The sequence below is a fragment of the Clostridium minihomine genome, assembly GCF_900240385.1.
Lineage (GTDB): Bacteria > Bacillota > Clostridia > Oscillospirales > Acutalibacteraceae > Faecalispora > Faecalispora minihomine.
The window spans coordinates 344,948-402,618 of the sequence record NZ_OEQH01000001.1 but is presented as its reverse complement, the minus strand read 5'-3'; the positions used below and the strand labels follow the sequence as shown (position 1 = coordinate 402,618).

General features: G+C 47.0%; 48 protein-coding genes and 3 other annotated features (2 of these 51 running past the window's edge). Of the genes, 14 read left to right on the top strand and 34 right to left on the bottom strand.

Going from position 1 to position 57,671, the window contains the following annotated elements; genetic code table 11:
- The 3 genes from C1A02_RS01915 to C1A02_RS01905 form a co-directional block, all read right to left on the bottom strand.
- Positions 1–230 carry the 5' end (the start) of a MarR family winged helix-turn-helix transcriptional regulator gene (locus tag C1A02_RS01915; protein WP_101696509.1) on the bottom strand. 283 nt of this gene lie to the left of the window's left edge, so only the first 230 of its 513 coding nucleotides appear in the window; its start codon is at positions 228–230; the stop codon falls past the left edge of the window.
- Positions 231–423: 193 nt separating this feature from the next.
- Complete coding sequence (locus tag C1A02_RS01910) at positions 424–1,383, bottom strand: NAD(P)H-dependent glycerol-3-phosphate dehydrogenase (RefSeq protein ID WP_101696508.1); 960 nt, start codon at positions 1,381–1,383, stop codon at positions 424–426.
- A 916-nt stretch (positions 1,384–2,299) separates the two neighbouring features.
- Positions 2,300–2,512, bottom strand: a complete 213-nt coding sequence (locus tag C1A02_RS01905) for a helix-turn-helix domain-containing protein (protein WP_207204865.1) — start codon at positions 2,510–2,512, stop codon at positions 2,300–2,302.
- A 665-nt stretch (positions 2,513–3,177) separates the two neighbouring features.
- Between C1A02_RS01905 and C1A02_RS01895 the strand changes: the two genes are divergently transcribed.
- Positions 3,178–3,465 (top strand): hypothetical protein, encoded by a 288-nt coding sequence (locus tag C1A02_RS01895; RefSeq protein WP_101696506.1) that lies wholly within the window; start codon positions 3,178–3,180, stop codon positions 3,463–3,465.
- 547 nt (positions 3,466–4,012) lie between these two features.
- Here the strand turns inward: C1A02_RS01895 and C1A02_RS01890 are convergent.
- From C1A02_RS01890 to C1A02_RS01865, 6 genes are all read right to left on the bottom strand, one after another.
- Positions 4,013–5,758, bottom strand: coding sequence for an ABC transporter ATP-binding protein (locus C1A02_RS01890; RefSeq protein WP_101696505.1), 1,746 nt, complete (start codon positions 5,756–5,758; stop codon positions 4,013–4,015).
- Positions 5,759–5,772: 14 nt separating this feature from the next.
- Positions 5,773–7,515 (bottom strand): ABC transporter ATP-binding protein, encoded by a 1,743-nt coding sequence (locus C1A02_RS01885; RefSeq protein WP_101696504.1) that lies wholly within the window; start codon positions 7,513–7,515, stop codon positions 5,773–5,775.
- 55 nt (positions 7,516–7,570) lie between these two features.
- On the bottom strand, positions 7,571–8,191 hold the full coding sequence (locus C1A02_RS01880; protein WP_101696503.1) for a TetR/AcrR family transcriptional regulator: 621 nt from the start codon (positions 8,189–8,191) through the stop codon (positions 7,571–7,573).
- 233 nt (positions 8,192–8,424) lie between these two features.
- The gene (locus C1A02_RS01875) at positions 8,425–9,225 is read right to left on the bottom strand and encodes an ABC transporter ATP-binding protein (RefSeq protein WP_442338866.1); all 801 of its coding nucleotides are present in this window, start codon (positions 9,223–9,225) and stop codon (positions 8,425–8,427) included.
- The gene (locus tag C1A02_RS01870) at positions 9,203–10,117 is read right to left on the bottom strand and encodes an ABC transporter permease (protein WP_101696502.1); all 915 of its coding nucleotides are present in this window, start codon (positions 10,115–10,117) and stop codon (positions 9,203–9,205) included. Before C1A02_RS01870 ends, C1A02_RS01875 begins: the two co-directional genes overlap by 23 nt.
- A gap of 40 nt (positions 10,118–10,157) precedes the next feature.
- A complete protein-coding gene (locus tag C1A02_RS01865; protein WP_101696501.1) occupies positions 10,158–11,261 on the bottom strand; it encodes an ABC transporter substrate-binding protein in 1,104 nt (367 codons plus the stop codon).
- Between the two features lie 48 nt (positions 11,262–11,309).
- Positions 11,310–11,563 (bottom strand) — a binding site (T-box leader).
- 501 nt (positions 11,564–12,064) lie between these two features.
- Here C1A02_RS01865 and C1A02_RS01860 point away from each other — a divergent pair.
- The 3 genes from C1A02_RS01860 to mscL all read left to right on the top strand — a co-directional run bounded on the left by C1A02_RS01860 (position 12,065) and on the right by mscL (position 16,966).
- On the top strand, positions 12,065–14,959 hold the full coding sequence (locus C1A02_RS01860; protein ID WP_101696500.1) for an acyl-CoA dehydratase activase: 2,895 nt from the start codon (positions 12,065–12,067) through the stop codon (positions 14,957–14,959).
- Between the two features lie 11 nt (positions 14,960–14,970).
- Positions 14,971–16,305 (top strand): 2-hydroxyacyl-CoA dehydratase, encoded by a 1,335-nt coding sequence (locus tag C1A02_RS01855; protein WP_101696499.1) that lies wholly within the window; start codon positions 14,971–14,973, stop codon positions 16,303–16,305.
- Between the two features lie 226 nt (positions 16,306–16,531).
- A complete protein-coding gene (gene mscL / locus C1A02_RS01850) occupies positions 16,532–16,966 on the top strand; it encodes a large-conductance mechanosensitive channel protein MscL (RefSeq protein WP_101696498.1) in 435 nt (144 codons plus the stop codon).
- A 378-nt stretch (positions 16,967–17,344) separates the two neighbouring features.
- Here mscL and C1A02_RS01845 read toward each other — a convergent pair whose 3' ends face one another.
- The 3 genes from C1A02_RS01845 to C1A02_RS01835 all read right to left on the bottom strand — a co-directional run bounded on the left by C1A02_RS01845 (position 17,345) and on the right by C1A02_RS01835 (position 21,795).
- Entirely contained in the window at positions 17,345–18,958 is a 1,614-nt protein-coding gene (locus tag C1A02_RS01845) for an MBL fold metallo-hydrolase RNA specificity domain-containing protein (RefSeq protein WP_101696497.1), read from the bottom strand.
- A gap of 129 nt (positions 18,959–19,087) precedes the next feature.
- Positions 19,088–21,022, bottom strand: coding sequence for a fructose-1,6-bisphosphatase (locus C1A02_RS01840; protein ID WP_101696496.1), 1,935 nt, complete (start codon positions 21,020–21,022; stop codon positions 19,088–19,090).
- Positions 21,023–21,039: 17 nt separating this feature from the next.
- Positions 21,040–21,795, bottom strand: coding sequence for an exodeoxyribonuclease III (locus C1A02_RS01835; protein WP_101696495.1), 756 nt, complete (start codon positions 21,793–21,795; stop codon positions 21,040–21,042).
- Between the two features lie 193 nt (positions 21,796–21,988).
- Between C1A02_RS01835 and C1A02_RS01830 the strand changes: the two genes are divergently transcribed.
- A complete protein-coding gene (locus C1A02_RS01830) occupies positions 21,989–22,501 on the top strand; it encodes a peptidylprolyl isomerase (protein WP_101696494.1) in 513 nt (170 codons plus the stop codon).
- 722 nt (positions 22,502–23,223) lie between these two features.
- Here C1A02_RS01830 and C1A02_RS01825 read toward each other — a convergent pair.
- The 4 genes from C1A02_RS01825 to C1A02_RS01810 form a co-directional block, all read right to left on the bottom strand.
- Complete coding sequence (locus tag C1A02_RS01825) at positions 23,224–24,357, bottom strand: sodium ion-translocating decarboxylase subunit beta (RefSeq protein WP_101696493.1); 1,134 nt, start codon at positions 24,355–24,357, stop codon at positions 23,224–23,226.
- An 11-nt stretch (positions 24,358–24,368) separates the two neighbouring features.
- A complete protein-coding gene (locus C1A02_RS01820; RefSeq protein WP_101696492.1) occupies positions 24,369–24,518 on the bottom strand; it encodes an OadG family protein in 150 nt (49 codons plus the stop codon).
- 137 nt (positions 24,519–24,655) lie between these two features.
- Positions 24,656–24,721, bottom strand: a sequence feature (sodium ion sensor (DUF1646 type); this cis-regulatory element may regulate processes involved in with the transportation of sodium ions).
- A gap of 240 nt (positions 24,722–24,961) precedes the next feature.
- Entirely contained in the window at positions 24,962–26,446 is a 1,485-nt protein-coding gene (locus tag C1A02_RS01815; RefSeq protein WP_101696491.1) for a UxaA family hydrolase, read from the bottom strand.
- A gap of 18 nt (positions 26,447–26,464) precedes the next feature.
- Positions 26,465–27,940, bottom strand: a complete 1,476-nt coding sequence (locus tag C1A02_RS01810) for a tagaturonate reductase (RefSeq protein WP_101696490.1) — start codon at positions 27,938–27,940, stop codon at positions 26,465–26,467.
- Between the two features lie 212 nt (positions 27,941–28,152).
- Between C1A02_RS01810 and C1A02_RS01805 the strand changes: the two genes are divergently transcribed.
- The 3 genes from C1A02_RS01805 (at position 28,153) to C1A02_RS01795 (ending at position 31,318) form a co-directional block, all read left to right on the top strand.
- Positions 28,153–29,148 carry a LacI family DNA-binding transcriptional regulator gene (locus tag C1A02_RS01805; protein ID WP_101696489.1) on the top strand — a complete coding sequence of 332 codons (996 nt, stop codon included), beginning with the start codon at positions 28,153–28,155 and terminating at the stop codon, positions 29,146–29,148.
- Between the two features lie 15 nt (positions 29,149–29,163).
- Positions 29,164–30,573: a glucuronate isomerase gene (uxaC, locus tag C1A02_RS01800; protein ID WP_101696488.1), complete on the top strand. Its 1,410-nt coding sequence runs from the start codon at positions 29,164–29,166 to the stop codon at positions 30,571–30,573.
- Between the two features lie 319 nt (positions 30,574–30,892).
- On the top strand, positions 30,893–31,318 hold the full coding sequence (locus C1A02_RS01795) for a hypothetical protein (RefSeq protein ID WP_101696487.1): 426 nt from the start codon (positions 30,893–30,895) through the stop codon (positions 31,316–31,318).
- A 95-nt stretch (positions 31,319–31,413) separates the two neighbouring features.
- Here the strand turns inward: C1A02_RS01795 and C1A02_RS01790 are convergent, their stop codons facing one another.
- Genes C1A02_RS01790 through C1A02_RS01780 form a run of 3 tightly spaced genes read right to left on the bottom strand, consistent with a single transcriptional unit; the run spans position 31,414 to position 34,076 of the window.
- The gene (locus tag C1A02_RS01790; protein ID WP_101696486.1) at positions 31,414–31,965 is read right to left on the bottom strand and encodes a CDP-alcohol phosphatidyltransferase family protein; all 552 of its coding nucleotides are present in this window, start codon (positions 31,963–31,965) and stop codon (positions 31,414–31,416) included.
- On the bottom strand, positions 31,965–32,462 hold the full coding sequence (locus C1A02_RS01785) for a YbaK/EbsC family protein (protein ID WP_101696485.1): 498 nt from the start codon (positions 32,460–32,462) through the stop codon (positions 31,965–31,967). Before C1A02_RS01785 ends, C1A02_RS01790 begins: the two co-directional genes overlap by 1 nt.
- 15 nt (positions 32,463–32,477) lie before the next feature.
- Positions 32,478–34,076 carry an ABC-F family ATP-binding cassette domain-containing protein gene (locus C1A02_RS01780; protein ID WP_101696484.1) on the bottom strand — a complete coding sequence of 533 codons (1,599 nt, stop codon included), beginning with the start codon at positions 34,074–34,076 and terminating at the stop codon, positions 32,478–32,480.
- 464 nt (positions 34,077–34,540) lie between these two features.
- Positions 34,541–34,765: a binding site (T-box leader), on the top strand.
- A gap of 74 nt (positions 34,766–34,839) precedes the next feature.
- Between C1A02_RS01780 and pheS the strand changes: the two genes are divergently transcribed.
- The 3 genes from pheS (at position 34,840) to C1A02_RS01765 (ending at position 38,605) form a co-directional block, all read left to right on the top strand.
- Complete coding sequence (gene pheS / locus C1A02_RS01775) at positions 34,840–35,859, top strand: phenylalanine--tRNA ligase subunit alpha (RefSeq protein WP_101696483.1); 1,020 nt, start codon at positions 34,840–34,842, stop codon at positions 35,857–35,859.
- A gap of 14 nt (positions 35,860–35,873) precedes the next feature.
- The gene (gene pheT / locus C1A02_RS01770; RefSeq protein WP_101696482.1) at positions 35,874–38,252 is read left to right on the top strand and encodes a phenylalanine--tRNA ligase subunit beta; all 2,379 of its coding nucleotides are present in this window, start codon (positions 35,874–35,876) and stop codon (positions 38,250–38,252) included.
- 107 nt (positions 38,253–38,359) lie between these two features.
- Positions 38,360–38,605: an IreB family regulatory phosphoprotein gene (locus C1A02_RS01765; RefSeq protein WP_101696481.1), complete on the top strand. Its 246-nt coding sequence runs from the start codon at positions 38,360–38,362 to the stop codon at positions 38,603–38,605.
- A gap of 359 nt (positions 38,606–38,964) precedes the next feature.
- Here the strand turns inward: C1A02_RS01765 and C1A02_RS01760 are convergent, their stop codons facing one another.
- Positions 38,965–40,392 carry an MATE family efflux transporter gene (locus C1A02_RS01760; RefSeq protein WP_243577883.1) on the bottom strand — a complete coding sequence of 476 codons (1,428 nt, stop codon included), beginning with the start codon at positions 40,390–40,392 and terminating at the stop codon, positions 38,965–38,967.
- Positions 40,393–40,667: 275 nt separating this feature from the next.
- On the opposite strand from C1A02_RS01760, the gene C1A02_RS01755 reads away from it, so the two are divergent.
- Positions 40,668–40,967, top strand: coding sequence for a hypothetical protein (locus tag C1A02_RS01755; protein ID WP_101696480.1), 300 nt, complete (start codon positions 40,668–40,670; stop codon positions 40,965–40,967).
- A 122-nt stretch (positions 40,968–41,089) separates the two neighbouring features.
- Here the strand turns inward: C1A02_RS01755 and purD are convergent, their stop codons facing one another.
- From purD to C1A02_RS01710, 9 genes are all read right to left on the bottom strand, one after another.
- Positions 41,090–42,349, bottom strand: coding sequence for a phosphoribosylamine--glycine ligase (purD, locus tag C1A02_RS01750; protein WP_101696479.1), 1,260 nt, complete (start codon positions 42,347–42,349; stop codon positions 41,090–41,092).
- A gap of 111 nt (positions 42,350–42,460) precedes the next feature.
- Positions 42,461–43,633: a phosphoribosylaminoimidazolecarboxamide formyltransferase gene (locus C1A02_RS01745; protein WP_207204864.1), complete on the bottom strand. Its 1,173-nt coding sequence runs from the start codon at positions 43,631–43,633 to the stop codon at positions 42,461–42,463.
- A gap of 16 nt (positions 43,634–43,649) precedes the next feature.
- On the bottom strand, positions 43,650–44,360 hold the full coding sequence (locus C1A02_RS01740; protein WP_101696478.1) for an IMP cyclohydrolase: 711 nt from the start codon (positions 44,358–44,360) through the stop codon (positions 43,650–43,652).
- Positions 44,357–45,007, bottom strand: coding sequence for a phosphoribosylglycinamide formyltransferase (purN, locus tag C1A02_RS01735; RefSeq protein ID WP_101696477.1), 651 nt, complete (start codon positions 45,005–45,007; stop codon positions 44,357–44,359). The genes C1A02_RS01740 and purN overlap by 4 nt, the downstream gene beginning before the upstream one ends.
- Positions 45,001–46,035 carry a phosphoribosylformylglycinamidine cyclo-ligase gene (gene purM / locus C1A02_RS01730; protein WP_101696476.1) on the bottom strand — a complete coding sequence of 345 codons (1,035 nt, stop codon included), beginning with the start codon at positions 46,033–46,035 and terminating at the stop codon, positions 45,001–45,003. Before purM ends, purN begins: the two co-directional genes overlap by 7 nt.
- 22 nt (positions 46,036–46,057) lie before the next feature.
- A complete protein-coding gene (purE, locus tag C1A02_RS01725) occupies positions 46,058–46,558 on the bottom strand; it encodes a 5-(carboxyamino)imidazole ribonucleotide mutase (protein WP_101696475.1) in 501 nt (166 codons plus the stop codon).
- 336 nt (positions 46,559–46,894) lie between these two features.
- Positions 46,895–47,794 carry an SPFH domain-containing protein gene (locus C1A02_RS01720; protein ID WP_101696474.1) on the bottom strand — a complete coding sequence of 300 codons (900 nt, stop codon included), beginning with the start codon at positions 47,792–47,794 and terminating at the stop codon, positions 46,895–46,897.
- A 24-nt stretch (positions 47,795–47,818) separates the two neighbouring features.
- A complete protein-coding gene (locus C1A02_RS01715; RefSeq protein ID WP_101696473.1) occupies positions 47,819–48,256 on the bottom strand; it encodes an NfeD family protein in 438 nt (145 codons plus the stop codon).
- Between the two features lie 179 nt (positions 48,257–48,435).
- Positions 48,436–49,428, bottom strand: coding sequence for a LysR family transcriptional regulator (locus C1A02_RS01710; RefSeq protein WP_101696472.1), 993 nt, complete (start codon positions 49,426–49,428; stop codon positions 48,436–48,438).
- Positions 49,429–49,738: 310 nt separating this feature from the next.
- Between C1A02_RS01710 and glsA the strand changes: the two genes are divergently transcribed.
- Together glsA and C1A02_RS01700 are read left to right on the top strand one after the other, a co-directional pair.
- Positions 49,739–50,668, top strand: coding sequence for a glutaminase A (gene glsA / locus C1A02_RS01705; RefSeq protein ID WP_370737781.1), 930 nt, complete (start codon positions 49,739–49,741; stop codon positions 50,666–50,668).
- Positions 50,669–50,691: 23 nt separating this feature from the next.
- Positions 50,692–52,140: an alanine/glycine:cation symporter family protein gene (locus C1A02_RS01700; protein WP_101696471.1), complete on the top strand. Its 1,449-nt coding sequence runs from the start codon at positions 50,692–50,694 to the stop codon at positions 52,138–52,140.
- Between the two features lie 359 nt (positions 52,141–52,499).
- Here the strand turns inward: C1A02_RS01700 and groL are convergent, their stop codons facing one another.
- The 5 genes from groL to C1A02_RS01675 all read right to left on the bottom strand — a co-directional run.
- A complete protein-coding gene (groL, locus tag C1A02_RS01695) occupies positions 52,500–54,131 on the bottom strand; it encodes a chaperonin GroEL (protein WP_101696470.1) in 1,632 nt (543 codons plus the stop codon).
- Positions 54,132–54,278: 147 nt separating this feature from the next.
- Positions 54,279–54,563 (bottom strand): co-chaperone GroES, encoded by a 285-nt coding sequence (locus tag C1A02_RS01690; RefSeq protein ID WP_009065964.1) that lies wholly within the window; start codon positions 54,561–54,563, stop codon positions 54,279–54,281.
- Between the two features lie 561 nt (positions 54,564–55,124).
- Complete coding sequence (locus tag C1A02_RS01685; RefSeq protein ID WP_101696469.1) at positions 55,125–56,246, bottom strand: THUMP domain-containing class I SAM-dependent RNA methyltransferase; 1,122 nt, start codon at positions 56,244–56,246, stop codon at positions 55,125–55,127.
- A gap of 233 nt (positions 56,247–56,479) precedes the next feature.
- Complete coding sequence (hpf, locus tag C1A02_RS01680) at positions 56,480–57,037, bottom strand: ribosome hibernation-promoting factor, HPF/YfiA family (protein ID WP_243577882.1); 558 nt, start codon at positions 57,035–57,037, stop codon at positions 56,480–56,482.
- Between the two features lie 109 nt (positions 57,038–57,146).
- Positions 57,147–57,671, bottom strand: the 3' portion of a protein-coding gene (locus C1A02_RS01675; protein ID WP_101696467.1) for a fumarate hydratase. It continues 318 nt past the right edge of the window; the window shows 525 of its 843 coding nt (coding positions 319–843); its start codon lies off the right edge, out of view — the gene reads right to left on this strand; its stop codon occupies positions 57,147–57,149.

Here is a 57,671-nt window from a genome sequence, read left to right as displayed (position 1 = left end):
ATCTGAGAAACCGCCGGCATAGACATCCCCATCCGGGCGCTGAGCTCCGAAACCCGAACTCCCGGCAGTGAAGCGCCAGAGTTTTCTTCTTCTTTACAGCAATGGTGAATCCGGTACAACATTAAAAACTCCCCTTGAGGAACCCCCGGAACCTCCGGAATCAAAGCTTTCGCTTTTTTTAAATATTGCAGCATCCGGAACAGTTGATCGGTCCGTTCTTGTGCATCCATATCGTCATCCCCGCCTTTTTTCGATTCCCGAATTTTTTTAGTTAAGTATATGAAATAGTATAGAATGTTTTTTCATTTTGTCAAGAAAGATTTCTGGTTTTCTGTCGAAGGCGTAAAAAAACGATCTGAACCGGCCGCAAACGCAGGAAAACACTGGAAACTTCGATTGGCAAATGTTTGAAAAAATGAATCTTTAAAATTCTGCTTTTTGGCTGCGCAAAAACAAATCGGAAAGCACCTTGTCCGGTGCCTGTCCCCCATGAATCACCGCATCCACCGCACGGCAAATCGGCAGTTCCACGCTATATTGTTCCCCCAAACGCAGCAAAGCTTTGGTTGTGGCAACGCCCTCTGCCAATTCGCCATAAGGCTCACCCCTGACAAAGCGTTCGCCAAAAGCACGGTTATGGCTATATTCAGAAAAAACAGTCGCCTGGTAATCCCCCAGATGCGCCAAGCCATAGGCAGAAATTTCCTTGCCGCCCATGGCACGAATCAGCCGGGCAATCTCTCTGGTGCCACGGGACATCAGCGCACCTTTGAGCGCCGTTTTGTTCAGGCCATCCAACATTCCGGCCGCAATCCCGATCACATTTTTAGAGGCTGCCCCCACTTCGTTCCCAATCAAATCTTCTCCGTAATAAAACCGAATCAAACTGCCGGAGAACTGTTCAATCAAAAGTTCTTTGGTTTTTTGCTGATTGCTGTCTATTACCATACAGTTGGGGATTCCCGCTGTAAAATCCTGCACATGCCCCGGCCCCACCCAAATGGCCAGCCCTGTTTCGGGCGTAAGAAACTCTTCTGCTACCTGCGTCAGCCGTTTTCCCGTGGTTGCTTCTATCCCCTTCATACACAGCACCACTGTTTTTCCTTCCAGCGGGTACTGAGAAATCTCTTTCATCAACCCCCGCAGGCTTTGAGAAGGAATCGAAATCACCACCAGCTCGGCGCTTTCCAGTGCCTGCTTTCGCTGATCGCAAAAAGAAACGGTATCGTTAAATATTACCAACCCATTGGTTCGGGTTTTTCGCAGACTTGCAAACTTCGCACTTTCTGCTCTGCCATAAATGGTGACCGTGTGTCCCATCCCAGACAGATACCAGGCGATAAATCCGCCCCAGCGCCCGCTGCCGATCACTGTTATTTTCATAAGTGATTTGCTCCTTTGTTCCGATATCGTCACAGATAGCCAAACGGCATCTAATGAAATTTCATCCGAAGGTTTCATCCTGATTCTTACAAAAATTAAATCATTCCTTAACCAAAAAACAAGAAAAAAAGATTCTTGCACAGAATCTTTTCCCCAAGCTCTAAGAGCCTTGTGTCTTTTAATCATAGGGGTTTTCTTTGTGATTGTCAAATCCCCAGTAGAATTTTGCCTTTATGCAGCAGCAGAATTTTGACTTTTTCGGCCGTGCTGAATCTTTTTATTTTATTCTTTTTTAAAAAGATTCCTCTCTTCTTCACTTCGCCCCTCATACCGGGGCGGAACTTTTCGTGTCCCCGTCAGAAGATTGTTTATTATTTATACTTTCACTTTATTACTTTAAAAAGATATTCTTCTAATAGTTACTTCGCCCCTCATGCCGGGGCGGGACTTTTCGTTTCCCCGTCAGAAGATTGTTTATTATTTATACTTTCACTTTATTACTTTAAAAAGATATTCTTCTAATAGTTACTTCGCCCCTCATGCCGGGGCGGGACTTTTCGTTTTCCTGTCAGAAGATTGTTTATTATTTATACTTTCACTTTATTACTTTAAAAAGATATTCTTCTAATAGTTACTTCGCCCCTCATGCCGGGGCGGGCACTTCCTTTCGCGAAAAGGCGAAAGGAAGCAAAGGCTTTCCCAGGGGAGAGTTTCAACTCTCTCCCCCGGGACCCCCTCTGAACGACACAAAGGACACCTTTGGAATCCGTAAAACAATAAGACGTCAGTCATGTGGAATCACGCCAAATGCGGGTGGCACACTCGCTAAAGCGGCGTGCTACCGCGCAATGGCGCTTCAGCAGCTTTGTATAGAATAACATTACACCAACCGTCCTTTTATACCTACATTTTCTCATTAGCGGTAAGGCTTTTTACAGTCGGTAAGCCCTACTAAATAATCAAGGCTCGTATGATAAAACTCAGCCAGTTTTATCATACTGTTCAGCGGAATATCCCGCTCCCCTCTTTCATATTTCGAATATAAAGATTGATCACATTCCAAATACTCCGCTACCTGCTGCTGAGTCAAATCCCAATCCTCACGTATATCACGTATTCTCAAATTCATTTTCATCACCCACACAAGTATACAATAGGACAATAAGTCCTATTGACTTTTAGGACTTATTGTCCTAAAATAAGCTTAATCACTTGTATATTGAACGAAAACGGTTAAGTTATACCGCCCCACTTTCTACTAAATACTTCATAACAGCAAACATCTATAAATAACATTCAAATTTATTAAAAAATAGGATTTAAAAAATGAAAGGAATGTTACTATGATTATTCGGCAGTTAAAACCGCAATAATTACAGCAATATTTTAACACCTTATATTGACAATTTGTGCACCCAAGACTACAATCAACTTGGGTGCACAAATTAGGAGGTGATACTCATTTCTGCACGCAAAAAACCTGGACCCCATCCGGAAAATCCATTGGATACAGAAATCAAATTAAGGCTTGATAAAAAAACATTGGAAAAGATTGAGTTTTGCAAAAAAGAGCTGAACACAACTCGTTCCGATGTATTACGAAAAGGTGTTCAATGCTTATATGATGGGCTTCAGAAAAAATGAAAGGAAGCGGCGCAACTCTCTAAAGTAAATCGCCACTTCCCCAATACCAGCAGATGCCCAAAGGCAAATACGGTGTAAATATTTTACCATATGCCGTGATTCCTTTCAAGGCTCTGCTGAGCCAAACACAATGAGAAAGGAAGCGTTACTATGATTATTCGGCAGTTAAAGCCCAAACAGTATGAATACTTATCTCATCAATTAAAATGCTATGCGGATTCCGAGCCTTTTTCGGCCAGCTATACCGTGAAGTTGCGGATTAACCATGCGGAATATCAACTAAAAGTTCAGCCGGAAAACAAACACCGCATGGCAGCTTTACAAGCTTTGCGAATTCACCGGAACGAGAACGGGGTCAATTATGAGTTGATTGTCAATGGAATTCTGTTATCTGCCCTTTTAGAAATTCTGATCAATCAGGGAATCAAAGAAGAGTAAGCAAATAATACGCCCGGCTTAATTAGCACCATTGTCATTGGCGCGTTACAGAAAACTGTCTTAGAGGAAAAACCACACCCAGCTAAAGATAGCGCCGCCGTGCGGTAGTGCGCCGCCGGAGGCGAGTGCGCCACCCACGATTAAGCGGCGCCTTACACAAAACTATCGTCTTTCCCTGATTTTAAACGGATTCCAAAGGCAGAGCCTTGGCGAATCTTTGCCTCCTTTCTTTTCGCAAGTAAGGAGGGGCCCGCCCCGGCCTGAGGGGCAAGGGAATTAGTAGAAGAATATTTTTTAAAAACAATAAAGTAAAGTTTATTTAATAAATAAAGAACACTCTTGACAGGGAAACGAAAAGTCCTGCCCCGGCCTGAGGGGCGAAGTAGTGAAAGAAGAATGTTCTTAAAAAAACACCTGTGCTATCGCCGCACAAACTCTTTCAAAAGCATCTAGCTTCACCCAGCCTGAGGGGCAAAGTTCGGAGCAAACAAAAAAATCCGCCGAAATTTTCCGGCGGATTTTTCTAATGGTAACCTTAAAAACAAAATCAGGAAACCGCTTTTCCCAGCTTCCAGCCCACGGCCGCTTCGCGCATTCCGATAAAGTCGGCATAAAGCCCGCCTTCATTCATCAGTTCGGAATGGGTTCCTCGCTGAACAATTTTTCCACCGTCCAGCACCAGAATCTGATCCGCTTGGCGCACCGTTTTCAGCCGGTGGGCAATCATAATAATGGTCTTGTTGCGAGTCATTTCTTCAATAGCTTCCTGCAAATAGCCTTCGTTTTCCGGGTCCACATTGGCGGTGGCCTCATCCAGAATTACAATGGGCGCATCCTTCAAAATAGCACGGGCAATCGAAATACGCTGGCGTTCCCCGCCCGACAAAGTGGCTCCGCTTTCGCCCACCACTGTGTCATAACCATCGGGCAAAGCCATGATGAATTCATCGCACCTGGCCCGGCGTGCGGCCTGACGCACTTCTTCCATGGTGGCGTCCGGCTTTCCGAACCGAATGTTATTCAAAATGGTATCGTTAAATAGGTACACCTTTTGGAATACCATGCTGAAATTGGACAAAAGGCTGTCTAAAGTATATTCCTTTACATCGACCCCGCCTACGGTAATAATGCCGCTGTCCACGTCCCAAAAACGGGTAATCAGGTTGCAAAGCGTTGTCTTTCCGCCGCCCGAAGGCCCCACAATGGCCGTTGTTGTTCCGGTAGGAATTCGGAAAGAAACATTGTCCAAAATCTTTTTCTCATCATAAGAAAAGCTAACATTTTTCCCTTCGATAGTGAAGTCTTTGATGCGAATATTCTGGCCTTTTTCGTCCATGATTGGGGTGTGTTCAATGGCCTGAACCTTATCAATAGAGGCATCCACCGTCCGCAGCAAAGCAGACATGCTGCCGGCGGTTTCCATTTGGCTGTAAATGATGAAAGCAGAAATCATCATCAAAAGGCAAACCGTTAAACTCATTGTGCCGGAAAGGTAAAAAACAATCGATACAAGAACCACTAAAACACTGACTAATTTGAGAACCATGCTTTGTAAAATCATGAACGGAATAAACACCAGTTCTAACTTAACATTGTTCTTTTCGCAATCCGAAATCGCTTGATCCAAAGTATGACCGGCTCGTTTTGCCAGATTAAACGCCCTGACCACACCGATGCCCTGCACATATTCCAGAACTGCCCCAACCAGAGCGCCCTGTGCCGCCACACGCGCCGGCGTCACTGCCCGAGACTTCTTCTGCATCATCGAATTCAGGAAGATAAACATTAAAATCCCAGCCAGAATCACAACACCCAAACGCCAGTCGAACACCAAAAGCATTAAGGTGATAATAGCGGAATGAACATAGCCGTGTATCACTTTATCCATAACCCGGGGGGCAATGTCCTGCACATCCTCCATGGTAGAGGTCACCGTGGCGGTAATCGCCCCCAAGCTGTTGTCGTTAAAATACCCCATGGGCACATATTTCATCCGATCGCCAATTTGCGTGCGTTTGTCGGCGCACATCATAAAGCTCGCTTTGGCTTGAGACATGGTGGATCTTTGTTTGGTCAATATGGTTCCCAACATGCTCAGCAGCATAATTCCAAAAGAAACCCATGCGGTCTGCGTGGTGACGTTATTGTCTACAATGGCCTTTAAAACCACAGCTAGAGCTAAAATCTGAAAAGATTGGAAGATGGAATTGATCACTGCCAAAACAATGCTCTTTTTCATCATACCGCTCCATTTTCCTGCAAAGCGGAAAAACTTGCGTATTGTGCCTATCATAATTTTGTCCCCCCTTACAATGCGTCTTTGGCGCTGATATGTGCCTGCCACAGCTGCTGATACAACGAATCGGATGTCAGAAGCTGCTCATGGGTTCCCACTGACGAAATTCGGCCGGACTGAATCACCACAATCTGATCCGAATCGGTAATGGTGGACAAACGGTGGGCAATCACGATCAATGTTTTTCCCTGCACCAATTTTGCCACAGCCTTTTGAATGGTTGCTTCATTTTCCGGATCCGTATAAGCGGTGGCTTCATCCAGAATCACAATGGGCGCATCTTTCAGCATTGCGCGGGCAATGGTAATGCGCTGCCGCTCACCGCCCGACAGATGGCCGCCTGCGCCCCCTGCAACGGTCTGATAGCCTTTCTCCAGCGCCTGAATAAACTCGTGGCATCCCGCTGCTTTTGCCGCTGCAATCACCTCTGCGTCTGTGGCAGAGGGCCTTCCCATCCGAATATTCTCCATCACGCTCTGGTCAAACAGGAAGTTGTCCTGCGCCACATAGGCGATGGTGTCCATCAGCTGTTCTGCCGGAATATTCTGAACATCCACCCCGCCAATGGTAATCGAGCCGCCGTTTGCATCCCAAAAAGAAGCAATCAGCTTGGCAATGGTGGATTTTCCCCCACCGGATGGCCCCACCAGTGCCGTCACCGTCCCCGAAGGAATGGAAAGACTGACCCCATGCAAAATTTCGGTTTCTCCATACCCAAAGGTCACACCGCTCAGTTCTATGTCTGTTCCGTTCAATTTGGCCGGCTTCTCTGGGCGCACCTGTTCCGGCTCATCCAAAATAGCGCCGATTTCACCCACGATAATGCCGATTTTGGCAAGATCATCGGTATAATACATAGCAGAAAGAAGCGGAGCGATAATGCCCAGCGCCAAAATCATCACCGTAATAAAATCAGGGCCGGAAAGAGAACCGCCGCTGTAAAGCACACAGCCCAGCGGCAAAACGCCAATGAGCACCGCCGGCCAAATTCCAATTGCCATGGTAAAGTATGTTTGTACATCCTTCATCCAATCCAAACCATAGGTTGCATTCTTATGAACTGCATCTGAGAATTTTTTATAAGAAGTTGCCGACTGACCAAAGGCTTTGATCACTTCGATTCCGTTGATATATTCCACCGCAGTGGCGTTCATGTGCTGCCCCACTCTCACATACTCGGCAAACCGCTTGGGATAATCCTTCATCATCGCCACATAGCAAAGCGCCCCCACCGGCAAAGTAATCAGTGAAATCAGAGCCATCCGCCAGTCCAAAACAAACAGATACCCGATGATGGCCAGAGGAACCAAAAGGTTTGACGTCATCTCGGGCAAAACATGTGCCAAGGTCGGCTCAATGCTGTCCACCTTTTCAACCATGGTATTTTTAAACTTTCCTGATGGGGTTTCCAGCACATAGCCCATGGGAACACGAGTCAATTTTTGGGCAATTCTTCTGCGTACTTCTGAAATCACGGCAAAAGTTGCTTTGTGAGAAAATGTGGTAGAGATATTGTGCAGCAGCACCTTGGCCAAAAATCCGGCCGCCGCCACACCGCACCAACCCAAATACCAGCTAAAATCCCGCTGGCCTTCCAACAGGCCTACGATTATCCGGGATACCGCAAAATAAGGCACCATCTGGCCTGCCACGCCCAAAATTGCCAGCAGAACAGACACTGCATACTCTTTTTTATGCGGCCCCGCATATTCCTTCAGCCGGGCAAAAGTTCCCGGCGTTTTTTCTTCCTTCATCCTCGACTCCTCCTTTTGTTAGAAATCACTAACTTTATTTCAAAAGAAACGGGACTTACAATAGTCCCATAATCTTTTGCCACCCTGCTGTAAAAAAAATAGTCAGCTGCCCAATATACTCCCGTGCAGTATCTTTGGGCATATTGTGAGAAACCACTTCAAAAAATCCAGACAAATAAGCACTGGATAAAATATGAATTAAGTCTTCGGGCACAGATAACACCGGACTGCCCAGCGCCTTCATGGTATCGGCAAATTTCCAGGTGCTTTCCACCTCAATTTCGGCCAAACGATGCAGATAATCTTCATAAGAGGTTCCTTCTGCACAGCAAATCAAAAGCCGAAAAGAGTCAAAATGATCGTACACATATTCAAAACAAGCCCAAACCTCAAAATGATTGGCCTGAATCATTATCTTCTTTTGTTCTTCTGCCGACAAATGCTCGAAATCCATATGCTTTTGAGCATACAATTGATAAAGTCCATCCGCTGTTTCCCGCACTAATGAGTCGAACAACGCATTTTTGTCAGGGTAATATCCGTACAGAGCACCGGTGGTTACACCCGCAGCTTTCACAATAGAACGCAAAGAGGCCTTTTGAAAACCCAGCCTTAGGAATTCCTCTTTGGCAGCCATTAAAATTTTCTGCTGTGTGGTGTATCTTTCTTGTTCCATCTGTGCACTCTCCTCCGCAATATAACACCGTTATATAACAGTGTTATATTATCAGGTTTCTTTGTGTATGTCAACACTAACTTATAAAATAAATTGCCTGCCTTACATTTAAAACATCATAAAAAGACGAATTGCAACAGGAGCCGTTCCAAACCCTTTGCGGCACATTCTGCCGCCGGTTTTGGAACGATCCCAATCACATTTCGCCTAATATCCATCGGTTGTTAATGGAATCAGTTTCCCACTTCTAAGCTGATTTGATTAAATTGCTCTAACAAATCATCCGTGGACAAAGCCACCTTTGCCTCATCGGCCGCATCAATCAGTGCATGCCCCTGGTGCATCATCAAAAGGCGATTGCCATACTGAATGGAATATTTCAGGTTATGGGTGACCATTAAAGTCGTTAACCCTTTTTCTGTTACGATCTCTTCGGTCAGCCGCATCACATTCTCGGAAGAACGGGGATCCAGCGCCGCCGTGTGCTCATCCAGAATCAGCAGATCAATGGGAGTCATGGTAGAAATCAAAAGCGCCAGCGCCTGTCTTTGCCCACCGGACAAACTGCCCACCGCAACGCTGAGCTTATCCTCTAAGCCCAGTTCAAGCCGCTCCAGCTGGGTGCGGTATTCATCCATCCGACGGCGGCTCACCCCGCGGGACAATCCGTAAAAAGCGCCTTTATTATCCGCCAAGGCCATGTTTTCTAAAATAGTCAGTTCCGGGCAGGTTCCTTTGGAAGGATCCTGAAACACACGCCCAATGGATCTGGCGCGCTGATATTCCTTCATTGCACCAATCTCTTGACCCTTTAGAAAAATCTGTCCGCTGTCCGGAATCACACTGCCGCAAATCATGTTTAACAAAGTGGTCTTTCCCGAACCATTGCTGCCCACCACCGAAACAAACTGTCCCGGCAAAATATCCAGATGAAAATCTGAAAATAAAACCACTTCGCTGACCGAATCGGGGGAAAAAGTCTTATAGATATTCTGAAGGCTTACCATACTATCAGATTTGAGTTGGGTTTGCATGCTGGTGTTTCCTCCTTCCCGAGAACATCTGGTTTCCCACAAGAGCCACTGTAAACAGTACCGCCATCAACAATTTCAGATAATTGGTGGGCAGGCCCAGCTGCATGGCAATAACCAAACAGGTTTTGTACAGAATCGCGCCGATCACCACCATAGCGGTGGGACGAATCAGCTTAATTTTGCCCAAAAGGCTGGTTCCGATAATAACAGATGCCAAGGCCATAACCACCATACCGGTTCCGCCATAGATGTTGGCGGTTTCGGTCTGCTGTGCCAAAATAGAACCCGCAAGAGCCGTGCATCCGTTGCCCAAGGCCAAGCCGAGTATCTTCATTTTCCCCGGATCTTTGCCCAGAGAAATCACATATTGAGGATTGTTGCCGGAAGCACGGAGAAGCAATCCGGATTTGGTTTTCAGATACAGATCCAACAGAAGCTTTACTACAACCACAACCACAAAGGCAACCAGAATCACCCGGTAATTCTTCATCCCTTCGGGAAGCAATCCGGCAATCCCGGAATTAAAAATGGTGGGTTGATTATAGAAAGTCAGCACTGCTGATCCCCTGGTAATCACCAGATTAATGCTCCACAGGCCGGTCATCACCAAAATACCGGAGAGCAGATCGGTAATGCGAAGCTTTACATGCAACAGACCGGTGACACAGCCGGCCAGCCCCCCTGCCAGAAAGGCCAGAACACAGGCAATCCAGGGATTCACACCCAAAACCAGCAGTGTGCCCGTAACACAAGCCCCCATAGGGAAAGTGCCGTCTACCGACAGATCGGGGAACCCGAGAATTCGATAGGTAATATATACCCCCATTGCCATGATGCCGTAAATGAGGCCTTCCTCCATTACATTGAAGAACAGACCCAAAAATATATCCATACTGCGCTACCTGCTTTCCGTACAAATAAATTCAATCAAATTACTGAGTAACAGCCTGTGCATTCTCATATCCTGCGGGAAGAGTCAAACCGAAAATATCCAAGACCTCTGCATTGTAAACCGGGGCAAAGTCTTTTACCACATACACCGGCATCTCACCGGCTTTCTTTTCACCCTTTAAAATGGAAACCGCCATTTTTCCGGTTTCTTTGCCCAGTGCCACATAATCAATTCCCTGCGAAGCCAGGCACCCGTTTTTCACCTGCTCCACTTCGGAACCAAACACGGGAATGTTTGCTTTGTTGGCTGCCTGCAAAACCACCTGCAAATTATTTACCACATTATTATCTGTAAAATTATTGATGCAATCCACCCCTTTGGAAACCAAAGATGCGGCGGCGGAACTTACCTCAGAAGCATTCACCACACCGGATTCCACCACTTCAAAGCCATGTTTTGCAGCAACCTCTTTCAGGCTTTTCAGATGACTGACCGAGTTCGGTTCGCTGGTGGTGTAAAGGACACCGATCCGCTTGGCTTCGGGCAAAAAGGCACGAATCATTTTGACCTGCTCTTCCAGCGGCAGAACATCGGAGCTGCCGGTAATGTTATTTCCGGGTTTCTCCAAAGACTGCACCAAACCAGCCGCAACCGGATCAGAAATCGCCGTGAATACCACGGGAATATCGGTCTCTTTGGCCGCACTGTATGCAGACATAGCCGCCGGGGTGGCAATGCCCACCAGCATATCATACTTTTGAGAAACCATGTTTTTGGCAATCAAATCTCCGTTGGCCGGGTCACCCTGAGCATTTTGAAAATCAATGGTCAGGTTTTTGCCTTCCTCATATCCAGCCTCTTTCAGGCCCTCAACCACGCCCTGATAGCAGTTGTCCAGCGACGGATGCGTGGCAAATTGAATTACACCGATTTTTATGGAACCATCGTCTGCCTTTTGTGAAGAACCGGCATCCCCCTTGGAACACGCGGCCAAAGAAGCGGTCATAACAGCCGCAAGGGAAACTGCGGCAATTCTTTTCAGTAACTTTTTCATAGAAAAAACAGTCCTTTCTTTCAAATCATATAAGTCATTATGCGGTGTATTGTCTGATTTTTCTTTGAGCTGCCACCAGCCCTCCGGCATAAAACGCACCTCCTGACCGGCAATAAAAAAAGCCCTTGCCCCTAATCGCTTAGGGACAAGAGCATTTGCTCCTGCGGTACCACCCAAATTGACGCTGTCGCGTCCACTTGTTTCGCATACTTTTTGTTATATGCGCTCTGCTGATAACGGGTAGAGCCCCCGTCGCAGACTACTTGGCATTTCAGCCGTTCGCCCCGCCCTCTTAAGTCCATTCACCGTGCTTTTCCCTGCCGCAATTCCACCCCATGCAGCTCTCTGGAAGGGCTCTTTGCCCGGCTACTACTCTTAATCATAGGTTTTTGGGTTTATTCATTTTGTATTGACCCTATTATATGACGCTGCTTTTTATTTGTCAACACGGTTTTGCGAATTATTTTTATGCAATTGTTCTTTTATAAAATAAGACTACCTGTCAAAAATCTTTCTATATCACACAGGGAAAACGATCTCCAGAAATTGACATTTGTCCAAAAATACAGTAAAGTTGTAGCAACCGCGCATCAGATGCAATGGGCTGGACGATTATGAAACCCGCACACACATCACAAAATCTTGTATAACACTATATGGATAAACACCATATCAAGTGAAATAATTTGTAAATAATCTAGAAATTTCTTTCAATTGCAGCCGGAAGCTTGCCAAATAACAAATTCTGCATTAAAATAAGAAACACATAGTTAAGAAACCTAACTAATTAATTCAAAAGAATATTCGCTTTACTTTTCCGCAATGGCTACTTGCTGTTCCCGGTTGTTACGAAAATCAGAGCAAAAATATTGCTGAGGAAATGGGACGATAGGATGAGAATTGGTCTTGACGTAGGTTCCACGACCATCAAATGCGTCGTGCTGGACAGTGACAATCAAATTGTTTATCAATCATACGAGCGGCATTTCTCACAGATTACCGAAAAAATGGCGGAGCTTCTGCACAAAATTAAGGCAGAGGTTCTTCATGGCGAGCCCGCGTTCCTGTCCGTATCCGGCTCGGCGGGAATGGGCATTGCCGGGGCCTGTGATTTGCCCTTCGTTCAAGAAGTTTATGCCACTCGCATTGCCATGGGAAAAACCATCCCGGATGCTGACGTAATTATTGAACTGGGCGGCGAGGATGCCAAAATTCTGTTTTTATCCGGCGGAACCGAGGTTCGGATGAATGGTTCTTGTGCCGGCGGAACCGGGGCATTTATTGACCAAATGGCCACTTTGCTGCATCTTTCTTTAGAAGAAATGAATGAATTGGCCGGCCAACACGAAAAAATATACACCATTGCATCCCGCTGTGGCGTGTTTGCCAAATCGGATGTACAGCCCCTTTTAAACCAAGGAGCCCGAAAAAGCGATATTTCGGCCAGTATCTTTGCCGCTGTGGCCAACCAAACCATTGCCGGCCTGGCTCAAGGGCGCCCGATTCGGGGAAAGGTGATTTATCTGGGCGGCCCGCTGACTTTTCTTCCCCAACTGCGCGAAAGCTTTGACACCGCACTGAAAGTGAAAGGAGTTTGTCCAGAAAATTCCTTATATTATGTATCACTGGGCGCCGCCTTTAGCAGTGAGGCAGAAGTAAATTTGGATGACGCGCTGAAAAAAATTGAAGCTTACAGTGGAAAAAGCGATTTTCTATCCATTCCCCCTTTGTTCCGGGATGATCAAGAATATATGGAATTTCAGGAACGCCACCAAAGCTGCCGCGCCAAACGCGGGGATATCTCTACATACAAGGGCCCCGCGTATTTGGGAATCGATGCCGGTTCCACCACCGTTAAAGCAGTATTATTGGGGGAATCCTGTGAATTGCTGGATTCCATTTATCAAAGCAACTCCGGCAACCCGGTTCCTATCATCCGGGCTTACCTGACCAATTTGTATGAGGATTACCCTGACATTACCATTCGTTCCACCGCCGTGACCGGATATGGCGAAGAACTGCTGAAGAATGCGTTTAATCTGGATTTCGGCATTGTGGAAACCATTGCCCATTTTACCGCCGCCAAACACTTCATGCCGGACGTTGACTTTGTCATCGACATCGGCGGTCAGGACATGAAATGCTTTAAAATTCGTGGCGGAGCAGTGGACAACATTTTTCTGAACGAAGCCTGTTCCTCCGGCTGCGGTTCATTTTTGCAAACCTTTGCCAACACGCTTCATTATGAAATTGAAGATTTTGCAAAGAAGGGGCTGTTTGCAAAACACCCGGTGGATTTGGGATCCCGCTGCACCGTTTTCATGAACTCCTCGGTCAAGCAGGCGCAAAAAGACGGGGCCACCACAGAGGATATCTCTGCCGGGCTCTCTGTCAGTGTAGTGAAAAATGCTATTTATAAGGTAATCCGTGCGGCTTCGGCAGAAGAACTGGGAAAGAACATTGTGGTACAGGGCGGAACCTTTTTGAACGATGCTGTGCTGCGGGTCTTTGAAAAAGAACTGGGCGTCAACGTGATTCGCCCGGACATCTCTGGCCTGATGGGCGCTTACGGCGCAGCGCTTTATTGTATGGAGCACCAACAAGGAACCAGTACTCTTCTGCCTTTGGAAGAACTGAAAACCTTTACTCACGAGGTCAAGGTAGCTTCTTGTGGACTTTGCAGTAACCACTGTCGTTTGACCATCAATAACTTTGGCGGAAACCGCCGGTTTATCGGCGGAAACCGGTGTGAAAAGCCTGTGACCAAAAAGCGGGAAGACACCACGCTGGATATGTATGCCTATAAGCTGGATCTGCTGCAAAGCTACAAACCGGTTCCGGGGCGGCGCGGGAAAATCGGCATCCCTATGGGACTGAATTTTTATGAGCTCTTGCCGTTTTGGCACGCTTTCTGGACTTCTTTGGAATTTGAACTAATTCCTTCTCCCCTATCCACCCGAAGGCTGTATCTGGACGGCCAGCACACCATTCCATCAGACACCGTGTGTTTCCCCGCCAAATTGATGCATGGGCATATCGATGCTTTGTTACAGCAGGGAATTGATCGGATTTTTTATCCCTGTATGTCCTATAATTTTGACGAAGGACTGGGCGACAACCATTACAACTGCCCGGTGGTGGCCTATTATCCGGAAGTACTTTCCGCTAACGTGGAAGAACTGAAAGATAAAATGTTTATCAACGATTATGTGGGAATTCACCGCAAGAAAGATTTCCCGGTGAAAATGCACCGCATTTTGACCCAGTATTTTCCCGACATTACCACTGAGGAAGTGAAAAAGGCCGCCAAGGCCGCCTATGCGGAATACGACCGTTATTTTGCCCTTATCCGGCAAGAGGGCGAGCGAATCATAGAAGAAGCGGAAAAGCTGGGCAAACAAATTATCGTTCTCAGCGGCCGCCCCTACCATTTGGATCCGGAAATCAATCACGGCATCAACAAATTAATCACCAGTCTGGACGCTGCGATTATTTCAGAAGATGTCATCAGTAACCGGGTGGAAAAATTCCGAACCGGCGTTCTGAATCAGTGGACATATCACGCCCGGCTGTATGCCGCCGCAAAATACATCTGTACCCGCAAAGACATGAATTTGGTGCAGCTGGTATCCTTCGGCTGCGGTGTGGATGCCATCACCACCGATGAAGTTAGGGAGATTCTGGAAGAGCAAGGCAAAATTTACACGCAAATCAAAATTGATGAAATTACAAACCTTGGGGCGGTAAAAATCAGACTGCGCAGTCTGTTTGCCGCATTGGAGCAGTGAGGTGATATTGCTTGGCTGAGATGTTAAGAGATAAAACGGGACGAATCCTGTTTACCAAGGAAATGAAACAGGATTATACCATTCTTTGCCCCCAAATGGCACAAATTCATTTTGAACTGATCGTAAATATATTTCGAAACTGCGGCTATAACATGGAATTATTGACGAACAACGGCCCCAATGTGATTCAGGAAGGCCTGAAATACGTTCATAACGATACCTGTTACCCCGCTTTGGTGGTCATCGGTCAATTTATGGATGCACTAAAAAGCGGGAAATACGATCTGGACCGCACCGCATTGATTATCACCCAAACGGGCGGCGGGTGCCGGGCCTCTAATTACATTCACCTGCTTCGCAAAGCACTGAAAAAAGCGGGCATGGAGCATGTGCCGGTCGTTTCCCTAAACCTTTCGGGGCTGGAAAAGAACCCGGGCTTCAGTGTTTCTATCTCTATGCTGCGCAAAATTATAGCCGGGTTGGTTTACGGCGACTTATTGATGCTGCTGGATAATCAGGTAAAACCTTATGAAATAAACCAGGGAGAAAGCGGCGCACTGGTCAATCAATGGATTCGGCAGCTTTCTGATCAGTTTAATCGTGGCGAAGGATATACCCTGAAACAGCAGCGCCAAAATTTAAACTCCATTGCCGCAGAGTTTGCCGCCATTCCGGTCAAACACGTGCCAAAAGTTCGGGTGGGAATCGTAGGCGAAATTTTTGTTAAGTATTCGCCCCTTGGGAACAACGAACTGGAACGCTTTTTGGCAGAACAGGACTGCGAGGTAAATGTGCCCGGCATTTTAAACTTCGCCCTGTTTAAAGTGGATAACCGCTTGGAAGATATTAAGCTTTACGGCGGAAACCCCATGAAATTTCATTTGGTTAATTTGATGATGGACTATTTGCTGCAAATGCAGGAACTGCTGATTTCTGCCGTGAAAACACAGCCCTGCTTTGAGGCGCCCGCCAATTACGCCCATATTAAGGCTTTGGTAAAAGATGTCATCGGCTACGGAAATAAAATGGGAGAAGGCTGGCTGTTAACCGCTGAAATGTTGGAATTGGTGGAGTGCGGGTTTGAAAACATCGTCTGCACTCAGCCGTTTGGGTGCCTGCCCAACCACATCTGCGGCAAAGGAATGATTCGACGCATTAAAGAAATCGACGACAGGGCCAATATTGTCCCCATCGACTATGATCCCAGTGCGACGCGCGTGAATCAAGAAAACCGCATCAAGCTGATGCTGGCGGTAGCCAAAGAAGTGCTCAATCAAAAAATTGCCGCACAGCAGCCCGAACCCGAAGCATCCGAATCAAAGGAAGTGCAACAGGCAGCGGTATAACTTCCCCGCAAAAACAAAACCGTTCGGTGTATCTTTTTCCTTTTTGGGACAGGTGCCGGGGGATATAAAAAGGCTTCCGGAATGAAATTATTACCGAAAAAACAACCAAAAAAATCAACTCCGTCTCCGATTTTCTCCATCGGTACAGAGTTGATTTTTTTAGTCGGGTTTGTTATGATAATAGTTATCAAATTCAATTATTACCCAGAACTGGGAGGAACAGACGTTGAAAAAATTTGTTCAGGAATTCAAAGAGTTTGCCATGCGCGGCAACGTGATGGACTTGGCCGTTGGTGTGATTATCGGCGGGGCCTTTGGAAAAATCACAACATCCCTGGTCGATAACATGATTTCCCCGATCATTTCGGCACTGACCGGAAAAATTCAATTAAGTGAGTTAGCCATTGTGATTCCGGGTCTGCCCGGGCAAAGTGGTATTCCCATCGCCTATGGCTCATTTCTTCAGGCGATTATTGACTTTTTAATCACTGCACTTGTCATTTTCGTGATGGTGAAGCTGATGAACCGGCTGCGTGACCAAGTCCACGCCAAAGAGGAAGAAGCACCGCCTGCTGCACCCGAACCCAGCAAGGAAGAACTGCTTTTAACAGAAATCCGTGATTTACTCAAAGAAAACAAAGAAAAGGGAACCAACGCATAACCCGAGTGAAAATCCCTATAAAATCCAAAGAAAAACGCTCTAATGGCTGGCTCTTTGTTGCCGGTTATGAAGAAGAAGCATACCGTTTCCGACGTGTGTTCTGACACGGAATCTTTCTTCACATACTTACTGGATCTGTTCTTTGAACTTTTTTAAGTTATGTATCATTCCCTTTTTTCCGGCCATGATAAAGCCTCCAACCGTAGTTTATTCTACGGCTGGAGGCTTTTTTTCTTTCATGTTCGTTTTTTCTGGCGTGGGGTACCATATCCACAGGTTTAAGCTGTAAATACCAGAACAGCTATGCCCTTTGATTCATCGGCTTAAGAGCTGACTCCGATGCTTTTATATTTTTATCTCTCAAAAATAAAAAGGCTGTTACCTCTCCCATTTTTTGCTCAGGGCAAGAATCTGATCGGCAAAACGCGCCAGATCCTTGTTGGTTCCCCCTTCGTTTCGCAAAATGACCTGATGAAGCTGTTTTTCAGCAGCCAACAGGCGCTGATAAGAGGACATAACTTTGCGTGCTTTGGCCTTTCTGGCTTGCTCTTCTTCTTTTTGCAGCGAAACATCAATCCCGAAATCTGTTTCTCTGTCTGCCAGAAGATCAAATCGGGCCTCAAAATTCGGCACATAAGTGCGGTAACCCTGACGATCCAACTCCTCTGAAAATGCCAGGCAGGTTTCCCGCTCCCCATGCACCAAAAAGACGCACTGGGGTTTGGGCTCAAAGGCCCCAAGCCATTCCACCAAACCATCGTGATCGGCATGACCGCTCAGCGCACGAAAATTTTCAATTTCTGCCTTGACAGCAATCTCTTCCCCAAACAGCTTAACCGTTTTCACGCCGTCCAGCAGCATTCTGCCCAAAGTGCCGATGGCCTGAAAACCCACAAACAATATGGTACATTCCGGCCGCCACAGATTGTGCTTTAAATGGTGGCGAATTCTTCCCGCTTCACACATGCCGCTGGAAGAAATAATTACTTTGGGTGTGGGGTTAAAGTTCAGCGCTTTAGAATCCTCCACACTTTGACTGATATTCCGATTAGAAAAATGCAAGGGCTGAAACCCGCCGCGCAGAATTTCAAGCGTTTCTTCATCAGCATAACCGGTCAGGTCACCGCTGAACACCCGGGTGGCCTCCGCCGCCAGCGGACTATCAACATATACAGGGAAATCCGGATAGCTTTTAACCAGATTCCGCTCCTTAATTTCCCGGATAAAATACAAGAGTTCCTGCGTGCGCCCCACTGCAAAGGCGGGAATCACCACATTGCCGCCTTTAGCCAGCGTGCGGTCAATCACTTCGGCTAACTGCGGAGTATAATCATCCACATGATCGTGCTGCTTTAGTCCATAGGTGGACTCCATCACAGCATAATCTGCTTCGGTTACATATTGGGGATTGCGAATCAGCGGTTGATTTTTATTCCCGATATCGCCGGAAAACACCACTTTTTTGGTCACGTTCTGTTCCGTCAGCCATGCTTCCACGAAAACAGAGCCCAACAAATGCCCCGCATCAGAAAACCGCAGGCGGATTCCCGCATCCGGCTCAAAGATTTCTCCATACTCATGGGGCTCCAAAAGCTCCAGAGTCTTTTCTACGTCTTCCAGTGTATAAAGAGGCTCTACTGGCTCTTTGCCAGCCCGGCGATCCTTTCGGTTTTCATTGTCGGCATCCATCTGCTGAATATGGGCGCTGTCTTTCAGCATGATAGAAAGCAGATCACAGGTCATCCGGGTTGCATAAATTTTGCCCCGGAAACCCTGTTTGACCAAAAGCGGCAGCCTGCCGCTGTGATCGATATGGGCATGAGTGCAAATCACAAAATCCACTGATATGGGCAAAAACGGCAGAATTCGATTGTCTTTTTCATCTTGTCCCTGCTGTAATCCGCAATCTACTAAAAACCGAACATTGTTTACATCCACACAATGGCAGCTGCCGGTCACTTCTTTATTGGCTCCAAAAAAAGTTAAATGCATCTGGAAAGCGCCTCCTTAATGGCGATTTTTATATCTATTTCTATTGTAGTTTGAAATTATAAAAAACAACTAAACAACTATGGGATCCATTGTTTTGCAACACCATCTTAACAGCGTTTCCCTACTCTTTTATTTGGTAACTTTCGGTGCCAATAGGCCTTGGCGGTAGGCGTTCAGCAGCAAGGTCAAATCGTAAATCTGGTTGCTGATATCGTTGCCGTTATCCGTATCCATAACCATCACCCGAGCAAAGTGCGTTTCAAAAATATCAGAACGAGATTGAATGTCCTTATTCTCTGACAAAGCACTTTCCACCCCGTCAAAAGGTTGGTGAGATTTAATCCGCATCCCATGAGAATTATAAATCAGAGTATAGCCGGCAATCCCCGTTGTGGGCTGGTATGCCTCGCAGAATCCGCCATCAATCACAATCAGCTTGCCATTGGCTTTGATGGGGCTTTCCCCTTCAATGGCCCGCACCGGCACATGTCCGTTGATAATGTGAGAAAAAGGTGTGTTCAGCCCGAATTCTTTCAGCAGCATCACACAGGATTCCTCTTGGCTGCACCACTGGTAATAGGGATTCTTTTTTTCTTTCCAAGAGCTTTTCTCATTGATAAAGATGCGCTCAAAAGTCGTCATTTTCTCACGGCCGAACAGCGGGGAATCCTTCCCGCTCCACAAATACCACATGTAATCCAAGCAGAATTGTTTATCTGCCGCATTTGCAGGCGCAAAGTATGCACGGCGGGCAATTTGCTCCGAAAGATCCATCAAAGCCCGCCCTTTTACCAGTTTTCCGCCCACGTTTACACTGGTCAGGCTGCCGTCATCATTCATGGGAATGCAGCCGTGGAACAACAGGTTTTGGTTAAAGCATTTATACATATTTCCCTTGGCATAAAGGAACCGCATATGACGATGCAGCCGCTCACTCTCTTTAAAATCTTCAATAAGCCCCTGAATGATTTTCGATTCTTCCGGGGTCAATTCATAAGCGTTTTCCGGTTTTATCGTGGGGAAAAAGGTGGTGTTCAGTTCATAGGTTTTGCCGTCAATTTCAATGTTGCTGTTCTCATAGTTAATTCGATGCAGCAGCATCCGGTCTTCCATTTCAAATTCCGGATTTCGCAGAATCAGCTGGCCTTCCAATTTAAAGAGGATGATCGAAATCGCCTTTTTAATGGCAGTGTTCAAATTCTCGCAATCGGTATAAACCTCTTTGGCAAACATGGCCAGCTCCCGCAGGCTGATTCCATAACCGCTTTCTAACGTGGTCAAGTGGCCGCTGGCCACAGCATTGCGCACCACAGAAGCCGCACATGCTTCACTGCCGGAAGCCGCACCCATCCAAAGAATGTCGTGGTTGCCCCACTCCACATCCACTGCGTGATGCCGCATGAGCAAATCCATAATTCGTTCCGCCCCGGGTCCGCGGTCAAAAATATCCCCCACAATATGCAGGTAATCCACCGCCAGACGCTTGATTAAAGAGCAAAGCGCCGTAATAAATTCATCGGCGTTGCTGATTCCGATAATGGTATCAATAATTTTCGCATGATACACCTGCTGGTTGCTGTCTTCGCCGGGCTGGGCATGCAAAAGCTCATCGATAATGTAGCTAAATTCCGGCGGCAGGGCTTTTCGAACCTTTGACCGGGTATATTTCGATGCCGTCACTTTGCAGATGCCAATTAGCTGGTGCAAGGTTTTTTGATACCATGCATCCATGTTCGTTTCTGTTTGTTTAATAGAGCGAAGCTTTTGCTCCGGATAATAAATCAACGTGCAGATTTCAGAACGCTCTTTCTGGCTCAGGGTGATTCCGAACACCAAATCCACCTTTTCCCGAATAACGCCCGAGCAATTGTTTACGATATGATAAAAGGCATCATATTCGCCGTGCAAATCGCTCATAAAATGTTCTGTCCCTTTGGGAAGATTCAAAATGGCCTGAAGGTTGATGATTTCGGTGCACACTGCCTGAATGGTCGGATAATCCTCCGCCAGCAGTTTTAGATATTTCAGCTCATGGTTTGACAAATGATACTCTGTGCTACGCATCCTTTGCGTCCCCCTTCTTAATCAGATAAGATAAGTCCTACCGGACAGTGGTCGCTGCCCAACACTTCACAATAAATCAGGCTGTCGGTTAACCGCTCGCGCAGGCGTTCAGACAGCAAAAAATAATCGATTCGCCAACCGGAATTGTTCTGACGCGCTTTGTTCATATAAGACCACCAGGTATAAGCGCCTGTTTGATCGGGGTAAAGCTCACGAAAACTGTCCAAGAATCCGCTGGCCAAAAGTTCCGTCAGTTTTCCCCGCTCTTCATAAGAAAAGCCGGCGTTGCCCACATTGCTTTTGGGGTTTTTCAGATCAATTTCCTGATGGGCCACATTCAGATCCCCGCAGATGATGACCGGTTTTTTCTCATCCAGTCCCATCACATATTCCCGGAAGGCGTTTTCCCATTCCATGCGGTAAGAAAGCCGAACCAGCTCGCGCTGAGAATTTGGTGTATATACATTCACCAGATAAAAAGACTCAAACTCCAGCGTAATGGCCCGCCCTTCCCCCGTATGTTCGGGGTTTTGTATATCATAGGTAACGGAAAGCGGCTCTTCCCTTGTAAAAACCGCTGTTCCGGAATATCCCTTTTTAATGGCAGAATTCCAGTACTTCTGGTATCCCGGCAAATCCAGTTCCGCCTGATCCGGCTGCATTTTTGTTTCCTGAACGCAAACCACGTCTGCATCCACCTGCTGAAAAAAATCCAGAAATCCTTTGTTCAAACAAGCCCGAAGGCCATTGACGTTCCAAGACACAAGCTTCATATCATTCCCCTTTCAAATCAAAACGCAGCTGTGCCGCTGTTTCTTCTATCCTGCCGTTTTCCATTCGCTGAGCTGTTCCATTTTCCCGGGCAGGTTCTGTTTGAAATCTTGGTAAAATCCTTGTTTTCCCTTGCCGAAACGGGATTTTCCGTCTATAATTAACCGTGCATCAAAATGATTGGAGGAATTCAAAATGAATCCTATTGTAACCATTGAAACCAACGAAAGCGTAATTAAGGTGGAGCTGTATCCCGAAATTGCTCCCAACACGGTACGCAACTTTCTCTCCCTTGTAAAAAAAGGCTTTTATGACGGAACGATTTTCCACCGGGTAATTCCCGGCTTTATGATTCAGGGCGGCGATCCCGACGGCACCGGCATGGGTGGCCCTGATTACCGAATTCGCGGTGAATTTGCCAAAAACGGATTTAAAAACGATCTGCGCCACACCAAAGGTGTTATTTCCATGGCACGCTCGGCTCACCCCGACAGTGCCGGTTCTCAGTTTTTCCTGATGGTAGCGGACGCTCCCCATCTGGATGGCCAGTATGCCGCTTTCGGCAAAGTCATTGAAGGCATGGAAGAGGCTGAGCGCATTGTAAAAGTTAAGCGCAATGCGATGGATCGCCCCTTAGAAGAACAAATGATGAAAAAGGTAACCGTAGACACCTTCGATGTAGAATACGAAGAGCCGGAAACCCTGTAATTCCTCCATCTTTTCTATTCCGCGCCCCTGCCCGAACATACCGGGACAAGGGGCGCGATTTTTTAAGGAACCACCTAAAAAGCCGGCTTTGCCGTCTTTCCTTTTTTTGTGTTACAAAAGCATTTATCAAAAGTTTCCTTTGCATCCAAAGCGCCCCGTTGCCCCACCCTAACATTCGGCAACAGAGCTTTTCTTATCCCGCTTCTGCAAAAGCCAGTGCAAACCATGTATAAAATACATATAAAATTACAGACAGTATATATTTATCCGTTTTTAACGGCAATGCTGATCCTTTGCAAACCAGAATTCAGTGAATTTGTTTTTGGCTGCACAAAAAACTGCCCAGAAGATTTCTTATGATATGAAAGAAAATCAGATGTTTCGAGCGGTTTCCGCGATAAAGGTTTTTCACAACAGTTTTTCAGGCATTAACACCGTTTTTACTCCGTTGTGCGGGGTGGGCACGATAACACGTCCTCCATTTCACTTTTGCTTCTTTCATTAAAACAGCTATATTTACTCTTAAATAGTATAACATTATCCATAAAAAGTAAAGGATAGATAAAAAAACGACGCTCTTTTTCAGCGTCGTTTTTTGCAGCTTGCCTGCCATATTTTTGCTATTTATCATCTTTTCCAGAAATGGGACAAAGAGAAAAGACCGAACGTCTTTTCTCTCTCCCTAGCATGGAAAATAAATATTTCAAAAGGATCTTATAAACTTATTGGAACAAAGACAGCAGGATACCGGCAGCAACCGCCGAACCGATAACACCCGCCACATTGGGGCCCATTGCATGCATCAAAAGATAGTTTCCGGGGTTGGCCTTTTGGCCTTCTACCTGAGAAACCCGGGCTGCCATGGGAACTGCGGAAACACCCGCGGAACCAATGAGGGGATTGATTTTCCCACCGGACAAGAAACACATCAGCTTACCCAAAAGCAGTCCGCCAACGGTACTGAAAGCAAATGCCATCAAGCCCAAAACCACAATCTTCAAGGTAGCGGGGCTCAGGAACTGCTCTGCGGTTGCAGTTGCACCAACGGTAACGCCCAGGAAAATGGTCACAACGTTAATCAGGCCGTTCTGAGCAGTGCTGGACAGGCGCTCTGTTACGCCGGACTCTTTAAACAAGTTACCCAGCATCAGCATACCAATCAGCGGAGCCACAGAAGGCAGCAACAGAATGCAAAGAATGGAAACCATAATAGGGAAACAAACTTTCTCAACTTTTGACACTTCCCGCAGCTGGGTCATTTTAATTTCGCGCTCTTTCTTAGTGGTTAAAGCGCGCATCAGCGGCGGTTGAATCAACGGAATCAGTGCCATGTAAGAGTATGCCGCAATGGCAATGGAAGGCAGCAATTCCGGCGCCAATTTTGAGGTTAAATAAATCGCCGTGGGGCCGTCGGCTCCGCCGATAATTCCGATGGAAGCCGCCTCTTGAGGAGTAAAGCCCAGTGCAATTGCCACAACAAAGGCAATGACAATACCAAACTGTGCGCCGGCCCCTAAAAACAAACTGCTGGGGCGGGCAATCAAAGGACCAAAGTCGGTCATCGTGCCGATACCAAGAAAAATAAGGGAAGGATAAATTCCCAGTTTCACGCCCTGATATAAGTAGTAAAGAAGACCGCCGGCCTGTCCGTCTACCGGCCCGGTCATCAACCCGGTAATCGGCAGGTTAATCAGCAGCATACCAAAAGCAATGGGCAATAACAACAACGGCTCAAATTTCTTGACAATGGCCAAATAAATTAGAATTAAGGACAATAAAATCATAACACCGCTTTGCCAAGTCAAGGCAGCAAAGCCAGAATCCTGAACAAGCGTTTTAATCGCTTCAATAAACAACGTTCTTCCTCCTATCTCTGATCTGAATTTTTGGTGCGTTTGTTTTCAATTCGCTGAATTCCCACCGTAAAAATGCGGATCAGGAAATACAGGACCGCCAGAATAGAAAATACAAGCGACATACAAAAAAGACCGACCAAAGCAGCTTCTGCAACAGTCATTTTAACCCCTCCATTTCACTTGATGTCATTTAACCAGCTGTAGAATGCCGATATCAAGCCAAACGATGGTTGTTGCCCGCTGAAAGGAGCTTACCGGAAAAAGACGACAAAAAAAGGGGGACAAGCTTCCTTTCAGAAGCTTCCCACCCTTAAAGCTCAAAATCTTGAAAACAGGAATTCATATTTCGAACGCCTGCCCAACCGGTAACAATCACTATTTAATTTACTTGCATTATAACCCTCTTTGTCAGAAAAGTCAAGCCATTAAAACAAAAATTTTGTCGAATCCGAAATAAATTCGTTTTTTATACCATTCATATGATTTTAAATCCTTGTCTTTTTAAAATAGTTAAAACTTTTAATTTCTATTGTTGAGGGGCAAAAAGAGGCGCTTCTGCAATACAGAAACGCCTCTTAGAAGGGAATGGATAAAAGCAAAAGAATTACAAGGTTACGCCGTCTTTAAAAATCGGCAAATCTCGTTTGTCCAGCGATTCAGACTTCGCCTGTGAAACACCGGAAGCTACATCTACCACAAAATTAAAGAATTCCCCGGCAACCTCTTTCATAGACCGGCCTTCCAAAAGCTGGCCGGCGTTAAAGTCAATCCAGCCAGATTTTTTCTGGCTGAGCGCCGTATTGCTGGAAATTTTGACAGTGGGAACCGGACAGGCAAAGGGAGTTCCCCGCCCTGTGGTAAACAGCACCATATGCGCACCGGAAATTGCCAGAGCCGTAGAAGCCACCAGATCATTGCCGGGGGCCTGAAGCAGGTTCAGTCCCTTTTGTGTGACTGCCTGACCATAACCCAGCACATCCACCACCTTGGCTGTGCCGCCCTTTTGGATGCACCCCAAAGACTTGTCCTCCAGCGTTGTGATACCACCCGCTTTATTGCCGGGGGACGGGTTAGAGTCGATCTCTTCCCCATAACGCATAAAATATTTTTTAAAGTTATTAATCAAATCCACCGTCTTTTCAAAAGTCTGACGGTCTTTGCTGCGATTCATCAAAATGGTTTCTGCACCAAACATTTCGGGCACTTCGGTTAAGATGCTGGTTCCGCCTTGAGAAACCAGCAAGTCAGAAAACGCACCCACCAAGGGGTTGGCGGTAATGCCGGAAAACCCGTCGGATCCGCCGCATTTCAGGCCGATCACCAAGTCAGAAACGCTGCATTCCTCCCGGTGGAATTGAGAAGCAAAACGGCAAAGCTCTTCCATCAACTTAATGCCTTCCGCTATTTCGTCCTCGTGCTCCTGACAGACCAAAAACTTCACACGATCCGAATCATAGTCGCCCAAAATGGATTTCATCTGTTCCATGGTATTATTTTCGCAGCCCAGGCCCACCACCAACACCGCACCGGCATTGGGGTGGCGAACCATTCCCGCCAGTGCCAGCTGCGTATTGGTATGATCTTCAGAAAGCTGAGAACAGCCATAGGGATGGGTATAACAGAAGATTCCGTCCAATTCCGGGATTAAAAACTGCTGGGATTCCAGTTCAATCGCCTTTACAATGGCGTTGACACAACCAACGGTGGGAACAATCCAAACCTCGTTTCGGATGCCCACTTTGCCGTCATGGCGCCGATATCCCTGAAAGCTTTTTGGCGCAATGGCCTCCAGCTCATGAAAATCCGGGGTATAGGTATAATCCAACAGATCGCCCAAAGTCGTTTTCACGTTGTGTGTATGAATCCACTCCCCCTGTGCAATGGGGTGCGCAGCGGTACCAATGGGGAAACCGTATTTGATAATCGGATCCCCCTGTGCAATATCTCCCAAGGCGATTTTATGTCCGGGGGGAATATCAGAAATTACTTTTAACTCTTTTTCTTCTACTTGCAGCACCGTTCCCGCGGGAATCGGCTGCAAGGCAACAATCACAGTATCCTTGGGGTTAATTTTATAAAACTGTTTCATAAAAAAGCCTCCAACCTTTTATTTTGCCAGCAGCTTTTCAATGGCAGACGTCATCCCATTGGCACGGATGTCCTCCAAATAATCAGTCACCATAGGGGCAAATCCATGGTACTGTGTCAAGTCCTCTCCCCAGAATTCCTGGTGAGAGGCCGCTGCCTGAACATATTCCGAAGCCGTTTTTTTGCTGTTTTTCTGAAAGAATTCCATCACCGACTCATCGTCTTTGATGTGATAGGGCTGGCCGTTTCGATCCCCCACCATCATTCCGTCTTCCATAGTGTCAGAAGTATAGAAAGCCAAAAGCGCCGCAAAGGAGAAGGTCAGGTGCTTGGGCAGTGTTTTGGTCTGTTCATACTGATCCCGGAAGGTGGGCAGAATTCTGGATTTCCACTTTGAAACGGAGTTCAGGGCAATGGAGAGGATTTCGTGATCCACAAAAGGATTGTCAAATCGCTCCAGAACCGAATTGGCAAAAGCTACCGCTTGCTCTTTGGGCAGCTTGACCGTGGGAACAATTTCGTCAAAGACAATTCGCTCCATTAAAGTGCGGCAAAGCTTGTCTTGCATGGCGTCCCGCACAATATTTTTGCCTGTTAAATAGGCCGCCAGAACACAAGAAGTATGAGCACCGTTCAAAATACGGACTTTTCTTTCGCGATAAGGCTTTTGATCATTGGTAAAGATCACTTCCATCCCGTTTTTGCCCAATTCATCCAGCGGAAGTTCCCCAGAAATATCCTTATCGCTCTCAATCACCCACAATGCAAAGGGTTCGCCAGCATCCAGCAGTTCATCCTGATACCCCAATTCTTCTTTGCAGATTTTCTCCGCTTCATCTCTGGGGTAACCGCTGACAATGCGATCCACCAAAGTGCTGCAGAACACGCAGTTTTCTGCTACCCAGCTTTGGAACGCATCCCCCAACTTCCACAGGGCAATCAGCTGATTCACACAGTCACGCAACTTGCCGCCGTTATTTTCAATCAATTCCACCGGCAGAATAATCAAACCTTTCTCAGCCGCACCATCAAAGGCCTGATAACGTTCGTATAAAAATTTCGTCAGCTTGCCCGGGTAAGTGTTGGGCGGGGTCAGCTCGAAACAGTCGGTTTCATCATAAACAATACCGGCCTCGGTGGTATTGGACACCACAAACCGCAAAGACGGAAGCTTTGCCAAAGCGGTATATTCTTCATATTGCTCATACGCATCCACAGTTTGTCTAATGCAGGTAACCACCCGGTTTTCCACATAAGGCTCGCCATTCATCCTGCCCCGCAAAGAAACCGTATACAGGTTGTCCTGCTTACGGAACCGGTCCAGATTGCCGAAAGAAATCGGTTTTACAACCGCCACATCGCCGTTAAAAACACCTTTTTCATTGGCGATATCAATAAAATAATCCACAAAGGCTCTTAAAAAATTACCTTCCCCAAACTGTATCACCTTTATATCACGAGGTGTGCGCGAATGAATCTCATGAATTTGTTTCATAGCAAAAAATGCTCCTTTTTGTGATGTAAGTGCTTACATTTAACATTGTATCATTCCAAGAGTAAATGTCAATAGAGTTTTCTTGAATCCTCATAAATATTCAATACAGCTCTTAAAAATGCTAATTTTTTCGAAAAACTTCTTGATTTTTTCAACAAAAAGGGATATACTCAATTGTAAGCACTTACAAAAAAGAGGTGGTACCCTGTTTTATGAATATTTATGATATTGCAGAACGCAGCGGCGTTTCCATCGCCACAGTGTCACGGGTACTCAACGGCAGTCCCAATGTAAGCGCCGTAACCCGGGACAAAGTAATGGAAATCATTCGTGCAGAAGAATACACCCCCAATGCATTTGCCCGAGGGCTAAATTTGAACACCATGAAAATCATCGGGATATTGTGCACAGATATTTCGGATACCTTTTACGCCAAAGCGGTGTCTTTGGTGGAAGGGCTTTTGCGCCAGCAGGGATTTGATGCACTGCTGTGCTGCACCGGAAACGATTTGGAAAACAAGAAAAAATATTTGGAACTGCTTTTGGCCAAACGGGTGGATGCGGTGATTTTAATCGGCTCTGCCTTTAAAGAAAATGTGGATAACTCACACATTGAAAATGCAGCAAAACAGGTGCCGGTCATTATTATTAACGGCCTGGTGGAGCTGCCCAACACCTATTGTGTTTATTGCGATGAAGAAGCAGCCGTTTCTGACAACGTTTTTCTTCTTCAAAAACAAGGATATACGAATATCCTGTATTTATACGACACCTTAACTTACAGCGGCTGTTCCAAAATAAACGGCTATAAAGCGGGATTAAGGCGGTGCAATCTGCCTTTTCAGGAAAATTTAATGGTGCAGGTTCCAAAATCCATTGCAGAAGTAAAGGACTGTGTGGTGGATCTGATGGAAAGAAAAATAAAATTTGATGCTATCATGACTTCAGAGGATCTTCTGGCTGTCGGAGCCCTGAAAGCATTAGAAGAAAAAAAGCAGACCATGCCTGTGATTGGGTTTAATAATTCTATTTTGGCCCAGTGCAGTTCCCCTGCCCTTACCACCGTGGACAATATGCTTGACACCCTTTGCCCCGCCGCTATCAATATGTTAACCGGAATTCTTGCCAAAAAAAGCGTTCCGCAAAAAATGGTTATTTCTGCAAAATTGGTGCAACAAGATACCTTTCAAATAACAAAAGAATCATAATTGGAGGACTGGAAAATGAAAAAATTTATGGATCAAGATTTTCTGCTGTCCAATGAAACAGCAAAAACGCTGTTTCACGATTACGCCAGCAAAATGCCGGTGATTGACTATCACTGCCATATTAATCCGCAGGAGATTGCCGAAAACCGTAAATTTGAAAATATTACTCAGGTATGGCTGGGCGGCGACCATTACAAATGGCGGCTGATTCGTTCCTGCGGGGTGGATGAAGAGTTCATCACCGGCAGCAAAAGCACTGACCGCGAAAAATTCCAAAAATTTGCCGAGTGCCTGCCCCGGGCCATTGGTAATCCCCTGTATCACTGGACTCATTTAGAACTGCAGCGTTATTTTGGCTATTACGGCGTTTTGAATGCAGACACCGCCGAAGAAGTCTGGAACCTGTGCAATCAAAAGCTGCAGGAAGACGGCATGAGCGTTCGCGGTCTGATCAAACAGTCCAATGTAAAAGCCATTGCTACCACGGATGATCCCATTGACTCTTTGGAATGGCACCAGAAACTAAAAGATGACCCTACTTTTGATGTAAAAGTGGTTCCTGCATGGCGCCCCGACAAAGTAATGAACATCAACAAAGCAGGCTTTAGCGACTATATGAAACAGCTGGAAATAGTCAGCGGCGTATCGATAAAGAACATTGCAGACGTGAAAGCAGCACTGGAAAAGCGCATGGAATTCTTCAATCGCATGGGCTGCCGGGCTTCTGATCACGGTTTGGACTATCTCATCTATAACCCGGCTTCGGAAGAAGAACTGGATGCCGTCCTGCAAAAGGGTCTGGCCGGTGAATCTTTGACGCAGGAAGAAGTCAACAAATATAAATATGCAATTCTGCTGTTTGTGGGCAGAAAATATGCCAAACTGGGCTGGGTAATGGAACTGCACTATGGGGCGTTGCGCAACACCAACGATGCCATGTTCCAGCGCCTTGGGGCAGACACCGGGTTTGACTGCATCGGCACTCATTTTTGCGCAGACAGCACCGTTCAGTTCCTGAATGAACTAAATAAAACCGGCGAGCTCCCCAAAACCATCATCTATCCCCTGAACCCCGTGGATAATGCTGTTGTCGGCTCTATTTTAGGCTGCTTCCAGGGGACATTAGCTCCCGGACAGCTGCAGCAAGGTTCTGCCTGGTGGTTTAACGACACCAAAACTGGGATGATTGACCAAATGGTGAATCTGGCGAATCTGGGCGTTCTTGGCACCTTTACAGGAATGCTGACCGATTCCAGAAGCTTTTTGTCGTATACCCGCCACGAGTATTTCCGTCGGATTCTGTGCAACCTGATTGGCACTTGGGTAGAAAACGGCGAATATCCGGACGACATCGAATACTTGGGCAAAATGGTGCAGGACATTTCTTTTCACAATACCAATCGTTATTTTGGCTTTGACTGCTAAAAAACAAGCAAAAGTATTCTGAAATACTCGATTCCAGTGTAAATACACTGCCAAATCGCTTCCGGATAACCGTCGATTTTTTTCAAGAAATGAACTCTTTTCAGATAAGAATTCCTCGTTCTTTGGAACGAAATTCATCCCTCCTAACATTGCGAAAGCATACATGGCAAATGAAGAGGCAAGCAGAAACAAATCTGCTTGCCTCTTCTCATTTTTTTGCAAATAGAATCTGCTATTTTTCCTTGACAAAATAACAAAATAAAAGTATGATTAATTCATTAAAGTTCGAATTATTGAATTTTTGGGGAGGGCAGTTGCTATGAGCAATCAATTTAAATCCAACGCGGAAGAAATCCGCTACCATACCATCGAGCTGTTAAAAGATGGCGAAGAACACACGAAAGATGAAATCCGCAGCTATTTGCAAAAACACACCACAACCGTTTTTACACCGGGTATGATCAGCGGAGCAATCTATGATATGCTCAATGACGGCAGCGGAAGATTTATCAGCCCCAAACGGGGGGTATATCAGCAAATGCTACAGCGGATTGAAAGCACGGCTTCGCTGCCCAAAGAAGATTTTAAACAGCGGACACAAACCGCACTGCAAAATGCAATACAGCTTTTAAATGAAGCATGTACGGTAAATATTTTACTTTTGTCCCGAGAAGAAATGGAGATTTCAGGCAAAATGAAAGACGCCATTGATTTTCTTCAAGAGAAGTTTGAAGAAATCGGATAAAGAAAATCCATAATATTTACACAAAAAATCGGCCGAGTATTTTCGGCCGATTTTTTTATTGCTTATTTAATTTCTTCGGATCTTTATCATCGGTATTATAACCGCTTATTCTTTTCAAAAAGGCTTTTTGCGTTCCGGTTCAGCTTTGGGGATGTGGCCTGAATCGCCAATTCCTCTAAAGCAGAGAGCGTTGCAACGGCGCAAAGAAAGGCCCCCGTTCTGCCTAAATTCAAAAAGTAATAGAAAAAAGGGAAACAGAACAGTAAAAGCCCCGTAGCTTTATTGGCATAAGTGTGAAGGAAAGCCAAACTTTGAAACCGATAAAACCCAATAGCCAGTGCAAAAAGGCGAATTAGCAAAATGCAGACAATCCAAACCAACATCCACACCGGAACCGAAAGAACCGGGATGAAAAGGAAAAGCACCACGCCAATCAGCAAGGCATCCGCCGCGCTGTCTAAAGCTGCGCCCCGCTCGCTGGTGCACTTTGCTTTTCGGGCAATGGCTCCGTCCAACATATCGCTGATGCCAGCCAAGCTGTACAGAAGAAAAAATCTAGCCGACAAAGGCTCAACCAGCAATAGCGGTACACAAAGAATCATTCGCAGCAAAGTAAGAAGATTCGGCAAATGCCGAATCCATCTCATTACGATTCACACCGTTCGGTGCTGTCTTCCCGCCAGCCTTTGCAGACATCGACCCATCCTTGGCTGCGCGCACACTGTTCCAGTTCTTCACAAGTCATCTCCACCGCAGAATTTGAGGTTCCGCAGGCCGGGAATATCGTTTGAAACCGGCGCAGGGATTCATCCAGATACACCTTAGCCCCCTCGGGATTAGCAAAAGGGCAGATCCCCCCTACCCGATAACCGGTCAGTTCTTCGGTTTCTTCCGGATTCAGCATCTTGGCTTTTAACCCAAAGGTCTTTTTAAAACGGCTGCCATCGATTTTTCCATCCCCGGCCGCCACAATCAAAACACAGCCTTCTTTTCCCATTAAAGAAATCGTTTTGGCAATCCGGGCAGGCTCTACACCCAAAGCCTGAGCCGCCAGTTCCACTGTAGCACTGGACACATCAAACTCCTGCACTGCATCCTGCTTGCCAAACTGTTTCAAATATTCCCGAACTTTCTCCGTTGACATGAAAGACTCCCCCTGTTACTGGCGCTGCGCTTTCAGCTCCAAATACTCTTCATAGGTGGTCATCCGGTCAAACACACCGTCTTCCGGCAGAATCTCAATGATACGGTTGGCCACCGTCTGCACAAACTGATGATCGTGGGATGCAAACAAAAGAACACCCTTAAACTCGATCATGCCGTTATTGACTGCTGTGATGGATTCCAAATCCAAATGATTTGTGGGTTGATCCAGCACCAACACGTTAGAACCAAACATCATCATGCGGGACAACATGCAGCGCACCTTTTCTCCACCGGACAGTACATTTACAGGCTTTAATACATCCTCACCGGAAAACAGCATCTTGCCCAAAAAGCCGCGCAGATATGTTTCGGTGGTATCTTTGGAATACTGTTCCAGCCATCTTAAAATGCTTAAATCGCAATCGTTGAAGTATTCTGAGTTATCCTGGGGAAAATAAGACTGGCTGGTACTGACGCCCCATTTAAAGCTGCCCTCGTCCGGCTCCAGTTCTTCCATCAGGATTTTAAACAAGGTGGTAACGGCAATGTCACTTTCCCCGATAAAGGCAATTTTGTCGCCCTTATTTATCCGGAAAGACACATTGTCCAGCACTTTAACACCGTCTACGGTTTTGCTCAAACCTTCTACCGTCAGAATCTCTTTGCCGGGCTCACGATCCATTGTAAAGCCCACATAGGGGTACCGGCGGGAAGAAGCAGGCATTTCCTCCACCGTAATCTTGTCCAGCAGCTTCTTTCTGGAAGTAGCCTGGCGGGACTTGGATTTGTTGGCGGAAAAGCGCTGAATAAAGCTTTGCAGCTCTTTGATCTTTTCTTCGTTCTTTTTATTCTGATCGCGCAGAACCCGCTGAACCAGCTGGCTGGATTCGTACCAGAAATCATAGTTACCCACATACATGCGAATTTTAGTATAGTCGATGTCCACAATGTGAGTGCAGATATCGTTCAGGAAATGACGATCATGAGATACCACGATAACGGTTCCCATATAATCCATCAAAAAGTCTTCCAGCCAGTTAATCGAGGGCAAATCCAAACCGTTGGTAGGCTCATCCAAAAGAATGATATCCGGCTGGCCGAACAAAGCCTGCGCCAGCAAAATTTTCACCTTTTCCATTTCTGACAAAGCGCTCATCGGGGAATGCAGCAAATCCACCGAAAGCCCCAGACCCTGCAAACTCTTGCCCGCCTCGGTTTCGGCATCCCAGCCGTTCATCTCTGCAAATTCGGCTTCCAGTTCCGCCGCAATATTGCCGTCTTCCTCAGAAAAATCCTCTTTGGCATACAGGGCGTCCTTTTGTTTCGACACCTCATAAAGACGCGGATTCCCCTGCAAAATCGTGTCAAACACCGTAAAGGCGTCAAACGCAAAGTGATCCTGCTTGAGCACCGACATGCGCAGCTTGGGGTCAATAATCACTTCGCCCTTGCTCGCTTCCAGCTCGCCCGACAGAATCTTTAAAAATGTGGATTTTCCCGCGCCGTTGGCGCCGATGACTCCGTAACAATTTCCGGCGGTGAACAGCAGGTTCACATTAGAAAATAAGTTCTGTCCGTTAAAGCCCAGACTCAATTCGGATACTGTAATCATATTATCGTTTCCTCCGTTGCAATTCAATGCGGGTAATCACCCATCAGCACAGGCTTTGACAAATTCACGCAGCAGGCAAATGCCGCAAAGTTAAGAATCGTAACCCACAAGCACAATCTATATAAGATTGCCAATGGGGTACCCGAGACTCTTGTTGTTTATGCAATCAGGCAACCCATCGGTTTCGATATGCCGCTTTCTTTTGCAAAACAGCTTTTCAAAAGACAAAATAGTTTGTCCAAAGAACCGCCGCACAACTCGCCATTTCCAGCGCGAGAGATGTCCCCGCATATTCTGTGCCATATAGTTCTTTATTCTATCATAAATTTGACAGGAATCAAAATATTCTTTCCATATTCGGCATGAGCACCGAATCCACTACACTTTCCGCCACAGGACTTGTGCAAAACAGCAAGTTTTTGCCCCTTGAAAAAAGCCAAATAACATGATATATTGAATAGAAGAATAACGCGAGGAAAAAGGAAAGTACCCTGTCCCTCACCGGCCAGAGAGAGCATGTCACGGGCTGAAAGCATGCTTGCGGAATGAAGCGGGGGAAGTTCCCTTTGGAGCGGCGCAGCTGAAAGAACAAAAGTAGGCAGCGACGGCAGGCACCGTTATCGGCCAAAAAGCGTTTGATTTTTCAAAAATTAGGGTGGTACCGCGGAGCTTTTGTCTTCGTCCCTTTTTCTGGGGCGAGGGCTTTTTTTATTTTCCGGGGATAGTATACCCTTCTAAAACGATACCGAAAGGAAGAAGATTCATGAAGCAACAGCTGGAAGCCATCCGCGACAGCGCGGTAAAGGAACTGGCAGGGGCCAAAGGGCAGCAGGTGCTGGAAACAATTCGGGTCAAATATCTGGGCAAAAAAGGAGAACTGACTTCTATCTTAAAGCAGATGGGCGGCCTTTCTGCCGAAGAGCGCCCGGTCATTGGACAGCTGGCAAATCAGGTGCGTGCCCTGATTGAAGAGGATTTGACCAAACGCGCCACTGAGCTGAAGGAACAGGAAACCCAAAAGCGCTTGGAGCAAGAGCGTCTGGACGTCACATTGCCCGGCAAACGGCATGAAATCGGCGCCAAGCATCCGCTGACCATTGTTCTGGATGAAATCAAAGAGATTTTTGTCGGCATGGGCTTTGAGATTGCAGACGGCCCCGAAGTGGAATCGGATTACTACAATTTTGAGGCACTGAACATGCCCAAAAACCACCCGGCTCGTGATACACAGGACACGTTTTATATCAACGAAAATATCGTGCTGCGCACGCAGACTTCCCCGGTGCAGGTGCGTGTGATGGAAAAGCAAAAGCCCCCCATCCGCATTATTTCCCCCGGCCGGGTTTACCGCTCCGACGCGGTGGACGCCACCCATTCCCCCCTGTTTCATCAGATTGAGGGATTGGTGGTAGACAAAGGAATTACCTTTGCCAACCTGAAAGACACTTTGGAAACCTTCGTAAAACGCCTGTACGGCGAGGATTCCGTGGTGCGCTTCCGCCCCCACCACTTCCCCTTTACCGAACCTTCCGCTGAAGTGGACGTGCAGTGTTTCAGCTGCCACGGCGAAGGCTGCCGCCTGTGCAAAGGCGAGGGCTGGATTGAAATTCTGGGCTGCGGCATGGTACACCCCAAAGTGCTGAAAAACTGCGGCATTGACCCCGAAGAATACAGTGGCTTTGCGCTGGGCATGGGACTCGAGCGTGTAGTCATGCGCCGCTATAACATTGACGATCTGCGTTTGTTCTTTGAAAACGACATTCGATTCTTAAAGCAGTTTTAGGAGGTGAGCCGATTATGAATCTATCTATGAAATGGTTACAGGAATTTGTAAAACTGGACCCGATGCCCCTGCGTGATTTTGCAGAGGCGGTTACCATTGCGGGCTCCAAGGTGGAAGAATATCATACCGAAGGCGAAAACATCGATAAAGTGGTTGTGGGAAAAGTGCTGACCATTACCCCCCACCCGGATTCGGATCATCTGCTGATCTGCTCTGTGGACACCGGGGCGGAAGAGCCGATTCAGATTGTCACCGGGGCACAAAACCTGAAAGAGGGCGATTTGGTTCCCGCAGCTCTGCACGGCTCCACCTTGCCGGGCGGCGTGAAAATCAAAAAGGGCAAGCTGCGCGGTGTGGAAAGCTATGGCATGATGTGCTCCCTAAGCGAATTGGAACTGACTGTTAATGACTTCCCCTATGCCATAGAAGACGGCATTTTTGTATTACAGGAAGATTGCAAGCCCGGCGATCGAATTCAGGACGCCATCGGCCTGAACGACACCCAGGTGGAATTTGAAATCACCTCGAACCGGCCCGACTGCTTTTCTGTGATCGGACTGGCCCGAGAAGTGTCAGCTACGTTTGAAAACCCCCTGACGTTGCATACGCCCCAAGTAAAAGCTGGGCATGGCAGCTGCAAAGAAATGCTGGACGTGGCCATCGAAGCCAAAGATTTATGCTCGGTTTACAGCGCGCGCATTGTGAAAAATGTGCGGGTTAAGCCTTCTCCCCGTTGGCTGCGCGAGCGTCTGCGCGTGATGGGTGTTCGCCCCATCAACAACATTGTAGACATCACCAACTATGTGATGCTGGAATATGGCCAGCCCATGCACGCCTTTGACCTGCGTTTTATCGAGCAGGGAAAAATTCGGGTACGGCGCGCAAAAGACGGCGAAACCATCACCACGCTGGACGGCGTGGAGCGCAAACTGCAAAACAGCAATCTGGTGATTGCCGACGCGGCAAAACCCGTGGCTGTGGCAGGAGTGATGGGTGGAGAATACAGCGGCATTATGGACGACACCCAGACCATTGTGTTTGAGTCTGCTTGCTTTGACGCAGCCTCGGTTCGTTTGACCGCCAAAGATTTGGGCATGCGCACCGATTCTTCCTCCCGCTTTGAAAAGGGACTGGATCCAAACAACTGCTTGCCCGCGTTGGAACGTGCCTGCGAATTGGTGGAACTGCTGGATGCAGGTGATGTATTGGATGCTGTTCTGATGGATGGCAATTTTTCAGCAGAACCCCGCCGGATTCCGCTGGAAGCCGATTGGATTAACCGATTCCTTGGCACCGATATTTCCACACAGCAGATGGAAGAAATCCTGAACCGAATCGGCTGTGTTTTAGAAGGCGATACCGTGGTCATCCCCACCTTCCGCCCCGATTTGGAACACAAGGCAGACATTGCCGAGGAAATTGCCCGTTTTTATGGGTATAATAAGATTCCAAGCCAAACGTTAGGCGGCGGCGCTCAGGGTCAATACAGCCCCCGTCAGAAATTTGACGCTTTGGTAAACTCCACTCTGTTAGCACTGGGCCTAAGTGAAATCACCACCTATTCCTTTATCAGCCCCAAGTATTACGATAAAATTCGGATGCCTGCAGAAAGCCCCTTGCGCCAGTCTGTCACCATCTCGAACCCGCTGGGCGAAGATACCAGCATCATGCGCACGGTTGCGCTGCCCTCCATGCTGGAAATTCTGTCGCGCAACTACAACAACCGCAACGGAGCAGCCGCGTTGTTTGAGCTGGCCCGGGAATATATCCCCACAAAACCCGATGAGCTGCCCACAGAAAAAAATGTGCTGGTTGCCGGCATGTATGGGAATGAAGCGGATTTCTTCACTGCTAAGGGAATTGTGGAAGAACTCTTGAATCGCCTGTCTGTAAAGGATTGGGACATTGCTGCTTCGTCGGAGGAATACAGCTATCACCCGGGGCGCTGTGCCGTTTTGACCATCAACGGTGAGCGGCTGGGCGTGGTGGGAGAAATTCATCCCCAAGTGCAGGAAAACTACGAAATCGATGAACGCGTGTACTGCTTCTCACTGGATTTGGACTTGCTGTTTTGCTGCACCCAAGCCGACAAGCACTATACTCCTTTGCCCAAGTTCCCGGCGGTCACCCGTGACCTGGCTCTTCTGTGCAGTGACGATATTCCCGTTCTGGATTTGCAGAAGGCAATTGTGCGCGGCGCCGGAAAACTTTTAGAGAATGTGCGTCTGTTCGATGTTTACAAGGGTGAACAGATTGAGTCCGGCAAAAAAAGCGTGGCGTTCAGCCTGATTTTACGTTCCGGCGAAGGGACGCTCAATGAAGAAGCAACCAATTCGGTAATGAAAAAAGTCTTCCAAGAGCTGGAAAAAATCGGAGCACTGCTGCGTTCTTAAGGTACTTTGCCTTTCAGAACTGAAAGAATTAATTCCGATTTTTGTCACAAAATCCACTTGTTTTTTGCCGTGAAATATTGTATGATGACCATATTGGAGGTGTATCCATGTTCGATAAAACAATGACTTTTTCTTTTCCCAGTGACCGCGAAGAGGATATTAAAACGATTCTGACCACGGTTTATGATGCGTTAAAAGAAAAAGGATATAATCCGATCAATCAAATTGTAGGATACATTCTTTCGGAAGATCCTACTTATATCACGGCGCATAATAACGCCAGAAGCCTGATTCGCAGAATCGATCGGGATGAGCTGATGCAGGTTTTGTTGAAATCCTATTTGGGAGAATAATCCCATCCATTATAAAAACTCGGTGAGCAACCAAAGCTGCTCACCGAGTTTTTTGTTTTGCTCTTATCTTTTGTGATACTATCGTTTTAAATTTTTTTGCTTTTTTAATCGATGAATGGAAAACCCTTTGGCATACTGCCCAAAGGCCTGTTCGTGAAGATTGCGGGTTTCCTTTGTGAGCCGGTAAGACACCAAATTGCACCCGCCAATGTACATCCCCAAAACATCAGGCTGTACCAAACAGAACCCAACAAAAGTGGATATGGAGCCGGAATAATCCGAGTTACGGTTTCGAACTTTTACGATTCCTTTGTGACATTTTTAATTTCATTTTATCTCAAAAAAGCTAAAATATGCTCTTACCGCTCACTGCGAGCTTCTACCACCGGCATTTTCGGAAGAGGGCTGCTTTTCGACCCTTCCCCTGACAACGACTGAATCATCTTGCGATACACATAGATAAACAGCGGGATACCGGCCGCCAAAGAACCCAGTTCCGCAATGGGGAAAGAATACCACACGGCGGTAAGGCTCAGGTGAGAAAGCAAGAACGCCGCCGGCAGCAAAATAACCAATTGCCGCAGCAAAGACAGCGCCAAGCTGTAAATTCCCTTTCCCAAAGACTGGAACACGGTACTAAACATTATATCCAAAGCTGCCGGAATAAAGCAAAGACTGATAATACGCAAAGCCGGAATACCAATGTGAAGCATTTCGGGAGACGCTTTAAAAATCAGCAGCAAACGGCCGGGCATTATCCAAAGCAAAACCGTTCCCACCGCCATAATAACCGCACTGACCGTAATTCCGATTCGAATCGCTTTGGTCATTCTTTCTTGCTTTCGGGCGCCGTAATTGTAACCCAAAATCGGCAGTACTCCCTGCATCAAACCAAACACTGGCATAAAGACAAAGGACTGCAATTTGAAATAGACACCAAACAAAGCCACCGCTGTTTCGGTAAAGCGCACCAGAATCAGATTCATTCCCATTACCATAACAGAAGCAATAGACTGCATAATGATGGTGGGGATTCCCACCGCATAAATATCTTTGATGATGTGAAAATCCAGGCGGAACCCTTTTAATTCAATTTTCACCTCGTGTTTTTGCTTTAAAAGAACCACCAACGAAACTGTCATCGCAATGCACTGGGCAATCACATTGGCAATTGCAGCGCCGGGAACACCCATAGCCGGAACGCCGAACCAACCGAAGATGAAAATCGGGTCCAAAATCAAGCTGGTCAGCGCACCGATCAACTGAAAGATCATCGGATAAATCATTCTGCCGGTTGCTTGAAGTGTTCTTTCCACATTGATTTCAATAAATACGCCAAAAGAAAACAGGCATACAATCTGTACAAATCGAGCTCCTTCTTCAATTACCGTGGGGTCGTTTGAAAACCCCTGTATAAACTGACGAGAAAACAACAGCCCAAACAGGGCGAAAATAGCCCAGTTTACCAGCCCCAGCAACAGCCCGTGAGTTGCGGCACTGTTGGCCTCTTGCTTTCTGCCCTCCCCCAATCGGCGAGACACCAAAGAGTTAATTCCCACACCTGTACCGACCGCAAAAGCAATCAGCAACGACTGAATGGGAAATGCCAGCGAAACTGCCGTCAATGCCTCTTCGCTGATTTTTGCCACAAAAAAGCTGTCTACAATGTTATATAGTGCCTGCACAAGCATCGAGAACATGGCCGGCACTGCCATTCCCGCGATCAGTCCGCCCACAGGGGCGGTGCCCATTTTATTTTCCACTTTATCTGCCATAGTTGCTTTCATATGTTCACTTCCTGAATAAATTCTATGTCTTGTCCTAAACTTGTATTATAGACCTATTTTTGCTTTTCTTCAATTCTCAGCAAAGACAACCTGCCTATTGCCCAAAAATGACGTCAAATCAGCATAAAAACAGGATGCTTTTTAATGTAACAGCAAGTTTTATACACGAGCGCGCCTGCCTGAAGCGCACCCCCATACACGGATTCTTCTTTACTTCTATGTCTGTCTATGTTATAATTTTAGTTCAAAAGCATGAATGATGGGAGGTTATCAGATTGAGTAACGAAAAAGATACCGCCACGCAATTCCCCTCATACCGCGGAAAGCCTCTGGTTCGCTGCGGCGATGTGATTTATTACGGAAGCATGAAGGATAAATACGTGGTCAAATTAGAAATCAAGAGCAAAAAACGCGTGCTGGACATGGATGTGGCTGATAAGGTCAGCATCCAATTGATGTATACCAACCCCGACATTCGCTCCCGGAAGCAAATTGTAAAGTCCAGTGAAAAGGAAGGTCTGTACCTGGCCATGGACATTGCAGATGCCTGGCTGCAGAGGGCATTGGCTGAATAATTCCCAAACTCAAAAAATAATATCCGTAATCAAAGCCGCTGAGTATACTCAGCGGCTTTTTGTGTCTAAAATCCGGGGAGAAACAGGATGCCGTTACAGCATCCTGTTTGGTTTTGATTCTTCTATTTTCCAATGTCTCTGCGGTAATGAGCGCCCTCAAACTGTATGTTAGAAACAGCCCGATAGGCTTTGTCTAAAGCTTCGTCAAGAGTATCGCCCAAGGCGGTCACTCCCAAAACACGCCCGCCGTTGGTAAGAAATTCACCGCCGGAAAGAGCCGTTCCTGCATGATACACCACAGCGCCCTCCACTTGCCCGTCTTCTGACAAACCGCAAATGGGAATTCCTTTGCGGTACTGAGCCGGATATCCGCCCGAGGCCATCACCACACAGGCTGCTGATTTGGCAGACCAGCGAATCTCTGCTTTTTCCAGCCGTTCGTCAATCACCGCATCCATAATATCCAACAGATCACTCTGAAGCCGGGGCAAAACCACCTGAGTTTCCGGATCCCCAAACCGGGCATTATACTCAATAACCCGGGGGCCTTTCGGTGTGAGCATCAGGCCAAAATACAGGCAGCCTTTAAAGGGACGCCCCTCCGAATTCATGGCCTGTATCGTGGGAAGAAAGATGGTGTCCATACACAGCTTGGCCGTTTCCTCATCATAGTAAGGGTTGGGGCTGATGGTTCCCATCCCCCCTGTATTGGCTCCCTGGTCGCCATCCAGCGCCCGCTTGTGATCTTTAGAAGAAACCATGGGGCGCACACATTTCCCGTCGGTAAAAGCCAGTACAGACACTTCCGGCCCGGTGAGGAATTCTTCCAGAACAATCCGGCTGCCAGATTCCCCGAAAATTTTATCTTCCATCATCGAGCGAACTGCCTGCTCCGCTTCCTCATAATCCAGAGCGATAACCACACCTTTGCCCAAAGCAAGCCCATCGGCCTTAATGACCACCGGATAAGTATTGTCCTGCCGGATTTTTGTCAGCGCCTGTTCCGGGTCGGTGAACACTTCATATCCGGCTGTGGGAATCTGGTATTTTTTCATCAGATCCTTCGAAAACACCTTGCTGGCTTCAATCTGCGCGGCATCTTTTCTCGGGCCAAAGGCTCGAATCCCCTCTGCCTCCAGCGCATCTACCATGCCGGCTGCCAGCGGATCGTCGGGTGCGACCACGACCAAGTCCACTTTGTTGTGCTTTGCAAAACTCACCACACCGGGAATATCCGTAACCTTAATGTCCACACACTGTGCGTCCCGGGCAATGCCGCCATTGCCGGGCGCACACCACAATTGATTCAAACGCGGGCTTTCCTTTATCTTGCGGATAAGGGCATGCTCTCTTCCGCCGCCGCCAATTACCAATACATTCATTCACACACACTCCTGTTATTGCGAAATCTGCCGCTTTGCCGGATGTTAGAAAAATAGAAATCCATTCATATGTTTTTTCTGTAATAGAAAGCTCAAAAACACCCGAGCCGTTTAATGGTGGAACAGGCGCAAACCTGTAAACGCCATGGAAATTCCGTATTTGTTGCAGGTAAGGATTACATGATCATCTCGAATGGAACCGCCGGGCTGGGCGATATAAGACACACCGCTGCGATGGGCTCGTTCGATATTATCACCAAAGGGGAAAAATGCATCGGAACCCAGCGACACGCCGGTTACCTGCGAAAGCCACTGGCGCTTTTCTTCCCGGCTTAAAGACTCGGGGCACCGGGTAAAAAATTGCTGCCACATGCCATCTGCCAATACATCCTCTGCATCGTCGGACAGATATACGTCGATGGTGTTATCCCGATCCGGTCGCCGGATGTCCGGCAAAAAGGGCAGTTCCAACACGCGGGGATGCTGACGCAGATGCCATAAATCCGCTTTATTCCCTGCCAGACGAGTGCAGTGAATGCGAGACTGCTGTCCGGCCCCCACGCCGATAGCCTGTCCATCTTTGGCATAACACACGGAATTGGATTGGGTGTATTTCAGGGTAATCAGCGCCACCAGCAAATCCCGCTTTGCTTCTTCTGAAAAGCTGCTGATATCAGTTACAAAATGGGTCAAAAGGCTCTCGTCAATGACTGCTTCGTTTCGTCCCTGTTCAAAGGTAATTCCGAACACATCTTTATGCTCAATGGGCACGGGAGCATAAGAGGCATCGATCTGTACCACGCTGTATTTCCCCTTGCGCTTGGATTTTAAAATCTCTAATGCTTTGGCAGAATAACCGGGTGCAATAATCCCATCGGATACTTCCCGGAAAATCAGCCGGGCAGTCTGCTCGTCACACTCATCGGACAAAGCGATCCAGTCGCCGTAAGAGGACATCCGGTCTGCTCCCCGGGCTCTGGCATAAGCAGATGCCAAGGGGGAAAGCTCCAAATCATCCACAAAGCAGCTTTTTTTCAGTTCCTCCGACAGCGGAACCGCCACCGCCGCACCGGCGGGGCTCACATGCTTAAAGGATGCAGCCGCCGGCAAACCTGTAGCCGCCTTCAGCTCCTTTACCAGCTGCCAGCTATTCAGGGCATCCAGAAAATTGATATAGCCGGGGGTTCCGTTTAAAACAGTCACCGGCAGTTCCCCGCCGTCCTTGCGAAAAATCCGAGACGGCTTCTGATTGGGATTGCAGCCGTATTTCAGCATCAGCTCCATTGGAATCTCCTCCCGCTTATTGATTTTTATTGATAATCCGTGTTTCAGCCGTGCCATCCGCCAAACAGATGCGGCGGGTAAACAGCGACACCCGGTTTTCTTCATTCAGGGAATCCCAAATCCGCTGGGTCATTTCCTCCAGATCCTGCGGAATTTCCACTGTGACCGGCTCCCCTTCAAAGGACGGAATGGGGTTACCGTCACCGCGATAAGTATGGATCAGGTGCCCCTGACCCGAAATCGGGGTTTCATATTCAAAAAACATCCGATGTACCGAAGAAGAATTGCCCCCTGCGCTTTTTAAAATAGAAAGCCGATACGAAAAGGCAGAACTGGCATCCATCCAACCGGAGATCCGAGGTGTAAAATTGGGAACATCCGGTTCAAAGGTACGGCTTCTCAGCGCATCCTCAAAGGTTTCTCCCCGACGCAGATACTCATATATTGTGTCGGTCTGATCCCCATTGGTTACGATAAGCTCTGAGCCCAGAACCCGCACCGGCGAATAGATAATAAGGGAAGGATCGGACAACTTGCCCGGATCAAAAGCTTGGGTTCGCAGCCCGTCCCCTTCCCGCACAAAAACGCGGTTTCGGCTGTTTTCACTGCGCCCCATAATAAAATAAGAAAGCATGGCAAACTGATTGTCCGGCGTTTTGCCCAACAGAATACCCCGGCCGGGGTATTCATTCCCCGCCAGTGCCTGCTCTATCGTTTTGATTGTCATATGCTGTCCTCCTGCTGTTCCATTGGTTTACACCGTACCTGATTTCCGCAAACTTCAATCTGTCCCTGGCAGAATAAAGAAACCGCCTGGGGCAAAAGGTGCCATTCCGCTTCTTCCATCACCCGCGTCTGTAAGCTTTCTGGTGTATCATCATCCAATACTTCCACGGTTTTTTGCAGGATAATCGGGCCACCGTCACATACCTCGTTCACAAAGTGAACCGTGGCGCCGGTGATACGGGCACCCCGTTCCAGCACCGCCTTATGCACCCGCAGGCCATAATAGCCCTCTCCGCAAAAAGACGGCAGCAAAGACGGGTGAATATTGATCATCCGATTGCGGTATTCACAAATCACCCGATCGCCGATGATGGTCATAAAGCCGGCCAGCACTACCAAATCTGCCTGATGGCGCTTGAAAAGCTCCAGCAAAGCCGTGTCATAGGCGTTTTGATCCTTAAATTCCCGGCGCAAAAGCACTTCACAAGGAATATCCGCCTGACGGGCTCTGGTTAAAGCATAAGCGTCCTCCCGGCTGGAAATTACGCAGGCAATTTTGCCCCCGTGCAATTCCCCCCGGCGCTCGGCATCAATCAGTGCCTGCAAGTTGGTTCCTCCGCCGGAAACCAGCACCACGACATTCAGCATAGAACAACGCCCTCAGTGCCCTCTGCCACCTGGCCCATCACATACACGGTTTCTCCCGCGGCGGTCAGCAGCGTTTTAGCCTTGTCCGCTTCTTCGGGGGACACCACCAGACACATGCCGATTCCCATGTTAAAGGTATTGTACATATCATGCTCGGGAATATTGCCCACAGACTGAAGCAAATGGAATACCGGCAAAGAAGGCAGCGCAGATTTTTCAATCCGGGCGGTCAGGCCATTCTTCATCATGCGGGGAATATTTTCATAAAAACCGCCGCCCGTAATATGAGAAACTGCTTTCACATCACATTCTTTGATCAGCTGCAAAATTGATTTTACATAAATTTTCGTGGGGGTCAGCAGTTCTTCGCCCAAGGTTTTCCCCAGTTCTTCCACATAACGGCCGATATTGCTCTCTTCCAGCCGAAATACTTTGCGCACCAAAGAAAAGCCATTGGAATGAACACCGGACGAACCAAGACCAAGAATCACATCGCCAGCGCGCATCCGGGAGCCGTCGATGATCTTTTCCCGGTCTACCATTCCCACACAAAAGCCGGCCAAATCGTATTCGTCCTCAGGGTAAAAGCCGGGCATTTCTGCCGTTTCGCCGCCCACCAAAGCACAGCCGGACTGCACGCAGCCATCTGCCACACCGGCCACAATCTGCTCAATTTTTTCCGGGTGATTTTTGCCCACCGCCAGATAGTCCAGGAAAAACAAAGGCTGGGCGCCGCCGCAAATCACGTCGTTCACGCACATGGCAACGCAGTCCACACCGATGGTATTGTGCTGATCCATCAAAAAAGCCAATCGCAGTTTGGTGCCCACGCCGTCGGTACCAGAAACCAAAACAGGCTCTTTCATCCCGGCCAATTCCGGCCGGAACATTCCGCCAAAGCCGCCCAGCCCAGAAATAACCCCCGGGGTGGTGGTTCGCGCCACATGGCTTTTCATCAGCTCTACCGCCTGATAACCGGCAGTGACATCCACACCGGCCGCCTTATAACTCTCGCTGAAACTTTTCATACAATTCCCCTCCTGCTTTTCGTTACAAACTGCTGATAGCAGCCTGAATTGCTTCGTCCTTTTTCATTACCTCTTCTGCCATATTCTTTTTCATTGTTTCCAATTTTTCCGCAAGGCCGTCGTCAGACAAAGCCAATATTTGAAGCGCCAAAAGCGCAGCGTTATCCGCACCGTCAATTGCTACCGTAGCCACAGGAATGCCGCTGGGCATCTGCACTGTGGAAAGAAGCGCGTCCAAACCGGACAGCGTAGAACACTTGATGGGAATTCCGATAACAGGCAAAGTGGTGTGAGCCGCCAGCACACCGGCCAAATGCGCGGCCTTGCCTGCCGCCGCGATAATTACACCGAAACCATCTTTTTTAGCATTTTCTGCAAACTCCGACGCCTGATGGGGAGTTCGATGAGCCGACATCACATGAACCTCCACAGCCACGCCATATGTTTTTAACCGCTTAATCGCCGCAGATACCACCGCAAAATCACTGTCACTGCCCATAATAACCGCTACTTTTTTCGCCATCTAACAGCACTCCTTTTTGAAATCATTCTGAACCCTATCAATGTGGTTTTTTAAATAGAAAACAAAAACAGACCGCACAGTAAAATAGTGCAGTCTGTTTTTTATTCAGCGATAAATGCAATACACCCAGGTCTTTTTTTCAGACAGATGAAAGTCCACAGAACTGATGTCATGCTCTTTACCTCCGGCCTATCCTGAATAATTCATCTATTTCAGTTTAGGTTAAAAAGAAGTAAAATGCAAGAGACGCCGACCGAAAAAACATATTTTCGTAGGGTTATCATGACCTTCCTCTGGAAATACTGCTTATTTTGTCTATTTTGCGCTACCCAAATTCTAGTTCTTGGAATCGCCTGTTACCAGCTCTTTGACAGAGGTAGCCAAACCGGCCAAAGACTGAATTTCAGACGGAATAATAATCTTGGTTGCCTTGCCGTCTGCGGCTTTCTCAAAGGCTTCCAAACTTTTCAGGGCGATAACTCGGTCACTGGGGGCCGCTTCATTGAGCATCTTCAAGCTGTCTGCCAAAGCGCGCTGAACAGACAAAATTGCCTGTGCCTCACCTTGTGCTTCCAGAATATGAGACTGCTTCTGTCCGTCAGCTGCCAAAACCGCAGCTTCTTTCTGGCCTTCGGCGATCAGAATAGCACTTCTCTTTTGGCCCTCGGCATCCAGAATAATCGCACGGCGCTCACGCTCTGCTTTCATCTGCTTCTCCATCGAATCCTGAATTGCAGGGGGCGGCAGAATATTCTTCAGCTCCACACGGTTCACTTTAATGCCCCATGCGTCAGTTGCCTCATCCAAAATGGTGCGGATTTTGGTATTAATGACATCACGGGATGTGAGGGTGTTATCCAGTTCCAACTCACCAATGATATTACGCAAGGTGGTGGCACTCAGATTTTCAATTGCAGAAATCGGGCGCTCCACGCCGTAAGCATACAGTTTGGGATCGGTAATTTGAAAATACACCACGGTATCAATCTGCATGGTTACGTTATCTTTGGTGATAACCGGCTGGGGCGGGAAATCAATTACCTGTTCTTTTAAAGAAACCTTTTTTGAAATACGCTCAATAAAAGGGATCTTCAAATGAAGCCCCGTTGTCCAAGTTGACTGATAAGCTCCCAATCGTTCAATGACATATGCATGTGCCTGCGGCACAATTTTGATATTGGTGATGATAACAACCAGTATCACAGCCACCAGAATCCAAAAAATAATCCATTCCATAGCAAAACCTCCTGTTTACATAATTTATGACTCAGGCTGTACAATCAGCTTAACTCCTTCAATGCGAAGCACTAAAACATTATTTCCTTCCGATATCACAGAACCATCATGGGAACGGGCAGACCAAATACTTCCCATTACCGTAACCTGTCCCTGTCCCTTTTCATTGTCAATTGCACTGGTAACAATTCCAGTTTTTCCCACATATCTACCTGCATTGGTATCTTCTTTTTTCACTGTTATTATTTTTTTCACCAGCGGACGTGTCGCTGCCAGTGTTAAAGCGGTTACGCCGACAAAAATCGCCAGCTGAACCCCCAACGGAGCCCCAGCCATGTTTGCGATTAAAGCTGCAATGCCGCCAACCACCATCCAAATGGACACCAATTGAGCCGTTACTGCTTCCAGAATTGCCGCGCCAATAATGACGGCCAACCAAACATAAGGATAATAAGCTTCCATCGTTCCACACCTCCCGAAAGTAGAGTCTTTGTTTCCCGTATTTTACTTTTTTAGTTTACCATAAATTCAATTTTAATGCAAATTGTATAAGAATAATACCACATTTATCCAAACCATATTTTCGTGGGCGTTTTTACCGGTTTTGTCCGAACAGTTTGTTCTCTCTTTTTGCGGAATTACTAACCACAATTCTGCTCAGGAACTGCATTCACAGAAACTCCCGCCCGCACTGTTTTGTTTTCCAAAGTCTGCAATTCCCCAAAACGTTTTGTAACTTCTTCGATAAATTGAAGTTCTGCTGCAGCCAGCCTGGCGTTCTTTTTGATCACAATTCCAAATTGAAGCTGTTCTGAGCAATTCATCAAAGGAACAGACACCACCCCGTACATAGAATCCTGCCCTGCAAATTCAGAAATACCAATGGTGAAAAAGTTGCTCATTGAAATCAACTGCATCTGTTCGGCCCGGTCGCCCACATAAATAATTTTAGAAGAATCGTTTAAATCCAAATGCAGATTCTCTGTGGTGATGTGGTAAATAAAATCTTCAAACTGACCAATGTAGCGCACAAAGCCATATTGTTTTAAAGCAGAGATATCAATGCTGCTGTTTTGAAGCAAAAGCTCATGCTTGGCAGAAATGCAGACATAGGGCATAAACAGTGCCAACGGTGTATAGTCTAAATTCTTGTCAGAAAACAATTTATGCATCATTTTCGATTCCTGATAGGCAAAATGAATTACGCCCACATTGGCGTTTCCGTTTATTACATCATCAATCACATTCATGGTGGAGTCTTCATGCAGCCGATAAGAAAAACGCTCCAGATCCTGATGCTGGCAGCAAACCCGGTTAAAACATTCCGCCGTATGAGAAAACCGTGTCATAGAAACGCTCATGGTGCTTTCGCCTGCTTGCACCTCGCTCGTAAACTTCTTCAGATTTTCCATTTCTCGAATAATGACTTCGCAGTGTTTTAAATATTTTTTTCCGTTTTTTGTCAGTACACAGCCCTGTTTGGTTCTTTGAAACAATTCAAAACCAGCTTCTTCCTCAATTTCTTTAATAATGTGGCTAAGATGCGGCTGAGAAACATACATCGCCTTAGCGGCCTGATTGATGGAACCGTAATAAGCCACCGCCCCAAAATATTTTAAATATTTTATCTCCATACCTTCACTGCCTCCACTTAATTCTTCCCTGAAATCAACAGAATGTAAATATGTATTATGATAATTTCCGTGTAACATTCTGTAGTTTTATATTACACAGGAAAAGGGAGTTCGTAAAGACCTCTGTCCCATATTCGTATGATAATACAGACAGAATCATGATCCTTATGTTCAATGTTTCTATACCAGATCGCTATAAGCATTATCCATAAAAGCAGTTACCCGATTTGGAAATAGTATGCTATGATATTTAATAATCAATAAAAAACGTTAGATTCTAAGGGGTAATTTTATGATGATGCAACAAGACATCGGGGCGATTTTAGAAAATGCCTTACTATACGGAAAGAGCTTTTTATCTTATGGAAAGGTTGCCGATTATATTCCCGAACTGGCAAAAGCCGACCCTTCCAATTTAGGGATTTGTCTTATGACCAAAGAGGGTTTGATGTATCCTGTAGGAAACTGGCAGGTCCCTTTCACCATGCAAAGCATTGCCAAAACCTTTTCTTTGATTCTGGCTCTGCAAACCGCCGGCTATGACAAAGTGTTCAGTAAAGTGGGCATGGAACCCACCGGCGATTGTTTTGACAGCATTGTGCAACTGGAAACCAAACAGCTTTATCCATTTAACCCGATGATCAATGCCGGAGCGATTGTGACAGTAAGCTGCATTGAGTGTTCAGATCCCTTTTCGGAATTTCTGCAGTTGGTAAAACAACTTTGCTTCAACGATACCGTACGCCTGAATGAGCAGGTTTACCTTTCTGAAAAACACACAGGTCAGCGCAACCGTTCCATCGCCTATCTTTTGCTCAGCGATCACATTCTGGAGGGGGATCCCGAACCAATTTTGGACAGTTATTTCCGAATGTGTTCGGTAGAAGTCAACACACAGGATTTGGCCCGTTTCAGTCTGATTCTGGCCAATGACGGAAAAGATCCCGTAACCGGAAAACAAATGGTGGAAGATTGGATCATTCGCATTGTGAAGACCTTGATGTTAACCTGCGGCATGTATGATGAATCAGGCGAGTTTGCAGTGAAGGCAGGAATCCCATCCAAAAGCGGAGTAGGAGGTGGAATTATCGCAGCAGCCGATCAGGGCATGGGAATCGCCACATATGGCCCGGTACTGAATAAGAAGGGAAACAGCATTGGCGGCATACATATGCTGGAATACTTGTCCCGGGAGCTGAATCTGCATTATTTTGCAAACAAAACCGACACTGCGGTGTAATCAAACAAGAAGGGGTTTAGAGTATGAACGTTATCTCAGAGTTTATCAATAGTACATTAAACGTGGTTAATAATTTCATGTACAGCAGCATCCTATTAGTATTACTGCTGGTAAGCGGAATTTATTTTTCCGTGCGAACGCGGCTGGTGCAATTCCGTATGATGGGCGAGGGAATCCGGCTGCTTTCTGAAAGCAACGATAATGAAAAGACTGTTTCCGGCTTTCAGGCATTGATGGTGTCTTGCGCATCCCGTCTGGGCGTGGGAAACATTGTGGGCGTGGCTTCCGCTATTATTTTAGGCGGCCCCGGCGCCATCTTCTGGATGTGGGTCACAGCCGCTTTGGGCGGAGCCTCCGCCTTTATTGAAAGTACATTGGCACAGGTTTATAAAGAAAGGATGCCAGACGGCAGCCTGCGAGGCGGCCCCTCCTTTTACCTGGTCAAAATCTTTAAGCACCGCACGGTGGGCGTTATCTTTTCCATCAGCCTTATTTGCTCCTTTGCTTATGGGTTCCAATGCCTGCAGGCAAATGCGGTAGCCGATGCTTTGCAGCAAAACTTTGGCAGTTCCCCCTGGGTAGTTTATGGCACAGCTGTTTTCATGTCTGCTTTTACTGCATACGCGGTGTTCGGCGGCCAAAAAATTGTTGCAAAAATTTCTGAAATTATTGTTCCGATTATGGCAATTGCTTTCCTTCTCATCAGCATTATTGTGGTTATTTTAAATATCCATAACCTGCCTTACGTATTTTCAGAGGTTTTCCACCGTGCGTTCTCTTTTGAATCCGTTTCCGGCGGATTTGCAGGAACTGCGATTTCCATCGGTATCCGCCGCGGCCTGTATTCCAACGAAGCCGGTATGGGCAGCGCGCCCAACGCAGCGGCAACCGTGGATGATTCCCACCCTGCAAAACAAGGATTGGTGCAGATGCTGGCCGTCTTTATCGATACCATTATCCTTTGCACTTCTACTGCACTGTTAATTTTAACTCCTGGAATCCCCTATGAAGGACTGGATGCTATGCCCTTGGTGCAGGCAGCTACAGAATCTCAATTCGGTACCTTTGGTATTTGGTTTGTATCCATTTCGGTGTTCTTCTTTGCATTTGCTACAATTATCGGCAACTACTATTACACCGAATCCAATGTATTCTATATTTTAAAACGGCAAACTTCATTAAAATTTTTCCGCCTCAGCATCGTGGCAGCCGTATTCGCCGGATGCGTTATGGATACTTCTCTGGCCTGGAACCTGGCTGACTTTACCATGGGAATCATGGTTCTGCTCAATGTTCCTGCCATTCTGATTCTGGGCAACAAAGCTATTCTGGTATTAAAAGACTATGAAAAGCAGAAAAAAGCAGGCAAAAACCCCGTATTCCACGCAGAAGATGTGGGGATTTACGATACCGACTGCTGGAACAACAAGACAGACGAAAAAAAAGTTTCTGTAGAGTCTGCGGCTGAATAAACATACAATAGAAGCAGTAAAACCCAACAACAGCCTTTGGTGGGAATTGTTTCCCACATGGGCCTATCCTTTGCTTATCTCTCTCTAACAATAGAAATTTGGTTGGATGAAGGGGACTCTGGTGAGTCCCTTTTCTCCATCCTTTTCTCAAAAACACTGCCAATCTCGTTTCTTCTTTTCCAATCTAAGAGAAAAACACAAAATCAGAATCGTGAGATACTCCCCGCTGTTCACATAAGAGCTCTCTAACACAGATGATTCTTAACGCAGTTCATCATTTTCTAAATCACGAAAATAAGATATAAAAAGGGTGATGCTGAAAATCAGCATCACCCTTTTATTTCATTTGGCGGTTTCTCTTAATACATGCCGCCCATGCCGCCGTCTGCGGGCATTGCGGGAGCAGCAACCGGCTCCTTCTTATCGGCTACCAAAGACTCTGTGGTCAGAATCATAGAAGCAACAGAAGCAGCGTTCTGCAAAGCGGAACGAGATACCTTGGTGGGATCCACGATACCCTGAGCGATCATGTCGCCGTATTCCTGAGTCAAAGCGTTAAAGCCGTAGCCGACCTTATTGTCCTTCTTCAGGTTTTCGACAATCACAGAACCTTCCAGGCCTGCGTTAGCAGCGATCTGGCGCAGGGGCTCTTCCAAAGCTTTCAGAACAATCTGAACGCCGGTCTTTTCATCGTCCTCAGCAGCATCCATCAGCTTCTGCACTGCGGGAATTGCGTTAATCAGAGCAACACCGCCGCCGGCAACAATGCCTTCTTCCACAGCTGCCTTGGTGGCTGCCAAAGCATCTTCAATGCGCAGTTTCTTTTCTTTCATCTCGATCTCGGTGGCTGCACCAACCTTAATCACTGCAACACCACCAGCCAGCTTTGCCAAACGCTCTTGCAGCTTCTCACGGTCAAAGTCAGAAGTGGTGGTCTCCAACTGAGCACGGATCTGAGAAACTCTGTCCTTAATCTCAGTGGATTCGCCGGCACCATCAACAATGATGGTGTTCTCTTTATCAACCTTCACCTGACGGGCACGGCCCAACTGGTCAATTGTAGTTTCTTTCAGATCCAGACCCAGTTCTTCCGAAATCACCTGGCCGCCGGTCAGAACTGCGATATCGCGCAGCATTTCTTTTCTTCTGTCACCAAAGCCGGGAGCCTTCACGCCAACACAGACAAAGGTGCCGCGCAGCTTGTTGAGAATCAAGGTGGTCAGAGCCTCGCCCTCAATGTCTTCGGCGATGATAACCAGCTTTTTGCCGGACTGTACAATGGTCTCTAAAAGGGGCAGAATCTCCTGAATGTTAGAGATTTTCTTGTCGGTAATCAAGATATAAGCATCATCGATAACAGCTTCCATCTTATTGGTGTCTGTTACCATGTAAGGAGTAATGTAGCCACGATCAAACATCATGCCTTCCACAACTTCAGAATAGGTTTCTGCTGTTTTGGATTCTTCTACAGTAATCACTCCGTCAGAGCTAACCTTCTCCATCGCTTCTGCAATCAGCTTGCCGATGAATTCATCTGCAGAGGAAACGGTAGCAACTCTGGCAATGTCGTCAGAACCGGAAACTTTCTTGGAGTCGCCCTTAATTGCCTCAACAGCAGTGTCAACCGCCTTCTGAATTCCTTTGCGCAGAATCATCGGGTTTGCACCGGCAGCCAGGTTCTTCATGCCCTCGCGAACCAGAGCCTGAGCCAGCAGAGTTGCAGTTGTGGTTCCGTCACCGGCCACGTCGTTGGTCTTAATGGCAACTTCTTTGACCAATTGGGCACCCATGTTCTCAAAGGGATCGTCCAGTTCGATTTCTTTGGCAATGGTTACACCATCATTGGTAATCAGGGGAGCGCCAAATTTTTTATCCAACACCACATTGCGGCCTTTGGGGCCCAAGGTGATTTTAACGGTATCTGCCAGCTGGTTGATGCCGCTCATCAAAGCGTTTCTGGCTTCTACATCAAAGATAATCTGCTTTGCCATACTGTAAATCCTCCTAAAATTCGAATTAAAATGAATGATATTGTAATGGTAAAAAGGGGAATGCCCTTGGCGCAAAATCCGCACCAGAGCAGGCTGAAATTCCATGCTCTTTCAGGCACCAAATGTTTCGCTTTTGCCGTAAGATTGTTATTCTACAACAGCGAGAATATCAGACTGACGCACAATGGTGTATTCCTCACCGTCGATCTTTACTTCTGTTCCGGCATATTTGCTGCTGATGACTTTGTCGCCCACTTTTACATACATGGTAACTTCTTTGCCATCAACCATTCCACCGGGGCCCACCGCGATAACGGACGCAATTTGGGGCTTCTCTTTGGCGGAACCAGCCAGAAGAATCCCGCTCTTTGTGGTCTCCTCGGCTTCTTCCATTTTAATCAGAACTCTGTCAGAAAGTGGTTTGATCGTCATTTCCTGTTTCCTCCTTATAATAAATCAATTTTAACACAATTAGTTTAGCACTCTTTGCACCTGAGTGCTAAATCTTATTTTAGCCGCTGTCCCTGTAAAAATCAAGAGGTTTTTTTCTAAATTTCCCAATTTCATAATTTTTTTACATTTACCTGTGAGAAATCATCATGATCCGAAAGCATTCCATTCCCTGTACTGCCCTGCTGCACAAGAAAAAACTTTGTGTCTTTTGTTACCAGTATAACCAAAAAAGGGAAATTTCTTCAAACAAGCTAAACTGGATTCTTTATGGAGTTTCATTGCTTCTCAAAATGAATCTTCAAAATAACTTATCGTACTTTCGTGAGTTCACAAAAGAAAAAAGCTGCTCATCAGATATCCATAGGTCGTTTTGCTACCACCCAAAAAGTAGTTTGCAGAAATATTTCTGTTAAAATATTCCACAGAAAACACTATAATATTTTAATCAAGAAGCTTTGTAAGATTATTTTTGCCCGGATTTTCTTTGACAAGAAAAACCGGGAATTCACAAGGAATTCCCGGTTTTGATTTATTCTCTTCTTATGCTTTAAAATAGCTGTAAAGCTGGCACTTGATCATTCCGTTATACAGCTTGCGGCGCTTATCGGCCAGACGACCGAAGCAGCCTTCAAAGGTTTCATCGGGGCTGATGATATGGTAGCTCCAGCCACGTTTGGGCAAAAAGTTCTGCCCCATCACCCGGTATAGCTCTTCCGCCTCTTGCAGGTTCAGCAAACGCTCCCCATAGGGCGGATTGCAGATCACGCAGCCACGCTCGCCTTCTTCGGCAAAGTCGCGGATATCCCGCTTTTCTGCCCGAACATGAGAAATCACTCCCGCCTTTTTCGCATTGTCCAAAGCAAGAGCCACCGCCGCACCGTCAATGTCATAGCCGGTTGCCAAAAAAGTGCTGTCCCGGCGAACCAAATCCTGTGCCCGCTCTTTTTCGCGCATCCATATTCCGCTGTCAATTCCCTGCCAGGTTTCAGCGATAAAGTTTCTTTGAATCCCCGGCGCAATGTTCATGGCTAAAAGCGCCGATTCAATCAAAATGGTGCCGGAGCCGCAGAAGGGATCATACACCTTGCTGTCTGGCCACAGACGCGCCAAATTCGCCATGGCTGCCGCCAAAGTTTCTTTGATGGGCGCCTCGGCTGCATTGGCCCGGTAACCGCGCTTGTGAAGCCCGACACCAGAAGTGTCCAGCATCACACTGACAGAGTCCTTCAGGATCAAAAACTGCACCTGGTACATCGAACCGGATTCTTCGAACCACGGCACTTTATACTTCAGCTTCAACCGTTCCACAATAGCCTTTTTGATAATCGACTGGCAGTCCGGCACACTGGAAAGCTGTGAGCTTAGGGAACGCCCCTTCACGGGGAACTTGTCCTTTTTATCGATCCAGCGTTCCCAGGGCAAAGATTTTACCCCCTGAAACAGCTGTTCAAAGGTAACGGCACGAAAAGTTCCCATGAGCACCAGCACCCGTTCGCTGTAGCGGGAGCACAGGTTCGCTCTGGCCAGCATTTCGTCGCTGCCGTCGAACACCACACGCCCATTCTGCGGCTCTACCTGCTGGGCACCCATGTCCCGCAGTTCTTGAGCCACTAACCCCTCTATGCCTAAAAGGCAGGGGCATACCAGTTTAAATTGATCCATGTATTACACTCCGTTATTTTAAAGTAGCGGGCCAGACTTTCGCCTTACCCGGGCAATAAAGCGGGGGCCGCAGTCTGATGCGGCCCCCGCTGACTTATCCTTTATTATACCATAAAAACAAAACGATATAACCGTTTTGCGGCATAGCCGCTCTTGAGCGGCTGCACAAGCTATGGTTTCGTGCTTTCTTCGGCATGAAAAGCTTTGCTTTTATCGATACCGTGAGACATTAGTTAATCCACATCCGGCTCAAGCAATCCATAATCGCCGTTTTTACGCTGATACACCACGTTAATTTCACCGGTGGCACCGTTGCGGAACATATAGAACTGATGACCCAACAGGTTCATCTGCAAAATAGCCTCATCCACACTAAGGGGTTTAATCGGGAAATGCTTCGTACGGACAATGCGATATTCTTCTTCCGCTATGGATTCCTCCGGTTCGGCTTCTGTAGAAGTATCCTCCACAAACTGGTCCAACGCGGCGGAATGAATCTGCTTGTCCAATCGAGTTTTATTTTTGCGGATCTGGCGTCCCAAAGCACTGATTACCTGATCCAGCGCATCGTTCATTTCATAATCGGTGGCTTCCGCGCGATAAATCATTCCTTTATCCCGAATTGTAATTTCCACCGTCTGGCGGTTGCGTTCCAGAGTAACCACCACATGGGCATCCGCATTTTCGTCAAAGATCTTTTCAAAACGGGAAAGTTTCTTAGTCGCTAAATTCTTAAAATGATCCTTCAGTGTAACTTTTCTTCCAGTAATTGTAATCTTCAATGTACGCATCTCCTTTGCAAATGGAAATCGTAGAGTTCGGGTGATTTTTATAAAAACCGCCCCTCATCTCTATCCATATTATAACACAACTACCGAAATAAAAGAAAGCATTTCGTGATCAAATTGTTATTTTTTTATGACGCGTGACATGACATCCCACATTCACTGCAACGGGAAGTCCCGCAATATGGGTTGCATACGGTTCGATGTTCACGGCCAGCGCCGTTACATCACCGCCAAAGCCCTGGGGGCCAACCTTCAGCTCATTGACAGCCTTGAGCATGTCTTCTTCCAGCTGACGGTAATAAGGATCGGAATTCGGCTCGTCCAAAGGGCGGCACAGCGCTTTTTTGGCCAACTGGGCACACAGCTCAAAATCCCCGCCGATTCCCACACCAAGCACTAACGGAGGACAGGGGTTCCCGCCCGCAATGCGGACGGTTTCCGTCACGAAATCGACAATCTGGCGGGGGTCTGCCGCTGGGGTAAACATTTTCAGCCGACTCATATTTTCACTGCCAAACCCCTTGGGGCAAGCGGTGAGAGTCACCTTGTCACCGGGAACAATCCGCGTGTGCAAAACAGCGGGAGTGTTGTCCTCCGTATTGATTCGCCGCAGCGGATCGCTCACCACAGAGCAGCG

What these genes read in the sequence shown, in the direction of transcription:
- C1A02_RS01910 (WP_101696508.1), bottom strand. Translation starts at nt 1,383, where the DNA reads ATGAAAATAACAGTGATCGGCAGCGGGCGCTGGGGCGGATTTATCGCC.
- C1A02_RS01905 (WP_207204865.1), bottom strand. Translation starts at nt 2,512, where the DNA reads ATGAATTTGAGAATACGTGATATACGTGAGGATTGGGATTTGACTCAG.
- C1A02_RS01895 (WP_101696506.1), top strand. Translation starts at nt 3,178, where the DNA reads ATGATTATTCGGCAGTTAAAGCCCAAACAGTATGAATACTTATCTCAT.
- C1A02_RS01890 (WP_101696505.1), bottom strand. Translation starts at nt 5,758, where the DNA reads ATGATAGGCACAATACGCAAGTTTTTCCGCTTTGCAGGAAAATGGAGC.
- C1A02_RS01885 (WP_101696504.1), bottom strand. Translation starts at nt 7,515, where the DNA reads ATGAAGGAAGAAAAAACGCCGGGAACTTTTGCCCGGCTGAAGGAATAT.
- C1A02_RS01880 (WP_101696503.1), bottom strand. Translation starts at nt 8,191, where the DNA reads ATGGAACAAGAAAGATACACCACACAGCAGAAAATTTTAATGGCTGCC.
- C1A02_RS01875 (WP_442338866.1), bottom strand. Translation starts at nt 9,225, where the DNA reads ATGCAAACCCAACTCAAATCTGATAGTATGGTAAGCCTTCAGAATATC.
- C1A02_RS01870 (WP_101696502.1), bottom strand. Translation starts at nt 10,117, where the DNA reads ATGGATATATTTTTGGGTCTGTTCTTCAATGTAATGGAGGAAGGCCTC.
- C1A02_RS01865 (WP_101696501.1), bottom strand. Translation starts at nt 11,261, where the DNA reads ATGCCGGAGGGCTGGTGGCAGCTCAAAGAAAAATCAGACAATACACCG.
- C1A02_RS01860 (WP_101696500.1), top strand. Translation starts at nt 12,065, where the DNA reads ATGAGAATTGGTCTTGACGTAGGTTCCACGACCATCAAATGCGTCGTG.
- C1A02_RS01845 (WP_101696497.1), bottom strand. Translation starts at nt 18,958, where the DNA reads ATGCATTTAACTTTTTTTGGAGCCAATAAAGAAGTGACCGGCAGCTGC.
- C1A02_RS01840 (WP_101696496.1), bottom strand. Translation starts at nt 21,022, where the DNA reads ATGCGTAGCACAGAGTATCATTTGTCAAACCATGAGCTGAAATATCTA.
- C1A02_RS01835 (WP_101696495.1), bottom strand. Translation starts at nt 21,795, where the DNA reads ATGAAGCTTGTGTCTTGGAACGTCAATGGCCTTCGGGCTTGTTTGAAC.
- C1A02_RS01830 (WP_101696494.1), top strand. Translation starts at nt 21,989, where the DNA reads ATGAATCCTATTGTAACCATTGAAACCAACGAAAGCGTAATTAAGGTG.
- C1A02_RS01820 (WP_101696492.1), bottom strand. Translation starts at nt 24,518, where the DNA reads ATGACTGTTGCAGAAGCTGCTTTGGTCGGTCTTTTTTGTATGTCGCTT.
- C1A02_RS01815 (WP_101696491.1), bottom strand. Translation starts at nt 26,446, where the DNA reads ATGAAACAGTTTTATAAAATTAACCCCAAGGATACTGTGATTGTTGCC.
- C1A02_RS01810 (WP_101696490.1), bottom strand. Translation starts at nt 27,940, where the DNA reads ATGAAACAAATTCATGAGATTCATTCGCGCACACCTCGTGATATAAAG.
- C1A02_RS01805 (WP_101696489.1), top strand. Translation starts at nt 28,153, where the DNA reads ATGAATATTTATGATATTGCAGAACGCAGCGGCGTTTCCATCGCCACA.
- uxaC (WP_101696488.1), top strand. Translation starts at nt 29,164, where the DNA reads ATGAAAAAATTTATGGATCAAGATTTTCTGCTGTCCAATGAAACAGCA.
- C1A02_RS01795 (WP_101696487.1), top strand. Translation starts at nt 30,893, where the DNA reads ATGAGCAATCAATTTAAATCCAACGCGGAAGAAATCCGCTACCATACC.
- C1A02_RS01790 (WP_101696486.1), bottom strand. Translation starts at nt 31,965, where the DNA reads ATGAGATGGATTCGGCATTTGCCGAATCTTCTTACTTTGCTGCGAATG.
- C1A02_RS01785 (WP_101696485.1), bottom strand. Translation starts at nt 32,462, where the DNA reads ATGTCAACGGAGAAAGTTCGGGAATATTTGAAACAGTTTGGCAAGCAG.
- C1A02_RS01780 (WP_101696484.1), bottom strand. Translation starts at nt 34,076, where the DNA reads ATGATTACAGTATCCGAATTGAGTCTGGGCTTTAACGGACAGAACTTA.
- pheS (WP_101696483.1), top strand. Translation starts at nt 34,840, where the DNA reads ATGAAGCAACAGCTGGAAGCCATCCGCGACAGCGCGGTAAAGGAACTG.
- pheT (WP_101696482.1), top strand. Translation starts at nt 35,874, where the DNA reads ATGAATCTATCTATGAAATGGTTACAGGAATTTGTAAAACTGGACCCG.
- C1A02_RS01765 (WP_101696481.1), top strand. Translation starts at nt 38,360, where the DNA reads ATGTTCGATAAAACAATGACTTTTTCTTTTCCCAGTGACCGCGAAGAG.
- C1A02_RS01760 (WP_243577883.1), bottom strand. Translation starts at nt 40,392, where the DNA reads ATGAAAGCAACTATGGCAGATAAAGTGGAAAATAAAATGGGCACCGCC.
- purD (WP_101696479.1), bottom strand. Translation starts at nt 42,349, where the DNA reads ATGAATGTATTGGTAATTGGCGGCGGCGGAAGAGAGCATGCCCTTATC.
- C1A02_RS01745 (WP_207204864.1), bottom strand. Translation starts at nt 43,633, where the DNA reads ATGGAGCTGATGCTGAAATACGGCTGCAATCCCAATCAGAAGCCGTCT.
- C1A02_RS01740 (WP_101696478.1), bottom strand. Translation starts at nt 44,360, where the DNA reads ATGACAATCAAAACGATAGAGCAGGCACTGGCGGGGAATGAATACCCC.
- purN (WP_101696477.1), bottom strand. Translation starts at nt 45,007, where the DNA reads ATGCTGAATGTCGTGGTGCTGGTTTCCGGCGGAGGAACCAACTTGCAG.
- purM (WP_101696476.1), bottom strand. Translation starts at nt 46,035, where the DNA reads ATGAAAAGTTTCAGCGAGAGTTATAAGGCGGCCGGTGTGGATGTCACT.
- purE (WP_101696475.1), bottom strand. Translation starts at nt 46,558, where the DNA reads ATGGCGAAAAAAGTAGCGGTTATTATGGGCAGTGACAGTGATTTTGCG.
- C1A02_RS01720 (WP_101696474.1), bottom strand. Translation starts at nt 47,794, where the DNA reads ATGGAATGGATTATTTTTTGGATTCTGGTGGCTGTGATACTGGTTGTT.
- C1A02_RS01715 (WP_101696473.1), bottom strand. Translation starts at nt 48,256, where the DNA reads ATGGAAGCTTATTATCCTTATGTTTGGTTGGCCGTCATTATTGGCGCG.
- C1A02_RS01710 (WP_101696472.1), bottom strand. Translation starts at nt 49,428, where the DNA reads ATGGAGATAAAATATTTAAAATATTTTGGGGCGGTGGCTTATTACGGT.
- C1A02_RS01700 (WP_101696471.1), top strand. Translation starts at nt 50,692, where the DNA reads ATGAACGTTATCTCAGAGTTTATCAATAGTACATTAAACGTGGTTAAT.
- groL (WP_101696470.1), bottom strand. Translation starts at nt 54,131, where the DNA reads ATGGCAAAGCAGATTATCTTTGATGTAGAAGCCAGAAACGCTTTGATG.
- C1A02_RS01690 (WP_009065964.1), bottom strand. Translation starts at nt 54,563, where the DNA reads ATGACGATCAAACCACTTTCTGACAGAGTTCTGATTAAAATGGAAGAA.
- C1A02_RS01685 (WP_101696469.1), bottom strand. Translation starts at nt 56,246, where the DNA reads ATGGATCAATTTAAACTGGTATGCCCCTGCCTTTTAGGCATAGAGGGG.
- hpf (WP_243577882.1), bottom strand. Translation starts at nt 57,037, where the DNA reads ATGCGTACATTGAAGATTACAATTACTGGAAGAAAAGTTACACTGAAG.